Annotated in this window: 51 protein-coding genes (2 of these 51 cut by a window edge); 32 read left to right on the top strand and 19 right to left on the bottom strand. The window is 44.2% G+C overall.

The annotated features are described in order from the left end of the window. The 4 genes from ACOSVQ_RS10235 to ACOSVQ_RS10220 form a co-directional block, all read left to right on the top strand. A protein-coding gene (locus ACOSVQ_RS10235) for an AAA family ATPase (protein ID WP_491982473.1) crosses the window boundary here: on the top strand, positions 1-1,395 show its end. 1,647 nt of this gene lie to the left of the window's left edge; the window shows 1,395 of its 3,042 coding nt (coding positions 1,648-3,042); the start codon falls outside the window, past its left edge; the stop codon is at positions 1,393-1,395. A gap of 183 nt (positions 1,396-1,578) precedes the next feature. Then, positions 1,579-4,083, top strand: coding sequence for a bifunctional diguanylate cyclase/phosphodiesterase (locus ACOSVQ_RS10230; protein ID WP_491982472.1), 2,505 nt, complete (start codon positions 1,579-1,581; stop codon positions 4,081-4,083). Positions 4,084-4,182: 99 nt separating this feature from the next. Next, entirely contained in the window at positions 4,183-4,596 is a 414-nt protein-coding gene (gene arfB / locus ACOSVQ_RS10225; RefSeq protein ID WP_491982471.1) for an alternative ribosome rescue aminoacyl-tRNA hydrolase ArfB, read from the top strand. 110 nt (positions 4,597-4,706) lie between these two features. Beyond that, positions 4,707-5,147: a universal stress protein gene (locus ACOSVQ_RS10220; protein ID WP_491982470.1), complete on the top strand. Its 441-nt coding sequence runs from the start codon at positions 4,707-4,709 to the stop codon at positions 5,145-5,147. A gap of 123 nt (positions 5,148-5,270) precedes the next feature. Here ACOSVQ_RS10220 and ACOSVQ_RS10215 read toward each other — a convergent pair whose 3' ends face one another. Beyond that, complete coding sequence (locus ACOSVQ_RS10215; protein ID WP_491982469.1) at positions 5,271-6,899, bottom strand: DEAD/DEAH box helicase; 1,629 nt, start codon at positions 6,897-6,899, stop codon at positions 5,271-5,273. A 235-nt stretch (positions 6,900-7,134) separates the two neighbouring features. Between ACOSVQ_RS10215 and ACOSVQ_RS10210 the strand changes: the two genes are divergently transcribed. Continuing rightward, positions 7,135-8,097, top strand: coding sequence for a sensor domain-containing diguanylate cyclase (locus ACOSVQ_RS10210; protein ID WP_491982468.1), 963 nt, complete (start codon positions 7,135-7,137; stop codon positions 8,095-8,097). An 8-nt stretch (positions 8,098-8,105) separates the two neighbouring features. On the opposite strand, the gene ACOSVQ_RS10205 is transcribed toward ACOSVQ_RS10210, so the two are convergent. Beyond that, positions 8,106-9,068, bottom strand: a complete 963-nt coding sequence (locus ACOSVQ_RS10205; protein WP_491982467.1) for a TDT family transporter — start codon at positions 9,066-9,068, stop codon at positions 8,106-8,108. A gap of 203 nt (positions 9,069-9,271) precedes the next feature. Beyond that, positions 9,272-10,669 (bottom strand): H(+)/Cl(-) exchange transporter ClcA, encoded by a 1,398-nt coding sequence (clcA, locus tag ACOSVQ_RS10200; protein ID WP_491982466.1) that lies wholly within the window; start codon positions 10,667-10,669, stop codon positions 9,272-9,274. A 517-nt stretch (positions 10,670-11,186) separates the two neighbouring features. Between clcA and ACOSVQ_RS10195 the strand changes: the two genes are divergently transcribed. After that, the gene (locus ACOSVQ_RS10195) at positions 11,187-12,173 is read left to right on the top strand and encodes a CobW family GTP-binding protein (protein WP_491982465.1); all 987 of its coding nucleotides are present in this window, start codon (positions 11,187-11,189) and stop codon (positions 12,171-12,173) included. Positions 12,174-12,230: 57 nt separating this feature from the next. On the opposite strand, the gene ylqF is transcribed toward ACOSVQ_RS10195, so the two are convergent. Further along, positions 12,231-13,175: a ribosome biogenesis GTPase YlqF gene (ylqF, locus tag ACOSVQ_RS10190; protein WP_491982464.1), complete on the bottom strand. Its 945-nt coding sequence runs from the start codon at positions 13,173-13,175 to the stop codon at positions 12,231-12,233. 158 nt (positions 13,176-13,333) lie between these two features. Then, entirely contained in the window at positions 13,334-14,461 is a 1,128-nt protein-coding gene (pelA, locus tag ACOSVQ_RS10185) for a pectate lyase (protein WP_491982463.1), read from the bottom strand. A gap of 331 nt (positions 14,462-14,792) precedes the next feature. Here pelA and nirB point away from each other — a divergent pair, with 331 nt between their 5' ends. The 5 genes from nirB to ACOSVQ_RS10160 all read left to right on the top strand — a co-directional run bounded on the left by nirB (position 14,793) and on the right by ACOSVQ_RS10160 (position 21,474). Beyond that, complete coding sequence (gene nirB, locus ACOSVQ_RS10180) at positions 14,793-17,357, top strand: nitrite reductase large subunit NirB (protein WP_491982462.1); 2,565 nt, start codon at positions 14,793-14,795, stop codon at positions 17,355-17,357. Between the two features lie 13 nt (positions 17,358-17,370). Next, a complete protein-coding gene (nirD, locus tag ACOSVQ_RS10175) occupies positions 17,371-17,694 on the top strand; it encodes a nitrite reductase small subunit NirD (protein WP_102942203.1) in 324 nt (107 codons plus the stop codon). Between the two features lie 134 nt (positions 17,695-17,828). Next, positions 17,829-18,674, top strand: a complete 846-nt coding sequence (locus ACOSVQ_RS10170; RefSeq protein WP_491982461.1) for a formate/nitrite transporter family protein — start codon at positions 17,829-17,831, stop codon at positions 18,672-18,674. A 257-nt stretch (positions 18,675-18,931) separates the two neighbouring features. Continuing rightward, positions 18,932-19,702 (top strand): uroporphyrinogen-III C-methyltransferase, encoded by a 771-nt coding sequence (gene cobA / locus ACOSVQ_RS10165; protein WP_491982460.1) that lies wholly within the window; start codon positions 18,932-18,934, stop codon positions 19,700-19,702. A gap of 635 nt (positions 19,703-20,337) precedes the next feature. Continuing rightward, complete coding sequence (locus ACOSVQ_RS10160) at positions 20,338-21,474, top strand: enolase C-terminal domain-like protein (protein ID WP_491982459.1); 1,137 nt, start codon at positions 20,338-20,340, stop codon at positions 21,472-21,474. 179 nt (positions 21,475-21,653) lie between these two features. On the opposite strand, the gene ACOSVQ_RS10155 is transcribed toward ACOSVQ_RS10160, so the two are convergent. After that, entirely contained in the window at positions 21,654-22,346 is a 693-nt protein-coding gene (locus tag ACOSVQ_RS10155) for a FadR/GntR family transcriptional regulator (RefSeq protein ID WP_491982458.1), read from the bottom strand. 403 nt (positions 22,347-22,749) lie between these two features. On the opposite strand from ACOSVQ_RS10155, the gene ACOSVQ_RS10150 reads away from it, so the two are divergent. The 6 genes from ACOSVQ_RS10150 to ACOSVQ_RS10125 all read left to right on the top strand — a co-directional run bounded on the left by ACOSVQ_RS10150 (position 22,750) and on the right by ACOSVQ_RS10125 (position 28,643). Next, on the top strand, positions 22,750-24,363 hold the full coding sequence (locus ACOSVQ_RS10150) for an ABC transporter substrate-binding protein (RefSeq protein WP_491982457.1): 1,614 nt from the start codon (positions 22,750-22,752) through the stop codon (positions 24,361-24,363). A gap of 60 nt (positions 24,364-24,423) precedes the next feature. Then, a complete protein-coding gene (locus ACOSVQ_RS10145; protein ID WP_165314133.1) occupies positions 24,424-25,458 on the top strand; it encodes an ABC transporter permease in 1,035 nt (344 codons plus the stop codon). Beyond that, on the top strand, positions 25,458-26,399 hold the full coding sequence (locus tag ACOSVQ_RS10140) for an ABC transporter permease (protein WP_491982456.1): 942 nt from the start codon (positions 25,458-25,460) through the stop codon (positions 26,397-26,399). Before ACOSVQ_RS10145 ends, ACOSVQ_RS10140 begins: the two co-directional genes overlap by 1 nt. Further along, on the top strand, positions 26,399-27,238 hold the full coding sequence (locus ACOSVQ_RS10135) for an ABC transporter ATP-binding protein (protein ID WP_491982455.1): 840 nt from the start codon (positions 26,399-26,401) through the stop codon (positions 27,236-27,238). The genes ACOSVQ_RS10140 and ACOSVQ_RS10135 overlap by 1 nt, the downstream gene beginning before the upstream one ends. Positions 27,239-27,249: 11 nt before the next feature. Further along, positions 27,250-28,035: an ABC transporter ATP-binding protein gene (locus ACOSVQ_RS10130; protein WP_491982454.1), complete on the top strand. Its 786-nt coding sequence runs from the start codon at positions 27,250-27,252 to the stop codon at positions 28,033-28,035. A 161-nt stretch (positions 28,036-28,196) separates the two neighbouring features. Beyond that, positions 28,197-28,643, top strand: coding sequence for a GNAT family N-acetyltransferase (locus ACOSVQ_RS10125; protein WP_491982453.1), 447 nt, complete (start codon positions 28,197-28,199; stop codon positions 28,641-28,643). A 48-nt stretch (positions 28,644-28,691) separates the two neighbouring features. Here the strand turns inward: ACOSVQ_RS10125 and ACOSVQ_RS10120 are convergent, their stop codons facing one another. Beyond that, entirely contained in the window at positions 28,692-30,503 is a 1,812-nt protein-coding gene (locus ACOSVQ_RS10120) for an amidohydrolase (protein WP_491982452.1), read from the bottom strand. Between the two features lie 208 nt (positions 30,504-30,711). On the opposite strand from ACOSVQ_RS10120, the gene ACOSVQ_RS10115 reads away from it, so the two are divergent. The 6 genes from ACOSVQ_RS10115 to ACOSVQ_RS10090 all read left to right on the top strand — a co-directional run bounded on the left by ACOSVQ_RS10115 (position 30,712) and on the right by ACOSVQ_RS10090 (position 37,678). After that, positions 30,712-31,464 carry an SDR family oxidoreductase gene (locus ACOSVQ_RS10115; protein WP_491982451.1) on the top strand — a complete coding sequence of 251 codons (753 nt, stop codon included), beginning with the start codon at positions 30,712-30,714 and terminating at the stop codon, positions 31,462-31,464. A gap of 406 nt (positions 31,465-31,870) precedes the next feature. Then, a complete protein-coding gene (locus ACOSVQ_RS10110) occupies positions 31,871-33,430 on the top strand; it encodes an AbgT family transporter (protein ID WP_491982450.1) in 1,560 nt (519 codons plus the stop codon). Positions 33,431-33,677: 247 nt separating this feature from the next. After that, complete coding sequence (locus ACOSVQ_RS10105; RefSeq protein WP_491982449.1) at positions 33,678-34,250, top strand: NADPH-dependent FMN reductase; 573 nt, start codon at positions 33,678-33,680, stop codon at positions 34,248-34,250. 480 nt (positions 34,251-34,730) lie between these two features. Further along, the gene (locus tag ACOSVQ_RS10100) at positions 34,731-35,240 is read left to right on the top strand and encodes a TRAP transporter small permease subunit (protein ID WP_491982448.1); all 510 of its coding nucleotides are present in this window, start codon (positions 34,731-34,733) and stop codon (positions 35,238-35,240) included. Further along, the gene (locus ACOSVQ_RS10095) at positions 35,237-36,559 is read left to right on the top strand and encodes a TRAP transporter large permease (RefSeq protein ID WP_491982447.1); all 1,323 of its coding nucleotides are present in this window, start codon (positions 35,237-35,239) and stop codon (positions 36,557-36,559) included. The genes ACOSVQ_RS10100 and ACOSVQ_RS10095 overlap by 4 nt, the downstream gene beginning before the upstream one ends. Positions 36,560-36,637: 78 nt before the next feature. Beyond that, positions 36,638-37,678 carry a TRAP transporter substrate-binding protein gene (locus tag ACOSVQ_RS10090; RefSeq protein ID WP_491982446.1) on the top strand — a complete coding sequence of 347 codons (1,041 nt, stop codon included), beginning with the start codon at positions 36,638-36,640 and terminating at the stop codon, positions 37,676-37,678. A gap of 113 nt (positions 37,679-37,791) precedes the next feature. On the opposite strand, the gene ACOSVQ_RS10085 is transcribed toward ACOSVQ_RS10090, so the two are convergent. Next, the gene (locus ACOSVQ_RS10085) at positions 37,792-38,643 is read right to left on the bottom strand and encodes a LysR family transcriptional regulator (RefSeq protein WP_491982445.1); all 852 of its coding nucleotides are present in this window, start codon (positions 38,641-38,643) and stop codon (positions 37,792-37,794) included. Positions 38,644-38,827: 184 nt separating this feature from the next. Between ACOSVQ_RS10085 and ACOSVQ_RS10080 the strand changes: the two genes are divergently transcribed. The 4 genes from ACOSVQ_RS10080 (at position 38,828) to ACOSVQ_RS10065 (ending at position 40,880) form a co-directional block, all read left to right on the top strand. Continuing rightward, positions 38,828-39,247 carry a rhodanese-like domain-containing protein gene (locus ACOSVQ_RS10080; RefSeq protein WP_491982444.1) on the top strand — a complete coding sequence of 140 codons (420 nt, stop codon included), beginning with the start codon at positions 38,828-38,830 and terminating at the stop codon, positions 39,245-39,247. A 54-nt stretch (positions 39,248-39,301) separates the two neighbouring features. Next, positions 39,302-39,760 (top strand): GNAT family N-acetyltransferase, encoded by a 459-nt coding sequence (locus ACOSVQ_RS10075; RefSeq protein ID WP_491982443.1) that lies wholly within the window; start codon positions 39,302-39,304, stop codon positions 39,758-39,760. 80 nt (positions 39,761-39,840) lie between these two features. Continuing rightward, a complete protein-coding gene (locus ACOSVQ_RS10070; protein ID WP_491982442.1) occupies positions 39,841-40,335 on the top strand; it encodes a GNAT family N-acetyltransferase in 495 nt (164 codons plus the stop codon). Further along, a complete protein-coding gene (locus tag ACOSVQ_RS10065; protein WP_491982441.1) occupies positions 40,335-40,880 on the top strand; it encodes a GNAT family N-acetyltransferase in 546 nt (181 codons plus the stop codon). Before ACOSVQ_RS10070 ends, ACOSVQ_RS10065 begins: the two co-directional genes overlap by 1 nt. 96 nt (positions 40,881-40,976) lie before the next feature. On the opposite strand, the gene ACOSVQ_RS10060 is transcribed toward ACOSVQ_RS10065, so the two are convergent. Both ACOSVQ_RS10060 and hutG read right to left on the bottom strand, forming a co-directional pair. Beyond that, a complete protein-coding gene (locus ACOSVQ_RS10060; RefSeq protein WP_491982440.1) occupies positions 40,977-42,299 on the bottom strand; it encodes a YjiH family protein in 1,323 nt (440 codons plus the stop codon). Positions 42,300-42,451: 152 nt separating this feature from the next. Further along, positions 42,452-43,264 (bottom strand): N-formylglutamate deformylase, encoded by an 813-nt coding sequence (hutG, locus tag ACOSVQ_RS10055; protein WP_491982439.1) that lies wholly within the window; start codon positions 43,262-43,264, stop codon positions 42,452-42,454. Between the two features lie 242 nt (positions 43,265-43,506). Between hutG and ACOSVQ_RS10050 the strand changes: the two genes are divergently transcribed. Then, complete coding sequence (locus ACOSVQ_RS10050) at positions 43,507-44,892, top strand: formimidoylglutamate deiminase (protein ID WP_491982438.1); 1,386 nt, start codon at positions 43,507-43,509, stop codon at positions 44,890-44,892. Next, positions 44,885-45,490, top strand: a complete 606-nt coding sequence (locus ACOSVQ_RS10045; RefSeq protein WP_491982437.1) for a HutD/Ves family protein — start codon at positions 44,885-44,887, stop codon at positions 45,488-45,490. Before ACOSVQ_RS10050 ends, ACOSVQ_RS10045 begins: the two co-directional genes overlap by 8 nt. A gap of 53 nt (positions 45,491-45,543) precedes the next feature. On the opposite strand, the gene ACOSVQ_RS10040 is transcribed toward ACOSVQ_RS10045, so the two are convergent. After that, positions 45,544-45,801 (bottom strand): DUF4282 domain-containing protein, encoded by a 258-nt coding sequence (locus tag ACOSVQ_RS10040; RefSeq protein WP_165313702.1) that lies wholly within the window; start codon positions 45,799-45,801, stop codon positions 45,544-45,546. Positions 45,802-46,051: 250 nt separating this feature from the next. Here ACOSVQ_RS10040 and leuE point away from each other — a divergent pair, with 250 nt between their 5' ends. Next, positions 46,052-46,693, top strand: coding sequence for a leucine efflux protein LeuE (gene leuE, locus ACOSVQ_RS10035; protein ID WP_165313703.1), 642 nt, complete (start codon positions 46,052-46,054; stop codon positions 46,691-46,693). 68 nt (positions 46,694-46,761) lie between these two features. Here the strand turns inward: leuE and ACOSVQ_RS10030 are convergent, their stop codons facing one another. Continuing rightward, positions 46,762-47,688, bottom strand: a complete 927-nt coding sequence (locus tag ACOSVQ_RS10030) for a ketopantoate reductase family protein (RefSeq protein WP_491982436.1) — start codon at positions 47,686-47,688, stop codon at positions 46,762-46,764. Between the two features lie 285 nt (positions 47,689-47,973). Between ACOSVQ_RS10030 and ACOSVQ_RS10025 the strand changes: the two genes are divergently transcribed. Continuing rightward, positions 47,974-48,711, top strand: coding sequence for a helix-turn-helix domain-containing protein (locus ACOSVQ_RS10025; protein ID WP_491982435.1), 738 nt, complete (start codon positions 47,974-47,976; stop codon positions 48,709-48,711). Between the two features lie 94 nt (positions 48,712-48,805). On the opposite strand, the gene ACOSVQ_RS10020 is transcribed toward ACOSVQ_RS10025, so the two are convergent. Then, on the bottom strand, positions 48,806-49,120 hold the full coding sequence (locus tag ACOSVQ_RS10020) for a hypothetical protein (protein WP_491982434.1): 315 nt from the start codon (positions 49,118-49,120) through the stop codon (positions 48,806-48,808). 107 nt (positions 49,121-49,227) lie between these two features. After that, the gene (locus ACOSVQ_RS10015; protein WP_491982433.1) at positions 49,228-50,163 is read right to left on the bottom strand and encodes an EamA family transporter; all 936 of its coding nucleotides are present in this window, start codon (positions 50,161-50,163) and stop codon (positions 49,228-49,230) included. A gap of 100 nt (positions 50,164-50,263) precedes the next feature. Between ACOSVQ_RS10015 and ACOSVQ_RS10010 the strand changes: the two genes are divergently transcribed. Next, the gene (locus tag ACOSVQ_RS10010) at positions 50,264-51,700 is read left to right on the top strand and encodes an aminotransferase-like domain-containing protein (protein WP_491982432.1); all 1,437 of its coding nucleotides are present in this window, start codon (positions 50,264-50,266) and stop codon (positions 51,698-51,700) included. Here the strand turns inward: ACOSVQ_RS10010 and ACOSVQ_RS10005 are convergent. From ACOSVQ_RS10005 to ACOSVQ_RS09985, 5 genes are all read right to left on the bottom strand, one after another. Continuing rightward, the gene (locus tag ACOSVQ_RS10005) at positions 51,618-52,553 is read right to left on the bottom strand and encodes a DMT family transporter (protein WP_491982431.1); all 936 of its coding nucleotides are present in this window, start codon (positions 52,551-52,553) and stop codon (positions 51,618-51,620) included. The genes ACOSVQ_RS10010 and ACOSVQ_RS10005 overlap by 83 nt on opposite strands. 99 nt (positions 52,554-52,652) lie before the next feature. Further along, positions 52,653-53,366 carry a helix-turn-helix domain-containing protein gene (locus ACOSVQ_RS10000; RefSeq protein WP_491982430.1) on the bottom strand — a complete coding sequence of 238 codons (714 nt, stop codon included), beginning with the start codon at positions 53,364-53,366 and terminating at the stop codon, positions 52,653-52,655. 53 nt (positions 53,367-53,419) lie between these two features. Next, positions 53,420-54,556 carry a chromate efflux transporter gene (gene chrA, locus ACOSVQ_RS09995; protein WP_491982429.1) on the bottom strand — a complete coding sequence of 379 codons (1,137 nt, stop codon included), beginning with the start codon at positions 54,554-54,556 and terminating at the stop codon, positions 53,420-53,422. A gap of 176 nt (positions 54,557-54,732) precedes the next feature. Next, positions 54,733-56,379, bottom strand: a complete 1,647-nt coding sequence (locus tag ACOSVQ_RS09990; protein ID WP_491982428.1) for a methyl-accepting chemotaxis protein — start codon at positions 56,377-56,379, stop codon at positions 54,733-54,735. Positions 56,380-56,611: 232 nt separating this feature from the next. Then, on the bottom strand, positions 56,612-57,671 hold the 3' portion of the coding sequence (locus ACOSVQ_RS09985) for a methyl-accepting chemotaxis protein (RefSeq protein ID WP_491982427.1). 587 nt of this gene lie beyond the right edge of the window; only the last 1,060 of its 1,647 coding nucleotides appear in the window; its start codon lies off the right edge, out of view; the stop codon is at positions 56,612-56,614.

Raw genomic sequence — 57,671 nt, 5'->3', positions numbered from 1 at the left:
AAGAATCATCAATCTTCGCTATCCAATCTTGCTCAGCTTGAACGTGAACTGAGCCAGTTGCTTGCTAAGATTACAGAGCAAGCGATAGCTGAACTCGCAGAGCTTGAGCAAACCAAGGTCGCGTTGGAAAAAGAGATCCAAACCCTTTCGCTAATGCAGCCACAAGTATTGAAATCTCAGTTAGAAACGCTGGAAGGACGTCTGCTACAAACCAAGGCTAACCTTGAAAAATCAATTGTGAGCACTGCAGAAAGCAAACATGCGGTGACCGTGCTGGAAACCGAAGTGGCTTCTTTGCGCGAAGGTATCTCGTCTGGGTTCGAAAACGTTGAACAAGTTAGAAGCCAATACGTAGCGGTGAAAAAGCAAATCGAAGATGTGCAAAAAGCGGAACAGAGTGCGCAGCAACAGTTTGCTGAAGTACAAAAGCAGCTTTCAGCGATTGAGTCATCATTGAGTGATGCACTCACTCTACAAAAGCAATGGTCACAAGAGAAAGAAGCTACCGAAAAAGTATGGTTGGACGCTTTGTCGGCGAGCGAATTTGAAAATCAAGAAGCTTATTTAAATGCTAAGTTGGTTGAATCCGCCATCGCTGAGCTTGAGTCTTCCATTCGTCAGTTCGAAGACCAAGGAGCATCACTCAAAACTCAGCTTGAATCGATCGACAGTGAACTAAAAGATAAGCAGTTACCTGAATTGGAACCGTTAGAGCAGGCATTGGCGACCAAACAACAAGAAGTTGACCAAGCATTGCAAACCTATACTCAGCTCCGCTCTCGAATGGATAGTCTAAATCAGGTTCAGCAGAAACTCACTGCTCTCTATGCCAAAAATGAAGAGCTGGAAAAAGCCTATCAAGTGTTTGGCACATTAAGTGATATTGCTACGGGTAAAACGGGAGCGAGAGTAAGTTTGCATCGTTTTGTGCTGGGTGTGCTTCTGGATGACGTCTTGATTCAGGCGTCGCAGCGATTACAACTGATGAGCAAAGGGCGCTACTTACTCAAGCGCAAAGAAGAACGTGCAAAAGGCAACAGTGGTTCAGGTCTCGATCTTATGGTGGAAGATGGCTACACAGGAAAATGGCGTGATGTAGCAACTCTATCCGGTGGTGAGTCGTTTATGGCGGCGCTTTCTCTCGCTCTGGGATTGTCAGATGTAGTGCAGTCGTACAGTGGGGGCATTCGCCTCGATACGCTGTTTATTGATGAAGGCTTTGGTAGCTTAGATCCAGAGTCACTCGATTTAGCTATACAAACTCTTATCGATCTACAGCAGGGCGGGCGAACCATAGGCATCATTTCCCACGTTAGTGAACTTAAAGAACAGATTTCACTACGGTTAGATGTAGAAGCATCTAGAACGGGCAGTTCGATAAAGTTGGTTGCCTAATCATAAGTCCCTCGAAGAAAGCGAGCTAAATTCAATTAGCTCGCTTTTTTGCATCTATAACGCCTTCATAATCATCAAATTGCTAATCTTCTTGCTTGAACTACCACTTTAGGCTTTTCGTCATTTGAAACTAGTCAAAATTGACTATTCTTATTGAGTAACCACATGCTTAAGTAGGAAGCGATGACGCCACTAAACGATAGAAAATTGCTGAATATTATTCGATATGCGCCAGCAGTGTTCATCACGCTATTTGCGATCGTGGTTAATGGCATTCTTATTCAAAGCAATCAAATGGAAGCGGAAGAAAAGATAGAGTTCATTCGTGAGAGTTTGATTGAGCAACAGAAGCAAATCGTCAAAGAACAACTTAGACAGATTTCTGATCAGATCGATCGGCAAAAAAGTCAGACGGTAAAAACCCTTCAACAGCAAATCTATGACCGTGTTTATGAAGCACACAAGATTGCGACCAATATCTACGAGCATCACCGCGACAAGCCAAAAGAAGAAGTGACCAAAATGATTACGGAGGCACTACGACCCATCCGTTTCAATCATGATCGAGGATACTTCTTTATTTATGACAGCGACGGAATCAATGTGATGCACAGTTTGTTTCCTCAGCTAGAGGGTCACTCCGTTTGGAACACCAAAGACGTTCGCGGAACTCTGATAGTTCAGGAACATATCGCCAGAATGAAGGCGGCAGGTGGGGAAGCTTTTTACCGCTGGTGGTACAGTAAGCCAGACGCCAATGCCAAAGATCAGTTTGAGAAGATTGGCTTTGCGAAGCTGTTTGAACCTTATGGCTGGTATATCGGCACGGGCGATTACATTGTTGATGTTGAATCGGACATCAAAGAACAGATTGTTGAATGGCTAAAACATTTCCGCTACGGCGACAACGATTACATTTTTATCATAGATGAACATAGAACCGTCATTTCTCACCCAGAACCTTGGATGGTGAGTACTCCAGTATCCGAAGAACTAGGCACGCAATTAGATGAGATTCGAGATAATCAATCAGAGCGTGCAGGCTTTACTCACTACATGGCGAAATACATGCCGGGAGCACCCAATGGTGGAGAGAAAATCAGTTATCTCAAGATGATCGATGGTTGGGATTGGACAATCGGTACAGGTTTTTATGTGCAACGTTTTGAAGCTTATCTTGCAGAGAATGTGCGAGCTTTAGAAGCAAGTAATAGAGCCGAACTAAGACGTGTACTGTTAGCAAGTTTGATTTCAACTTTAGTCATCATTGCTCTTTCGCTAAAGATGGGGCGCGTTATAGGTGTTCGTTTTAGTCGCTTTCAGGAACGTATAGGCAAAGATTTTGATGAGCTCAAGCAGATTAAAGACAAGCTCAAATATCTTGCAGAGCATGATTCATTAACAGACCTGCCAAACCGATTATTGCTTAATGGCATAATTCACAATGGTGTTGACTATGCACATCATAATCAATGTTGTGGAGCCGTGATGCTGCTCGATGTGGATGATTTTAAAAAGATTAATGATTTGCATGGTCACTCAGCGGGTGACAAGTTGCTTAAAACCATAAGCCGAAAATTTGAGAGTATTTTAGGCGCTCACGATACCGTGTCTCGTTTTGGTGGTGATGAATTTATCTTTTGCTTTCCAGATTTAGCTGATGATATGGCTGCTAGAGAGAAAGTCATTGAAATACAGCAAGTGTTTGAAGATAAGTTCATTATTGATGGCAAAGTTCTCACGACGAATTGCAGTATTGGTGTAGCTATATTCCCTCGCGATGATACTGACCCTGAAGCATTAATTCGTAAAGCAGATGTTGTTTTGTATAAATCCAAAGCGTTGAACAAAGGCAGCGCGATGTTTTACAACAAGGATATCAATGAAGAGATCCAACTTGATTACATGATTGAGGAAGAACTGAGAAAAGCACTTAAAGATGAAGAGATTAAAGTGCTTTATCAGCCACAAATTCAAGTCAAAACCGGCAAGCATGTTGGTGTTGAAGCGCTTGCTCGTTGGAACAGCAAACGCTTAGGACCCATTTCGCCGATCAAGTTTATCGCCGTCGCAGAAGAGATAGGTGTTATTCATGAACTTGGTTGTTTTGTTTTTCGCAAAGCATGTGAAGATATACTCTCCATCAGCCCTAATGGTACAGATGCGATCGGCATTTCAATTAATATCTCTCCGAAGCAGCTAATGGAGCCAAATTTCCCCGAAAAACTGGTCAAAATCGCGCAGATAGTCGGGATTGATATTTCTCGTGTAACGTTAGAGATTACCGAGAACGTTTTATTGGAAGATCTCAGTACAGTAGCGGAACGCCTCAATAGTATGAAGAGTTATGGCTTTGGACTCTCATTAGATGACTTTGGGACGGGTTACTCGTCACTCAGCTATTTGAACACGCTACCCATTACTGAGATTAAGATTGATCGCTCTTTTACCGACAAAATTCTAGAAAGCGATCAGACGCAAACGTTAGTAAAAGCGATTATCGCGATTGGCGATTCTTGTAACATGACTGTTGTTGCCGAAGGAGTTGAGACCATGGAGCAGTTTGAGGCTCTGTCAGATTATGGCTGCGATGTCGTGCAGGGTTACTATTTCGCGCCTCCTTTAACCATTGAATCGATCGGTGAGATTTTTTGCTCATCACTGCAATCTGGTTCTGAATCTAATTAACTCGCTACTTAGTTGACTAGCTAAAGCAACTCAATCCGTAGAAATAGATGCAGAAGTTCTTTAGAATGCCCGCTTGCTTTTATCTTTAAATGTACTGTGATGCTGAAAATCTCCAACACCGTTGAACTTGCCGATTGGGAAATAGAGCTCTCTGCCATTCGAGCAATGGGTAGTGGTGGGCAGAATGTGAATAAGGTTTCCAGCGCAATCCACCTTCGTTTTGATATCCAGCGTTCAACGTTGCCAGCAATCTACAAAGAAAAGTTACTTGCGCTCTCAGACAGCAGAATCACCAAAGAAGGGGTGATCATCATTAAAGCGCAGACTTTCCGTACTCAAGAACAAAACCGTGAAGATGCTCTAAACCGACTGCGAGAACTGATTATCGCCGCCATGGTTGTGGAGAAGAAACGTCGACCGACTAAGCCAACTCGCGCTTCTCAAGTGCGACGTGTTGAAGCAAAGAAAAGAAACGGTGCAAATAAGTCTCTCAGAGGAAAAGTTACCTATTAAGTTTTTGAACTTTCAGGGTAAATTAACTTTTAATCGTGTGATCTCAGTGACACCTTTTTTCTCAATAAAGACTATGCTCTCATCAGTTATATAGGCATAAGGGCACAGTTATGAAATACCAACATATCTTAGTCGCACTAGAGCTGACCGAAGAGAACAAAGCATTAATCAATAAAGCGGTTTCAATGGCGAATACTTTCGACGCTGACGTCTCATTTATTCATGTCGCGGGTGCGGTTGGTGAGGTGTATACCCAGTTAATTGATATTCAACAAGACCCAACTCAAAAGCCTCTTAATCAGCATTCCAATGAGCTTCTTCAAAGCTTCCAGAAATACACCAAGGAGCAATTTCCTGATTTTCCGATCAAACATTTCTGGGTAGGGACTGGCAGCTTGGGTAGCAAGCTTAAAAAAGTCATTGAACAGCATGATTATGATTTACTGATCTGCGGACATCATCATGACTTTTGGAGCAATATGGTTTCTTACTCTCGAGATCTTATCAACAAGTCATCGATTGATATTTTAGTCGTACCGATGGAATCTTAATGGTTCAAGCTAGCGTTAACTCAACTCATAGGGTGAGAGTGAGAAGATAGGATTGAAGAGTAAGGACGCGGAATGAAAAAGAGTGTGACTTTGCGGTCACACTCTTTTTTTTAGGAATCGATATTATGCCGATGGCTTACTATTGTTTTGACTGCGGTTCTGATTGCGACCTTGATTGCGGTTTGGGTTTGAATCGCGATTCGGCTTTCTGTTACCGCTTGGTTTGCTGTTTGCATTTGGCTTACCGCTTGTAGCCTGTTTGCCATTTGAGCCAGGTTTACCATTTCTGTTTGGTTTACCGTTGCCACCCGACTTGTTAGCCGTTGGCGTCTGGTCAGATTTTGCTTTGTCTGCAAATCCTTTAGCGCGATGTTTGTTTTCACCATTCGCTTTTGGCTTGCCGTGTTCTTTCGATTTAGCGTGCTCTTTTGGTTTAGAGTGTTCTTTTGATTTCGAGTGTTGTGTTGGCTTAGAGTGTGGCTTAGCCGCAGGTTTGTCCGCTTTTGAAGAACTTTGAGCAGAGTCAGCACCTTCTGCATTTGGCGCTTTAGGCTTCTTCGGTTTCTTAGGCTTTTTCGGCTTAATTGGGCGCGTGTCTAAAACAGACTCTGGCACTTTATTTGACGGTGCAAAACTTGCCAGTTCCTTACGTGGCAGCACTTGTTGGATTAGACGTTCAATAGCAAACAGCTCTGATGCTTCAAGTGCTGACACTAACGTAATGGCTTTACCCACTTCGCCAGCACGTCCTGTACGACCAATACGGTGAACATAATCTTCAGCTACTTTTGGTAATTCAAAGTTAACCACTTGCGGTAGCTGAGGGATGTCGATACCGCGTGCTGCAATATCAGTCGCAACTAAAACACGTACTTCACCAGATTTGAAATCGGCTAGGGCTTTGGTACGAGCGCTTTGACTTTTGTTACCGTGAATCGGTGCTGCAGTAATGCCTTCATCATTTAAGAAAGCCGACAGTTTGTTTGCGCCGTGCTTAGTTTTAGTAAACACCAGTACTTGTTGCCAGTTGCCATCTTTGATCAGTTTGACCAGCATAGGCGCTTTCTTCTTCACGTCTGCCGGGTAGATGCATTGCTCTACCGTTCTTGCTGTTGAGTTCGCAGGGCTTACTGAGATCTCAACAGGGTTATTCACCATGGTCTTAGCAAGTGCGCGAATTTCGTCAGAGAAGGTTGCTGAAAACAACAAGTTTTGGCGACGTTTTGGCAATAACTCTAGGATCTTACGGATATCACGGATGAAGCCCATATCAAGCATACGGTCAGCTTCGTCTAGAACTAGAACTTCCAGTTGGTCGAATTTCACTGCATTTTGGTTGTATAAATCCAGAAGACGACCCGGTGTTGCAACCAATACGTCAGCGCCTTTGCGCAGGCGCAGCATTTGCGGGTTAATCTTTACTCCACCGAACACTACTGCGCTAGAAAGTGACAGGTGACGGCTATAGGTATTGACGTTCTCTTCTACTTGAGCTGCAAGCTCGCGAGTTGGTGTTAAAACCAGAGCGCGAACTTGATTACCACGCACTTTTGGACCACGTGACAGTAGCTCGAGAATTGGCAGAGTAAAGCCTGCAGTTTTACCTGTACCTGTCTGCGCTGCTGCCATTACATCTTTGCCTTCTAATACAGCCGGAATCGCCTGCAGCTGGATAGGAGAAGGAGTGGTGTATCCTTTTTCTTCAATAGCTTTAAGGATTGGTGCAGATAGACCTAACGAGGTAAAACCCATATTTAATTCTCAGTAATTTACTTAATAACACTCACCACGGATAAAAGATCACCGCTGGCGAAAAGTGCGACATTCTGAGGCTTTCACACTACGGTGGCAACCGATAATTTCCATTTGGCATGTTTCTCAAACCAATGGAAATGATTAATTGCTACCAAATTATAATTTAAGCGTATTGATATGGTGCTAAACTAACCGCCTATAAATGTTAGACGCAATACAAGTACTAGAATTCATGGACGATTATTTAAAGCGAATTAATCAACTAGAGCAGCAAGTCGAAAAACTGACTCGTGAAAATCAGCGCTTGGATGAAAAGCTTAACGCTGCACTTGACGGAAATGGTCTCTGCTTGTGGGAAAATCATTTACCTACTGGCAAACTCACCATCTTTAATATGGAGTGGGGTAAGATGCTTGGCTTTCAACCACAAGAGTTGGAAGCGACCGTTGAAATTTGGAAGAGTCGCTTACATCCTGATGACTATGATTTGGCTGTAGGTGCATTTGAAGACCATGTTAGTGGCAAGGTGGACACGTATCAGGTGATTCATCGAATGATTCACAATGATGGCAGTACGAGCTGGGTATCTGATCGCGGACGTATTGTGGAATACGATGAACACGGTAAGCCTCTGCGAATGATGGGGACTCACATCGATATCACAAAGGAAAAGCGTTACGAACTTGAACTTGCAAGGCTGGCAACGTTAGATCCTTTAACCAACTTATTAAACCGCAAAGTGCTTGTTGAAAAGTGCGATGAAATTTGTAGCGGTATTTTGGAACAACCAGCATCTCTTATTTTTATTGATTTAGATAACTTCAAGACAGTCAACGATCACCTAGGGCATAAAGCGGGTGATGCGGTCTTAATGAAAGTAACGGATTGGCTAAAACAGTATGCGCCGAGTGAGTCAATTATCGCCCGTCTTGGCGGCGATGAGTTTGTGGTGCTGTGTGTTGATCACTCCAGAGATGTTATTAGCCGTTACATCGACCAATTGCTGACCAATGTTAGTGAACCTCTCAAGTTAGACAGCGGTTTAGCGCATATCGGTTTTAGTATTGGTGTTTGCGAATTTACAACGTCCAATTACACATTCGAAGAGCTGTACGAACTTGCTGATAAAGCCATGTATCAGGTCAAGCACAGTGGCAAAAATGGTGTAGCGTATATCAGCGCAGAAAAGGATTAGTTGGCTTATTAAGAAGAAGACTTGTTAGGGAAAAACTCTGGCCAATACATTCTGATGTACCCTGTAGACACCCAAATCACTAAGACCGTCGCAATCGTCAATTCCAAGAAACCAAAATTATGCAGCCAGTGCCAATGTGGGTAATCTGACTCGAAGAAGGTGGTTAATCTGTGCATTGCGATAGCACTGATCACTGAGGGGAAAGTGACGGCAGCGATAGAAGGTTGAAACTTCAAACGCAACAAACGTATGTAGCATAAGTAGATTAGCAGCGTCATGGTGATCGCGATGCCCGCTAAAGCGCCTGTTAGAATTGGATCTGGGTGCGGGAAGTTCACCAGATAAGTCGCAAGCGTTAGGTTAATTGGGGCTGCCATGATCGCAAGTGTAGGTCTAGCTCTGCGAGGCAGGGAACCAAAGAACACCAAGCGATAAAGCACAACGGGCAACAAAATGAAGTAAATCGCTACGCACACTTGCACCAGTGTTTCAGAGAACACGTTGTGCCCAAATTGTGTACCTGCCAGCGAACTACTGATCATTCCCACCGGATATAAGAACCAGCTTGGAACTATGTTGGATATTTTGAAGTTCATGAGCTGGAAGCCAAAGAACAAAACCATCATCGTAAAATGCAGCATTAGCGCTAATGCCCAAATAGGGTAAGCGATGAGCGGCGAGATAACTGCTAAATAGTCACACAATATCAACAAAGCCATACTCATTGGTGCCATAAGGCTTCCCGACAGAGGATGGCTGATATCAGCGATAAAGGTTTTGTAGCTGGTCAGGTATTTTGCGAGAACTGGTAGCAATAAGATTGCACCCAGAGCCGCTAAATAAGGACGAATAGTAAGACCGACGACTGGAAAATAGAGCGCCCACGCTTGACCCAAGCCAATCATGCCTAAAGCAAGGGCTGCTTGAGATGGGGGAACACCTTGTACTTGAAGAAACCTTTTCCAGTTCAACGAAAACTCCGCATTACATCGTCATACAGTGGTGTAATGAAGTACGAGTGTTCGAATTAAAGCAACACCGCTACCACTGGTTTGTGGGTGGCGATATTAACAAGTTTCCTCAGTGTCTGTACGACAATAATGTGTGCGATTGTCACAAAACACGCAGCAAATTAGTAACCTCTAACCGGTATGACTAAATTTTAATCCGCTTTTTACTCTTGCTGCGGTAGATCTTGCTGGCGAAGTTTTTCGTTCTTCAACGTACGATTAAGTAGTTGGCTGTAGATTGGTTGTCCGCCAAACATCTGAGCGAATATCACCGCACCTAATCCTGTAATAATCAGAGGAAGAATCAGGTTGTAGTTACCAGTCATTTCGATAACCAGCAAAATGCCAGTTATCGGCGCACGGACGGTTGCACAGAACAGCGCACCCATGCCGGCAATGGCAAACATTCCGGGTTCGATGTCCAACTCAGGGAAAATACTTTTCGCAATCAAACCAAAGGCATACCCAAATAGAGTACCGAGTGCCAACATAGGTGCGAAGATACCGCCGGGTGCTCCAGAACCAAAACAGACTACGGTTGTGAAAATACGACCGATGAAAAGCAGCAGTAGAACCGTTGCACTGTAATTACCATTAGTTACATCAGGAATAAAGTTGATACCACCGCCTGTCAGTTCGGGTACGTAGAGGAGTGTTAATCCAAAAAATCCACCAAGCAGAGAACCCGTAATCAAATAGCGTTTGCGTTGGTTCTTGTGGATACGGACGAAGATATCTTGAGACAAGGTGATCAGACGGTTGAATATCACACCGAAAACGCCAAACAACATACCTAAAAACAGGAATAAGCCGAGAGCTTTCAGTTCTGGAGCATCATACTCAGGCATCGTGATAACCGCTTCCTGACCGTTAATCATACGAAATACGATATTGGCGGATACCGCAGAAATAATGACCGCACGAATAGAGATAAGCGAGTAGCGAAATTGTGGACGCATCTCTTCTACGACAAACATAATGCCAGCAAGAGGAGCGTTAAATGCCGCCGCTAAACCACCTGCTGCACCAGAAGCGAGAAGAGAGTGGCGAGTATCCTCACTCTTGACTCTGAAGACATCAGAAATCATTCGTCCGATAGCGCCGCCCATTTGCACCGTAGGACCTTCACGTCCTAGTACCATACCTGAACCCAATGCACCCATTCCACCAAAGAACTTCACTGGAATAACGCGCCACCAACGTACAGGACGGATACCGTCCATCGCACCTTCGATTTCAGGAATACCAGAGCCAGCCGCTTCCGGAGCAAAACGGTGTACTAGGTAGTAACCGACAAACGCCAATGCCGCACTAATGATGATTGCGGCTAACCAAAGCGGAAGTAGGTTTCCAATCTCACTTTTTAACCATTCTGTGCGTGTTTCAGAGACGAAATGAACGGCTTTTTCAAAGTAAGTACCCACAATTCCAGCCAGTATCCCAACGGCGAGTGACAAAAACAGAACTGAGATCGGTGTTTTATCTTTAGAGAGAAATTGGTTGATAGCATCCTTTGGAACTTTTGCTAGAAAACTTTGCGTAAACTTCTCTCGGTTGGTCATTTAAAACGGGTCTCATTGTCGGCGTTATGTGAGGAGTGTCAGATTATACTTACCATTACAATCAACTATAGCTGTAAAGTTGCAAATTAGATTTTCATATATGATTTCTATATGAAAGAAGATGAATTTTGCCACTTTTCAAAAAGGTGATTTAGGTAAAAAAATTTGCCAATAATATTAGCTCGAAAACTTGTATTTCTTCGGAAATGAGCCATATTTAAATCGTAAGGCGTTTATCGATATTTCTTACGGAGGATGTGAAAAAAAGCCTTACTTACAATTTGGATGGAATCAAAATTCTAATCGATTAACCTCGTCATTGATTCAAGTGCATCTAACTAGAGATGATAGAATCCGCAGACTCACGATTGAGTAACGAGGAAATAAGGCGCGCTCCCGCAGTGCGCCTTTATGCATTCTGGCCTACCGCAATTCACGTTGTCATCTGTAACTCCACAAAGCGCGTATAGCAAGCTCTAAGCCTCCTATGTATACTCCTTGCAAAAGGAGTATCCCAATGACGAATAAAGTTCCAACTAATATCATTACGGGTTTTCTCGGTGTAGGGAAAACAACGACGATATTGAATCTTCTAAAGAACAAGCCAGAAAACGAAAAGTGGGCGGTTCTTGTTAATGAGTTTGGCGAAATTGGCATTGATGGCGCGATGATGTCAGATCAAGGTGCTTTGATTAAAGAAGTACCGGGTGGCTGCATGTGCTGTACGGCTGGTGTGCCTATGTCTGTTGGTATTAACGCTCTGCTGCGTCAGAAACCAGACCGCTTGATCATCGAACCAACGGGGTTGGGGCATCCAAAGCAAGTCATTGCGACGTTAACCTCAGATCAATACACGCCATATGTTGAACTTAAAGCGACGATTGGCTTGGTTGATCCTCGTAATTTAAGCATTGAGAAATACACCAGTAATCAAAACTTCAATGATCAACTGCAAACCGCAGATGTGATTATTGGCAACAAGGTAGATGAGTGTACGGCTCATGATATTGACGTATTCAATGACTGGGTAACTGACCAAACTCCAGCGAAAGTGTTCCATAAACTGGTAACTCTCGGTCAACTACCGATTGAAGTTTTGGATATTGAACGTGTTCACGGTGGGGCTTCTTCTCATATCGAATCTCACCATCACCACCACGCAGAAATGGAACCTGAGTTTCTGCTAAATCCAAACCAGCCTTTCGCGCGTAAAGAGAACAAAGGGCAGGGTTATTTCAGCTGTGGTTGGTTGTTTGGTGCAGAGTATCGTTTTAACTTTGATGAGCTTTTCTCATTGATTAGCGATCTAACCGCTGAGCGCGTAAAAGCTGTCGTGAATACTGACCAAGGTTGTTATGCCTTTAACTCGGCAAACGGTGTTGTGTCGGTGAATCAGCTGAGCTTAGAAGGTTTTGAGTCTCGCCTTGAAGTGATTGATTCACAGCTTATGCCTTGGGATCAACTAGAGAGTATTTTGCTGAAGTTAGCTGGAATAACTCAATAGGAATAGAAAGGGCGACATAACAGTCGCCCTTTTATCGCTTAAAACGGTGTGAGTGTCTTAGCGCTTATTACGCAGATAACGTTTACGACGCTCTTCTTTGTTTTTCGCTTTCTCTTCCGCTTTGCGAGCTTCTTCAACTTCGACCTCAATGAGCTCTTGAGTGATCATCTCTGGGTGCTCAAGAGTGATTTGCCCGATGATACCTTGGCGTAACTCATGCAGCAGAATTTCAGAAGCTTTGTGTAAATCAACACGACCGCCAGCACGTAGTGCGCCACGTTTACGACCAATTTCTTCCATCCATTCAAGGTCGGACTCTGGTGATTCGTTAATGTTGTAACGCGCTTTCAATAGCTCTGGGTAACGCTCAGCTAGGTACTCTACGGTGTAGAACGCCACTTCTTCGTATTCCATCGCGGTATCTTTAATGGCACCTGTCGCTGCTAAACGAAAACCACTGTGTGGGTTTTCCACTTTCGGCCATAAGATCCCTGGGGTATCTGAAAGCACAATACCGTTTTGCAGATTAATACGTTGCTGACGACGAGTAACCGCTGGCTGGTTACCGGTTTGAGCAATCGCACGACCCGCTAAACAGTTGATGATAGTTGATTTACCTACGTTCGGAATACCCATAATCATGGTGCGAACGTTCTTGCCTAATGCTTCACGGTTCGGTGCTAACTTGCGGCACAGCTCCATGATCTGCATAACTTCTTGTTGGTTCGAAGTGGTAATGGCAATCGCTTTAACGCCTTGCTCTTTTTCCAAGTGTTCAATCCATAGCTGAGTCATTTCAGGATCAGCCAAATCACGCTTGTTCAGTACCTTTACACAAGGCTTTTCTTTGCGAAGTTTCGAAATAATCGGGTTTTCGCTACTGAAAGGAATACGTGCATCCAACACTTCGATGATCACATCGACTTGTGGAATAATTTCTTCGATCTCCTTACGCGCTTTATGCATATGCCCAGGAAACCACTGAATGTTGTTGTTAACCATTTGAATTTATTGCCTTTAGTTTCATCTGGTATCTAGTCTACTAAACCGAAAACGTATGGACACAGATGATCATTGGTTAATTTGAATGGCGGCTATTGTACGCGAGATTGCCTGATGTATCCAATGTGTAGGTTATTGGTTACAGCTAGACATATTCACTATTCATCCCACTTCTCTCGCCAAGCCGGAAACTCTTGTTCAATCAGCTTGGTTGCGTAGTAACCATACCAGCCGTAACCTGTGCGACGTTCTCGGCTTAAATCTTGGTAATTCGAGGTGATGACGCCTTCTCGCGTGCAGAAAATTGGCTTTTGTTTCTCAAGGTCGTAATAGCGAGCCCAAATTGGTTTGGCGGCTTTCTGCTCAACGACTTGATAATCATAGTCGCTCCAGTGCCATGCAAATTGTGTGGCTGGCGCGGATATCTTTTCTAGCTTGATACCTTGGATTTTGACTGCATAAAGCCAATGTACTGCGGAAGTGATGGCGAGTTGAATATCTGCCGAGGGGTTGTCTATCGACATTAGAAAACGCGCCACGCCAACGCTCTCACTGCTGCTTAATGCTGGCGGTTCAAAGCTTCTAGCCCAAATAGGCTTTAGGGTTTGGTGATCGTATTGCTGCGCCCATGCCGTCAGTGTTCCATCAATCCTTACTTGTGTTTTTAAAATGCATTCAATGCCTTTTTCATAGGCGTATTTCGTCTGAGACAGTAATTGGTCATCGACAAAACTGTAACGCTGGCGGTTGGTGATGACGGATTTCAGTGTTTTTAAAACGCCAACCATAACATCATCGTTATAGGTAACGGCATCAATATCGTAGCCGCGCCAGCCTCCGGATTCTCTCTGCTCAGCAATCATATATTGGATTCCGCGTATGGCGGAATCAGCATATTTTTGTTGTTGAGTCTGCTGATGAACTTTCGCTAAATATTCCACCTGAGACCAAGTAGTGCGATTGTCTAAAGTACTTCTACCTTGCTGCAATTGATTCAACTCATTGCCATCGTAGATACGCAGCCAGTCTTTATTCTTCGCCCAACCGCCATCACTTCTCTGTCCGGCAACTAAGTTATCAGCGATAGCAATGATTTGTTGTGGTTGAAAAACATCATACGGTGGTTGTTCATGCTCGAACTTCATCCGCGCATGATGAATGGAATCAGAAAAGTCGCTCAATGAAATAGCTTGCCACTCTTGGCTTGGTTTGTTGGCACAAGCATTGATAAACAGTAGTGACGGCAAGAAACAGAAAAGGAGTTTCGCCGTTTGAAGTTGAAGCATCGTTAAGCAATCAATAAGGATGAATTGGCTGGAATTGTAAGTTGAATGGCAAAGTACGACTGAGAATTAGATTGAAAAATCGAATCGTGATTTTTTGAAAAGTGGGATTGAGAAAAATCTGACTAGCATACTGGCTGTTTTCTTAATGTTACTTCGTTGGGTGCATCTGGTTAAAAACACACCATCGAAAAGTATCCTTTCCATGCAATCTATTGATAAAACACATACCACTTTAGGGTAGTTTAAAAACTGAATTGACCTACATCATGTAATATTTCGAGTAAAAAAATAAAACTTCTCTTAGTTAAGAACCTAACCCTTAGGAATTACAATGAGCAAGTTGAAGCTAGTCGTCATCGGTAACGGAATGGTTGGTCACCGTTACATCGAAGATTTAGTCGAGAAAACCGATGTCTCGCAAATGGATATCACTGTTTTCTGTGAAGAACCTCGAGCAGCATACGACCGTGTGCATTTGTCCTCGTACTTTTCACATCACACTGCGGATGAGCTTTCTTTAGTTAAAGAAGGTTTTTATGAAAAGCACGGCATCAACATCCTTCTTGGCGAACGTGCAATTAACGTTAACCGTGAAAATCGCGTTGTGTATTCAAGCACAGGTCGTGAGATTCAATACGACAAGCTGATCCTTGCTACTGGCTCATTCCCATTTGTTCCTCCTATTAAAGGTCATGAAAGCAAAGACTGCTTTGTTTACCGCACAATTGAAGATTTGAAAGCAATCGAAGCTTGCGCAAAGAAAAGTAAGTCAGGTGTTGTAATCGGTGGCGGTTTGCTAGGTCTTGAAGCTGCGGGCGCTCTAAAGGCGTTGGGCGTACAAACTCACGTAGTGGAGTTCGCACCTAAATTGATGGCAGAACAATTAGATTTGGCTGGTGGTAACCAGTTACGCCAGAAAATCGAACGCATGGGCGTGCATGTTCACACCAGCAAAAACACGCTTGAGATTGTTCCAGAAGGTACAAGCGCTCGTAACGTGATGCGTTTTGCTGACGGAACAGAGCTTGAAACCGACTTCATTGTGTTCTCGGCTGGTATTCGCCCACAGGACAAACTTGCGCGCCAAATGAATCTGGATATCGCCCCTCGTGGTGGTGTAGCGATTAACGACCACTGTCAAACTTCAGATGAGAACATTTACGCGATTGGTGAATGTGCTTCTTGGAATGAAATGTTCTTTGGTCTTGTGGCTCCGGGCTACAAGATGGCAACAGTCGCGGTTGACCATCTGCTTGGTAAAACGGAAAGCAAATTCGAAGGCGCAGACATGTCTGCAAAACTGAAATTGCTTGGCGTAAAAGTGGGTTCAATTGGTGATGCGAATGGTCGCACTGAAGGTTGTAAGAGCTACGTTTACCAAAACGAAGAGCAAGAAGTTTACAAACGTCTGATTGTATCGAATGACAACAAGAAACTGCTTGGCGCAGTGCTTGTAGGAGATACCTCAGATTACGGTGATCTGCTTCAGCTAATGCTCAATGAAATTGACCTACCTGAACACCCAGATGCGTTGATTTTGCCAGCCCATGCTGGCGCAGAAAAACCATCTCTTGGAGCGGATGCGCTGCCTGAAAGCGCAGTAATCTGTTCATGCTTTGATGTGACCAAAGGCAAGATCGCCAAAGCGGTTGCGGATGGTCATCACACACTTGCAGATATCAAAGCCGTAACGGGAGCTGGCACTGGTTGTGGTGGTTGTATTCCACTGGTGACTTCTGTTCTAAACGCAGAGCTTGCGAAATCAGGTATCGAAGTGAAAAGCGATGTGTGTGAGCACTTTGCTTATTCTCGCCAAGAGCTATTCCATCTAATTCGTATCGAAGAGATCAAAACCTTCGATGAGCTACTAGCAAAATACGGCAAAGGCTACGGTTGTGAAGTGTGTAAACCACTAGCTGGTTCTATTTTGGCTTCATGCTGGGGTGAACACATTCTAAAACCTCAGTTAGTGAAACTGCATGACACCAATGACAACTTCCTAGGTAACATTCAGAAAGATGGTACTTATTCAGTTATTCCGCGTATGGCGGGTGGTGAAGTAACACCGCAAGCGTTAGGCGCTCTGGCTGCGGTCGCTGAAGAATATAAGCTATACACCAAAGTGACAGGGGCTCAACGTATTGGTCTGTTTGGCGCGCAAAAAGATGACCTACCTGAAATCTGGCGCAAGCTGATTGATGCTGGTTTTGAAACTGGTCAAGCGTACGCCAAAGCACTTCGCATGGCGAAGACTTGTGTGGGCTCTACTTGGTGTCGTTACGGTGTTCAAGACTCAGTCGGTTTAGGTTCAATGATCGAAAACCGTTACAAAGGCATTCGTACTCCTCACAAGATGAAGTTCGGTGTGTCTGGCTGTACTCGTGAATGTGCTGAAGCTCAAGGTAAAGACTTAGGCATCATTGCAACAGATGCAGGCTGGAACATGTACGTGTGTGGTAACGGTGGTATGAAACCTCGCCATGCGGATCTTCTGGCAAGCGATCTGGATAAAGAAACACTCATCAAATACATCGACCGTTTCATGATGTTCTACATTCGTACGGCTGCGCCACTTCAACGCACTTCAGTATGGTTAGAAAACATGGAAGGCGGTGTTGATTATCTGCGCCAAGTGATTGTTGAAGACAAACTAGGCATTAACGCTCAACTAGAAACTGACGTCGCGAAGCTAGTGGATGAGTATGAGTGTGAGTGGACAGCGACTATCAACGACGAATCACAACTGACTCGTTTTGCTCATTTCATCAACTCAGACAAACGTGATGAAAACGTCGTGTTTGTACCTGAGAGAGCGCAACACCGCCCTGCAACGTTCACGGAAAAACATCCTGAAATGAAAGGCGACATCTTACACGTAGCGGCAACTGAAGCATAAGGGAAGGTTGGATATGTCATTTGAAAAAATTTGCCAAATCAGCGACATCATTCCGGGTACTGGTGTTTGTGCTCTGGTTAACGGTGAGCAAGTAGCGGTGTTTCGTCCTACTGATGCGGAAGAAGTGTTTGCTATCAGCAACACAGATCCGTTTTACCAATCGAACGTGCTGTCTCGCGGTTTGATTTGCGAACATAAAGGCGAGCTTTGGGTTGCAAGCCCACTGAAAAAGCAGCGCTTCAACTTGGCGACTGGTATGTGCATGGAAGATGAACGTTTTAGCGTGAAGTCTTACCAAGCACGAGTCACCAAAGGCGAAGTTGAAATCGCAGCCTAACTGATTGATGCCCCTCTCAATGGGAGGGGCAGATTCAATAGGCAAAGGCTTTAGTCGCGAATCCGTTTGAAAGCCTTTCTCTATTTAATCTTCCGTTTTACACATTTTTATATTTTAAATTTTAGGAGATCCACATGTCTGCATTAAAACCTGTAGAGTTTGTCCAAACCATGATCGACATTGGTGAGGCAAAAGTAAAAACCAGCACTCGTGACCTTATTTTACGTGGCATGATGGCAGGTGTGATTCTATCGTTAGCCGTAGTAGTGGCGATTACGACTATAGTTCAAACAGGCATGGGCGTTGTCGGCGCACTCGTGTTCCCAGTGGGCTTCTGTATTCTGAGCCTAATGGGCTATGACCTAGTTACAGGCGTGTTTGGCATTGCACCACTGGCTAAATTTGAAAACCGTCCGGGTATCACTTGGGGGCGCGTTCTTCGTTGTTGGGGTCTGGTTGGTTTCGGTAACCTTGTTGGCTCATTGATTGTGGCTGGTTTGATCGCTCTCTCTTTAACTATGAACTTTAGCGTAGAACCAAATGCCGTTGGTCAAAAATTCATTGCGGTTGCAACTGCACGTACAGTAGGTTTTGAAAACCTAGGTGCTGATGGTTGGATTACCTGTTTTGTGCGCGGTATCCTTTGTAACCTAATGGTGTGTCTAGGTGTTATCGGTAATATGAGCTCTCGCTCTGTTGCTGGCAAAATCGCAGCAATGTGGTTACCAATCTTCATATTCTTCGCATTGGTATTTGAACACGCAGTAGTAAACATGTTCCTGTTCCCACTAGGTATGATGTTAGGTGCGGATTTCGGCGTGGCAACTTGGTTGAACTTCAACCTAATCCCAACCATTCTTGGCAACATCGTGGGCGGTCTAGTATTTACTTGTATTCCTCTATACCTAACTCACGCGAAAACAGCGCCAGCGTTAAGTGCAGAAACTGAAGTAAACGCTGAAGTAGCACTAATCAAATAATCAATTAAGGCTCCGTCATGCAGGTGATGGAGCTTTATTAAATCTGAATAGTTTTGGCTATATACTCTTCCTACTTGAAGCTGCAGCGGTGTTGGTTACGTTCGCTCACCCCAATCACATAGTTTATCTATGCTCATGGGGATTCACTCACTTGCCGCCTACCTGCAACTCCAAGTAGTTTGAGTATAAAAAGCAGTGACTTGCATAACCGATGAGTGCTTCTCTTTATATCCAAATTTGAAATGACGGGCGTTGCTATGAATTCTGATATCGCTGTGAACAACCATGACATGAAAGCGGGATTTGTTTCTCTTGTTGGGGCAGGGCCGGGAGACCCAGATCTGCTTACCATGAAGGGGTATCGGGTCATTCAACAGGCAGAAGTTGTTGTGTATGACCGTTTGGTATCAGAGCAAATTCTCGCTCTAGCGGATGCGGATGCAGAGCTTATTTACGTCGGAAAAAAGCTCGATTTTCACTGCGTACCTCAAGAGCAAATCAATCAAATTTTGGTACAGAAAGCGCAGGAAGGTAAACGTGTTGTGCGTTTAAAAGGCGGTGACTCGTTTATCTTTGGCCGCGGTGGGGAAGAGTTAGAAGAGCTTGCCGAATATGGCGTTGCCTATGAAGTTGTTCCTGGAATAACCGCTGCGGCTGGAGCAACCGCTTATGCTGGCATACCACTTACTCATAGAGATCATGCGCAAAGCGTTCAATTTATTACGGGACATGTGCAAAAAAATGGTCGTGAAATTGAATGGCAATCTTTGGCGCAATCAAATAACACTCTCGTGTTCTACATGGGTTTGAAGCAAAGCGGCCACATCATGGATAACCTGATTGCTCATGGCTTAGATCCACGGATCTCGTGCGCAATTATTGAAAATGGTACACGACCAGAGCAGCGTGTATTCCAAGGTAAGTTGAACGAACTGGCACTGCTCGCAGCGCAAGCACAAAGCCCAGCTCTGATTGTGGTTGGTAGCGTTACTGAATTGCACAATAAACTGGATTGGTTCAACAAATAAAGCCTTTAAAGATGCTCACGCGATTGCCATGTGACAATCGCGTGAGCTTTATTCTCAACTCGCCTTTTCGCCCGACTTAGTAAAGACATTAATCTTCATAACCTACATCTCTTCATTCTGACTTTATCTCAAAGTGCATAAAGACCACCCAATTATTGACGTTCAAGGCTAGTAGTCAGTTCTTCTCCAATTATTTCTAACATAACTCTTCTATGCTCTGACGAGACTAGTACCATCGTTTTGTAAATTCACCGTTGTAATACAAGTAGTGTTTTTATGCGTAATTAAACATTAAAAATAATTGTGATATATGTCATGGCTTAATAGTTTGGAAACTGAAACTGGTACAAACCTAGCAAAATTGAGATTTAGTCGTCATTTATTGCTATTTTTATCTGGTAAATTTGTTTCATTATTTCAATGTAACATGTATGACAAGTTGTTTTATTGAGTGGTTTTTACTGAGCGAAAAGGGTTTTTCTTTACTTCAGTGAAATCTCATCAGACAAAGCGGGTTTTCATATCTATGGGACAGAGCAAGCGACGCTGAAATGGTAAGCGAATAAGACGCAGCCTTGTGAAAGCGACGAAGTATTCAATATTTAGTGTGATAACAATAACTGATGAGGTAGCTCATGTTTCGCTACAATTTCGACGAAAAGTTGTGTTTCAGCAAAGCGATATATTACGAATTTGATCCGATCTCCTTACCACGAATATTCCAAGATGGTACAGGTGGTCTAGGAAAATATGCTCCAGAGCGAGGTTGTATCGAGCTATATGATACAGAAGGCTTTGTGGCTCATTATTTGGCGATTGATAAAACCTTCATCAACACCATTCTTCCTCTTATCCTGACTGGCGAAACTCGTTCCTTTAACGAATGGCGCGAATTCCTATATTGGAAGGTAAGAAATCACGGCTGTCAGAGTGAAAAGGCGGTGTGTCTAGGGAAAATGGATACACTAATGTTGGATCTTCTCGCGCAACGTAAAAACATGCCACTGCATCGCTTCTTAGGAGCGACCAAAGATTGGGCGAACGCTTATAAAGGTGGCGGTTCAATACTATTGGAAGATTCTGAACTGGTAGACGACATGCAACGCTATGTTGATGAAGGCTATAAAACCGTGAAGTTCAAAGTCGGCAGCGATGATATGGAACGAGATTTACGCCGCATCGATAAAGTTCGCACGGCTGTTGGACCGGAGATTGAGCTTGCAGTGGATGCCAATCAGAAATGGGATGTGGCGACGGCTGCGAAATTTGCTGAACTTACCGAATCTTTCAATCTTGCATGGCTTGAAGAGCCGATTCACGCCAATGATATGAATGGCATTCGTGAGCTAAAAGAGATGGGCTTTAAAGTTCCTATCGCCTTTGGTGAATCAATGCGTATCAGCTATGAGTTTGAAATCTACGCTGAGAAGGGTGTTGATGTGTTGCAGCCTTCGGTTGGTCGCATGACTCGAATTGATGATCTCATTGCGATTCGCGATCTTGCTCGCGAGAAAGGTCTGCGCTTTATGTCTGGTGGCCGAGTTTATCTGTGTGCTCTGTTTGGTACATTGTTTAATGACGATGAATTGATTGAGTTCCACGAACCTATTAGTAAACCAGTCTGTGAATACGCTTTGAATATTCCACAAGAGCGCAATGGGCGTTTTTATCTACCGACCGATATGCCAGGAAACCCACAGCGCCTTAATTTAGAGAAGTTGGAAAGAGAAGGGTTACTGAAATCCAAGCAGTACTTCTACGCCAATAAGTAACACGTTAATAAGCAGCTTTTGCTTTGGAAAGTACGTCTGCTTTGGAAAGCGTTAGCAACGAAAAAGCTTATCTTGAGAAAGATAAGCTTTTGTTGTTTTGGTATCGAGAAGATGTTGGACGGCGTGTGTTAGGTCAGCATACACACGCAACATGAACGAACATGAACGCTAAGTGATACTCAGTGATTGATTCTTGCTGTTAAACGTTCACGAGTTCCTGACAAGTGTAGTCTCATTGCTGCACGCGCAGCATCAGGGTCGCCTTTTTCTATCGCATGGCAGATTTGTTCATGTTCTTTGAACGCTTGCATCTTACGAGTTACGGGAGCAATAGAGGTGTTTTTCTTATGGCTTGCCAAGGTGTTGTCTATGTACTTGAGCAGACCAAGGAAATGTGGGTTTTTAGACGCCATTGCTATCGCATAGTGGAAGTTGCGGTCGGCTTGAAGCTGATCTTTGTCTTCATTAATTAAGCTTTCCATTTCACCAATGGCTGATTTGATTCGTTCAAGATCTTTATCTGTTCGGTATTTGGCTGCCATCAATGCAGTTTCGGCTTCGATAGCAATGCGAAGGTCAAGAATATAGCCTAGTTCATCTGCGGTCGATGCACCTGAGTGTTTCAACTGAAAGAGATCTTGAGAAGGCTTACTTAGGACAAATGCACCTTTACCTTGTTTGGTTTCAATAAGGTTACTGGCGCGTAGATTCGCAATCGCTTCACGAATAACAGTACGGCTTACTCCAAACAATTCAATCAGTTCATGCTCTGTTGGAAGCTTGTCACCTGCCTGATATTTCCCATTATCAATGTCGTTGATAATTTCTTGTACGACTTGAGTTGATAAACGTCCGCTACGTTGTACTACCATCTCAATTTCTCCTTCATATTTGTCTTGTATAAGTTGTATTACAAGTTTGCGCATATAGTCAATTTATTATTCCATTAAAATTGTGATACATATCATGAGTATTTATTTTGACTAGTAAATAAACTGTGAAGCTAGCTATTTTTAGATTCAGTCGTCATTTATTTATATTCTTGTTTGCTAAATTTGATACATAAACAAGATGAAAGATGTATTACAAGTTGTCCTTTGACTGGTTTAAGAACTTGTTTTTAGTAAACACATTTTTATCTTTGGATTGATTTAATAAGCCCGATTTAGGTGAAGACATTAATTTTGCTTACATCGAAGAAAATACAACGAACGAATTCCAATAAAACCAAACGTTCAAAATTAAAAAACTAATCCATAACGTGGAGAAACAAGAATGCGAAACAAAAAAACTCTCGCAGTATTGATTGCTGGTGCTCTGTTTGCTGCTTCACCTTTGATGAGTACTGCTGAGGCTGCTACGCCGAAAGACCAGCTCATCATAGGTATGAGTATGAACAACATGCTGACCTTCGATCCTGCTGCGCTGACGGGTAACGATGCAATGGACGTTGTTTCTAACACCTACGAAGCATTGGTTGAGTTAGATCCTGTTGAAAAATCCAAACTGCTGCCAGCGTTAGCAGAGAGCTGGACTTACAGTGATGACGGTAAAAAAATCACCTTTAAGCTACGTAAAGGTGTGAAGTTCCAGTCTGGCAACAATTTCACAGCTAAAGATGTGGCTTGGTCATGGGCGCGTACGGTTAAGTTAAATTTGGCTCAGGCTTCTTACTGGAAAACCTACGGTTTTAAAGCGGACAACATTGATTCATTGGTTAACGTGGTTGATGATTACACCATTGAGCTGAATACCCCTGAACGCCTTGATCCAAAATTGGTGATGTATACGTTAGCGAGTTCAGCTGGCGCACTTATTATCGACAGTGAGCTTGCGAAGAAACACGTCGTAAATGATGACTATGCTCGTGACTGGCTGAACTCCCACAGTGCAGGTTCTGGTCCATATGATATCGCTCAGTGGCGTGTAAATGATGTGATCATCATGAACCGTAATAGCAGCTATTGGCGAGGTGAACCTAAGATGCGCCGAGTGATGATCCGTCATATGACCGAATCTCAAAGTTTGCGTTTAATGGTTAAACAAGGCGATATCGATATTGCGAAAGGCCTATCGGTCGCTGACGTTAACGCTCTTAAAAGCGAGAGCGAAGTGAAAGTTGAAGAAGTGCAAAAGGGTAACGTTTATTACCTAGCAATGAGCATGAAAGACCAGCACTTTAAGGACAAAAATATACGTGATGCTGTTCGTCATTTGATTGATTATAAAGGCATTAACGACACCATCATGCCTAGCTATGGTGTTTATCATCAGCGTCCAATTCAACTGGGTTTACCTGCAACGCTTGCAGAGCCTGGTTACAAACTTGACGTAGATATGGCGAAGAACTTGTTGAATGAAGCCGGTTATAAAGATGGTTTCAAAACCACCATTCGCGTTCTTGCTGAACCTCCATTCCTACAAATCGCAACGGCAGTACAAGCAACGCTTGCTGAAGCGGGTATCGAAGCTGAACTGTTAACCGGTACCGGTAACCAAGTTTATGGCGCAATGCGTGAACGTCAATTCGAGATGATTGTTGGACGTGGTGGTGGCGGTGCAGAGCCTCATCCACATGCGAACCTACGTTCACTGGCGTACAACCCTGATAACCGTGACGAAGCAAAACTCACTAACTTCCAAGGTTGGAGAACATCGTTCCATAGCGAAGAGATGAACAATCTTATCGAACAAGCCGCAGGCGAAATGGATGAACAGAAGCAAATTGAGCTTTACCAAAAAGCACAAAATCTCTATGCAGATTTGGTAGCGCCGATTCAGCCTATTTCACAAGTTGTAGAGTCAGTGGTGGTACGTTCTGATCTTCGTGATTATGTTCCTCATCCTTCTTATACGACTCATCTTCGAGATGTGTACAAAGCACGTTAATCATGATGAAACACTGGCTGCCAATCAGTGCAGCCAGTGTAAAGCGTAAAGGATTTAATTATGGTAAATGCTATACCCTTGCGGATGGATAATCTTGCAGCAATCGGCAGAAAGCTCGTAACTATTGCTATTACTTTGCTCGGATTACTCACACTTACCTTTTTAATTGGTCGTGTTATGCCGGTTGACCCTGTGTTGTCAATTGTTGGACCTGATGCAGACCATGAAACTTACATGCAGGTATACAAACAGTTAGGTTTGGACTTGCCACTTTGGAAACAATATTTAATTTACGTTAACGACCTACTGCATGGTGACCTTGGTCGTGCTGCAATGACAGGTCAGCCGGTAAGCGAAGAGATTGCTCGCGTATTACCTGCAACTGTCGAACTCGGCACATTCGCCATCATCATTGGTACTGGTTGTGGTATTCCGCTTGGTGTTTATGCAGCATCACAACGTGGTCGCTTAGGTGATTACATTGTGCGTGTAATGAGTTTGACCGGTTATTCCGTGCCTATTTTCTGGTTCGGTATGATGGGTTTATTGATTTTCTACGCATGGCTCGGTTGGGTTGGTGGCGCAGGTCGTGTTGACCTTTACTTTGATGGTTTAGTTGAACCAAAAACAGGTTTGCTACTGGTCGATTCAGCAATGGCTGGAGAGTGGGAAGTGTTTCGCAGTGCATTATCGCACCTAATTTTACCTGCTTGTATTCTGGGCATGCACTCCATGGCTTATATCAGCCGCATGACACGTAGCTTTATGCTGGCGCAACTTTCTCAGGAATACATCATTACTGCTCGTGTTAAAGGTCTTTCTGCTCGTGCTGTTCTTTGGGGACACGCGTTCATGAACATTCGTGTTCAGTTACTGACTATCGTCGCTTTGGCATACGGCACCATGTTGGAAGGTGCGGTACTGATTGAAACAGTATTTGCGTGGCCGGGATTTGGTCAATACCTCACACACAGCCTACTACGTGGTGACATGAATGCTGTAATGGGCTGTGTTCTGATTGTCGGCATGATTTTCATCACGCTGAACTTGATTGCAGATGCTCTTTATAAAGTGTTTGACCCGAGGACCCGATAATGAGTGAGACAACTGTGGTTTCTACAAATAAAATGGCTTCGACAACAGAAAAGACTTCAACAGCGAAAGCAGCCGCTGCACCGAATTCTCGTTATCACGCGTCGCTAGAAAATGCGAAGCGCACAGCGAGAAGAATACTGGCAAACCCGCTTACCATGGGTGGTATTGTCGTGGTGTGTTGTTTGATGCTGATTGCGATTTTTGCCCCTTGGCTCAGTCACTACGACCCAACGGTTCAGGACTTAACCAACGCGATGAAAGCACCTAGTGGTGCGCACTGGTTTGGTACTGATGAATATGGTCGAGACATCTACAGCCGAATCGTTTGGGGTTCACGTGTAACGTTATACGTAGTGTTCTTAGTAACTGTCATCATCGGCCCTGTTGGGCTGGCGGTCGGGGTAATTTCTGGTTACTTCGGCGGTATTGTTGACACCATTTTCATGCGCATAACTGACATCTTTATTTCATTCCCAAGCCTTGTATTGGCGCTCGCTTTCGTGGCGGCTTTAGGTCCGGGTCTAGACCACGCGATTATCGCTATTGCCTTAACAGCTTGGCCGCCGATTGCTCGTCTAGCTCGTGCAGAAACAATGACATTGCGTAATGCCGATTACATCATGGCAGTGAGACTGACGGGCGCATCAACGCCACGAATCATCATTCGCCACATCGTTCCTATGTGTTTGTCTTCAGTGATTATCCGTCTGACATTCAACATGGCGGGCATCATCTTAACGGCTGCGGGTCTAGGCTTCTTGGGTCTTGGTGCTCAACCGCCAATTCCAGAGTGGGGTGCAATGATCTCTTCTGGACGCCGCTACATGCTTGAATGCTGGTGGATGGTTGCCTTCCCAGGTATGGCAATCATGATGGTTTCGCTAGCGTTTAACTTATTAGGTGATGGTCTACGCGACGCACTGGATCCACGAGGTGAATAATGAATAATCCATTAATTGAAGTTGAAAACTTACGTATCCAGTTCAAAAACGACGGCAAACTGACTGATGCAGTACGCAACGTTAGCTTTACATTGGGGAAAGAAAAACTGGGTATTGTGGGCGAGTCGGGTTCTGGTAAATCGACGGTGGGTCGCTCACTGCTAAAGCTTCATCCACGCAGTGCATCTGTTACAGCCGATACCATGCGTTTTAAAGATCTAGACTTGTTGACGGCAACAGAAGACCAAATGCAAAAGGTTCGTGGCAATCGCATCTCGATGATTTTGCAAGACCCTAAATACTCGTTAAATCCAGTAGTGACAGTTGGTAAGCAGATTTCTGAAGCGTTTTTGGTGCACACCAAAGTATCCAAAGCTGAAGCGAAGGAGCGTACTTTAGCTATGCTAAATGCGGTAAAAATCCGCGACCCGAAACGCGTTTATGATCTTTACCCACACGAGATTTCAGGTGGTATGGGACAGCGCATCATGATCGCTATGATGATGATTCCAGAGCCGGAGATCATTATTGCTGACGAGCCCACTTCCGCGCTTGATGTATCAGTGCGATTACAAGTTCTTGCGGTATTAGATGATTTGGTTCAGGAACGTGGCTTGGGACTTATCTTTATTAGTCATGACTTAAACTTAGTGCGCAGCTTCTGCGACCGAGTATTAGTGATGTATGCGGGACGAGTGGTAGAAAGCATTGCTGCGAAAGATCTCGATAATGCTAAACATCCTTACACACAAGGGTTGCTGGCATCATTGCCGAGTTTAGATAACCGACGTGATGTGTTGCCTGTTCTGCAACGTTCACCAGCATGGCTAGAAGCATAAGGAGTTAAGTTATGTCGATGATAGAAGTGCATGATTTGAACCTCAGCTTCGGTGAAAGAGAAGCTGCAACTCAGGTTCTAAAAAACATCAATTTGGCAGTAGAAGAAAATGAATCATTTGGGCTCGTGGGCGAATCGGGCTCGGGCAAAACCACGATATTGAAATGCTTGGCAGGGATATTTAATCACTGGACTGGGCATCTGGAAATCGACGGTTTTACGCTAGAGAAAAAGTTGCAAAAAGCACGTTGCCGAAACATTCAAATGGTGTTCCAAGATCCGTATGGTTCTTTGCACCCCCTACACACAGTGGAATCGACCTTGAAAGAGCCACTTACCATTCATGGTATGGATCGTAAGGATGAGCGTATCAACGAGATTTTACTTAAAGTGGGTCTGAATGCAGACTTTCGTTATCGCTATCCGCATCAGTTGTCCGGTGGGCAGCGTCAACGTGTTGCGATTGCGAGGGCATTGATTCTAGAGCCTAAGATTCTGCTGCTGGATGAACCAACATCTGCGCTTGATGTGTCTGTGCAGGCAGAGATTTTGAACCTTCTTGCCCAGCTTCGAGTGTCTGAAAATCTGACCTATTTGTTAGTAAGCCATGATTTGGCTGTGGTCGCGCACCTTTGCAGTAAAATTGCCGTGATGCAAAACGGTGAAATACTTGAAACGCTGCAAAGTGGCGACTTGGTCATGACACCAGAAAACCACCCTTACACAAGGATGCTGGTGGAAGCGAGCCATCAATATTCTCGCGATATGGCAAGCGCTGCTGCGTTGGTTACTGACTAACCAAGGATTTAATAAAAGTAGTTGATAAGTGAAAGTGAACTTTGCCCGCAGCCAAAACTGTGGGCTTTTTTGCAAGCGGCAAAGCCGCTCGTTGCTAGGTGTTCTCTTAGATGTCATTCTGTATTTGCTCGCGGTATGGATTACAAAGGATACGAAAAGAGATGAGCTTTGAGCATAAAAGAGTAGATCCTACTCATGCAGATTTTGTGGCGTTAGTTACTGAGCTAAATGCTTCTCTTGTTAGTGTCACTAATGACTCAGGTGAAAGCTCTTTTTCAGCCGAAGAATTCGACATTGAATCAGACGGTTGCATCGTTGTTTATGCTGAACAGATACCTGTTGCCTGTGGAGTTTTTCGTAGACAGATTGAGGGCGTTTGCGAGATCAAACGGATGTATTCAAAACGCTCTGGCGCCGGGAGTTATCTGCTAAGCAAGTTGGAGACTTATGCTACCGTTAAAGGTTATCGCAAAGCTGTGCTTTCCACGCGGCGTGTCAACGTAAAGGCGGTGGGGTTTTATCAACGAAATTCGTATTTTGAGTCAGAACCGTATGGCAAATATGTTGGAGTAGACAGGTCAATTTGTATGAGCAAAAAACTGCCGTAACTAGCGCAGATAGGGGATGTTTCCTATCTGCACTAGAAGTACTAGGCGTTAATGCGAGTGGTGGAGCATGCCTGCCGAAATCATTGCAGTGGTTGCAATGGCTTGGCAGCGAGCGGAGTCAATACAACCCCCTGTTTCTTTATTGGCTGTTGATTGCTCATCACGTTTATAAACGGTTTGACCTTCTTTAATGGTTTCCAGTATATCAATATCGGCCAATGTTTCAGGTGCGACTTTAAGTGGGTTGGCAGACAGAATGGCGAAGTCAGCCAGCTTTCCTACTTCCAAAGAGCCTTTATTCTTCTCTTCTTTGTATTGAGTGGCCGCCCACAATGTTTGTGCTTTTAGCCCATCAATCGCTGATACCTTCTGTTTTGGTCCTAATACTCTTCCTGTTCTACTGATACGATTCACTGTCGCAGAGTAAACACGCATTGAGTTTGGTAAGGCTACTGGTGAATCGTGATGTGAGGTGTAAATCATCCCTAAGTCGCGAGCCCAACCCGTCGGCGATATGTTTTGTGCGCGCTCACCACCTAGAACTGAATCCATGTGCCAGTCCCCCCAGTAGAAGGTGTGCATTGGAAAGAATGATGGGAACACCCCCAAGCGTTTGAATGTTTCAACTTGGTTTTTGCGGGCGGTTTGAGCATGAATAGCAACAAAACCACGATCTGGTATGCCATGTTTTTTCTCACTGGCTTCAATACCTTTTAGCAACTGGTCAATAGCAGCATCACCATTGACATGCGTTAAGAGCTGCCAACCTTTGGTTTGTGCTAGCTCTATATAATCAGCGGCTTTTTCATCGGTCATGCTTGGATAACCTTTGTAGCCTTCTTTTTGCCCAACGGGTGGAACTAAATAAGGCTTGGTGAGCCACGCTGTTTTACCCTGAGGAGAGCCATCGAGATTGAGTTTAGCGCCTGCAACTCGGAAGCCGTTATTGTATTGGCTTGAATAGTAAGGTGGTTTAATAAAATCCTGAGCAACCTGAATGTCTGCATAAGCGGCGACATCAATAGGTAACTTACTTTGCTGTGCAAGGTTATACATGGTCTGCACTGATGAGCCTGTCGCTCGTCCTTCCTGTGCAGTGGTGTAACCAAAACTAGAGTAGAGCTTCATGCCTGCTCTAAAAATCGCTTCGTTTTCTTTCTCATTGAGTTTTGAAAATAGCGGTATGAGAACGCCAAAGAATGCCGTTTCTTCTAATACGCCATTGGGCGTTTTACCGTCTTTCTCACGGCGGATATTTCCGCCTTCTGGATTTTTGCTCTCAGAAGTGAAACCTGCGAGCTGTAACGCTTTGCTGTTGAGAGTCGCTAAGTGCCCTGACTGATGAATCACCAACACAGGAATGTCTTTAGAAACTACGTCCAACTCCTGACGAGTAGGGTGGCGCTGCTCGGCTAATTGAGAATCGTCATAGCCGAAACCAAGGATAATCCCGTGACGACTGTTTTCAGGCTTACTCACCCAAGATTTAAGTGCTGCCTGTAATGATGCAATATCTTTCACATTACCATCTGGTGCTGCTAACAAGTTTGCAGATAGAGCCTGAATTCCGGTATTAAACACATGCCCATGTCCATCGATGAAGCCGGGAATCAGTGTTTTACCATTCAGATTTATCACTTTGGTGTTGCTGTCACGCAGCTTCATGACGTCTGATTCTTTACCAACGGCGAGAATTCTTCCGTTCTTTTCCGCCAACGCTTCAGCGGTTGGTGCGGTGTCATTTACGGTAACAATATCACCACCAATATAGATGGTTTGAGCATAAGGTTTTGTCGGACTAGTGGCTTGAGCGACAGCGCTGACGCTCAGGCAAGCGACAGCAAAAGGCAGGAACTTCATTAGGTTACTCCTAGCAATAGTGACGTATTTCAATTAATCAGTTTTAAGACAGTATAGGTATGGAAATGGTACGTAGAGTGCGCATTATTCCATTTGTTGCATTTAAGTGGGGTTCGAAAGCAAAAAGTTTGAGCCGCTCCGTAATTAAGTTGCTGTACTGTAAGATAACTATTCATAACTAGAGAACGTCAGACAACAAGGAAGCAGAATGAATTCACGAAAAGTTGCGATTATCACCGGTGGTGGTCGAGGTATTGGTGCAGAAACAGCAAAGCTCTTTTCTCGCCAAGGTTATGCGGTGTGTATCAACTACAAATCCAATGCCGATGCGGCGGCAAGCGTTGTGGAAGAGATAGTGGCACTTGGTGGTCAATGTATAGCGGTACAGGCTGATGTATCTCAGGAGGCAGATGTAATGCGACTATTTGAAACCGTGGATAAGCAATTGGGTTCAATTACTGCGCTTGTTAACAATGCTGGGATTTTGAAAAAGCAGATGCGTCTGGATGATATGAGCGCTGAGAGAATCAATACTATCCTCAGTAACAATGTCACCAGCTATTTTCTCTGTTGCCGAGAAGCCGTAAAACGCATGTCTACCCATCATGGTGGGCAAGGTGGCGTTATTGTGAATGTCTCATCAACTGCTTCCCGTTCTGGTTCTCCAAATGAGTACATTGATTACGCTGCATCGAAAGGCGCAATTGATACGTTGACGAAAGGTTTGTCCCTTGAGGTAGCAGCAGAGGGCATTCGTGTTAACTGCGTCCGTCCCGGATTAATTCATACTGACATGCATGCTGATGGTGGTGAGCCCGAACGTATTGAAAGATTGAGATCCAGAATTCCGCTGCAACGTGGTGGTTTGCCCGAAGAAGTCGCTGAAGCCATCTACTGGTTAGCTTCAGATAAATCTTCATTTTCTACTGGCAATTTTTTGGATCTTGCCGGTGGTTTGTAAGTGTTTAAGCGTTTCCTACAGGCAATTTGGATTGAACTTGTCGATAGGTTAGAAATGTTTGGTTTTAATGTAGAGAGATAGCAAATGTTAACAGCGTTATAAAATCAGATAGATAACCGTTATCTATTTAGCTGAGAGATATTCGTTTAGTCATGGTTATTTTTTAAGTTATATGGCTAGCTGTTGCATATCGGTTTTGCAGTTGTTTTAACTTTCGATCCGCTTTTGTGTGTTATTTGTTGCACATTATTTATGTTCCATTGAAATATGTATCTAAGTATTTCTATATGTATAGTGTCTTGTGCTTTTGTATGGCTGATTTAATAGAATCAAACGTTGAAAAATGGGCTGAAATAATAATTTTTAGAAAGCCTTTGGAACCAACATCTTTGATTATGGAGTTACGATGAGTAACCAAGCATTAAATCAAGCGACATCACCGAAGCCGAGCGGTATGGATCGTTTTCTTAATTTCATTGAACGGGCAGGAAACAAAATCCCTGATCCGGCCATTCTTTTCTTCTGGGCTCTCGTTATTACTTGGGTAGCATCTGCACTGTTATCAAACGTTTCGTTTGACCTTGTAAACCCAAGAACTGGCGAAGCGCTGGTCATTAAAAATTTGCTAACTGGTGAGTCACTAGCGAACTTTCTTGCGAGTATGGTGACAACGTTCACTGGCTTTGCACCGCTAGGCATCGTGTTGGTTGCGATGTTAGGTGTGGGTGTGGCTGATTCTTCTGGCTTCATCACTACTGGTCTGAAGAAGATGTTGAACTTCACGCCAGCGAAGCTATTAACGCCAATGCTGATTTTGGTGGCGATTGTGTCGCACACCGCAGCTGATGCTGGTTACGTACTGGTTATTCCTCTTGGTGGTATTATTTTCCACGCAGCGGGTCGTCATCCTTTAGCTGGTATTGCAGCGGCATTTGCTGGTGTTTCTGGTGGCTTCTCTGCGAACTTTATCCCTTCTGGTATCGATCCATTGTTAGCAGGTTTCACTCAGACAGCGGCTCAGGTTCTTGACCCTGAATACGTAGTTAACCCTCTAGCGAACATCATCTTTACTGGTCTTTCTTCTGTTGTTGTTATTGCTATTGGTTGGTACGTAACAGAGAAAATCATCGAGCCACGTTTGGCAAACACGCCAATTGATGAAGATGCAGAAAAAGCGCCGGATCTTGCGTCTTTCACTGAGCTAGAATCAAAAGCTTTCCGTTACGCAGGTTGGGCAATGGTTGCTGGTATCGTGCTTCTTGTTGCTGCGCTAATGCCTGAAGACTCAGCACTACGCTCTCCAGATGGTCAGATTACTGCGTTTTCAGCGCCAATCATGAAGTCGATTGTGCCGTTGATCTTTATCCTGTTCATCATTCCAGGTTATGTCTACGGTCGCGTTTCTGGCACATTTAAAACCAGCAATGACATCATCAAAGCGATGGCAACGACTATGTCTACCATGGGTGCATACATCGTAATGTCGTTCTTCTGTGCTCAGTTTCTATCGGTTTTCGCTCAATCAAACATCGGTACTATGCTAGCGCTGTACGGTGCTGAAGGTTTGAAAGCAATGAACCTTCCGGGTGAAGCAACAATCGTGGGTATGATCCTGCTAACTGCCTCAGTTAACCTAATCATCGGTTCTGCGTCTGCGAAATGGGCATTGATTGGTCCAATCCTAGTGCCAATGCTGATGGCTGTGGGCATCTCACCTGAGCTTTCTCAAGCGGCTTACCGTGTTGGTGATTCGGTATCTAACATCATTTCGCCTCTGATGGTGTTCTTCCCACTGGTAGTGGTTTACTGCCAACGTTACGTGAAGTCTACCGGTATCGGTACTCTGGCTTCACTGATGATGCCATTCTCTATAGCGATGCTGATTGGTTGGACTGTGTTCTTACTTGCTTACTGGGCGGTAGGTATTCCACTAGGTATCCAAGCACCATACGAATACGTAATGTAATTGCATTACGTAACCAAAAGCCTGCCAATTTTCGAGCAGGCTTTTTTGTGTCTTTTCGACGATAGATATGTCAGAAAACCAACCTATTATCTTCCATTGCTTTGTTTAAAATCGCTAAGTCGAGAGTGTCCATAATCAAAGTATGCTTAAGAAGTGAACTACACTGTAGAAGACATAAAACAGTGGTCACATGCTTCTCACCACGCACTTCCATGCTAAGCAGAAAGCAAAGTAGGAGATTAATGGTATGGCAAAGTACAAAGTCGGCTACTTCGTCGGTAGCTTGTCCTCCAATTCTATCAATAGGTTGTTAGCAAAAGCGCTGGCACGCCTTTCACCGCCTGAACTCGAGCTAATTGAAATTCCGATTAAAGATCTACCTTTATATAGTCCAGACTATGATGCGGATTTTCCAGCCGTCGCTCTGGAATTCAAGAAAGCTATAGCTGCAATGGACGGTGTGTTGTTTGTTACCCCAGAATACAACCGTTCGATTCCCGGCGGTTTAAAGAATGCTATTGACTGGGCGAGTCGTCCTTGGGGGCAGAATTCCTTCACAGGTATACCGTCAGCGGTTATTGGTACTTCTCCAGGTTCTATTGGTACTGCTGTTGCTCAGCAAAGCTTACGGGGTGTGCTCTGTTTTTGTAATTCACCACTGATGAATACGGTCGAAGCGTATATTCAGTTTAAGCCGGGCCTCATCACTGAAGACGGCAAAGTGACAGATGAAGGGACGGAGAAGTTCCTGACCAATTACATGTCTGAACTGCACGCGTTTATTGTTCGTGTACTCACCGTATTGCCGCGCTCGAAATAAAGTCTGTTGGTCAGATATCGATTGTAATAGGTTGATATCTGACTATGTTTGAGAACAACAAGAGTCTTTTTCTCTCCTTTCAGTTTGCGTCAAAACGCATTCTTGCTACGTCTAAACTACCTGCGCCAAACTGGTTATTGTTTAACCTAAATTAGTGCAAATACTCTGAAAGGAGTGAGGGGGTTTGTCAGTCAAATAGTGTTCCAAATAATTCTAGTCGTATTTCCATGCTTGATATTATCCAGTTAAATCATGTGGTTATATTTTGTTGTTTCTACTTTTCTTAATCTAAGTCACTAAATTGTATAAATAAAATACAAATTGGCGTGGCTTTTGCCTTGTTCACCAATTAAGTGCTCAGACTGACTGTTTATAGAACATTAAAAATACAACAGCAGATACATCAGTCTTCAAATGGAAATGGATAAAGTGAATTATCCGCACTTTTTTATTTTAAGGGATTGGTAATAAGGAAATTTCATGCCCGGATTTGTTGTTGCCTACGTGAAATACGTCGACGCGTTTAATCGCTGCGTTGGTCGTATTATGACGTATGGCATATTTGTCATGGTGGGGATCCTGCTTTGGTCTTCTATCTCAAAAACCTTCTTTATGCCGTCATTGTGGACGCTTGAGTCTGCTCAATTCATGATGGTTGCCTATTACATCTTAGGTGGCGCATACGCTATCCAACTGAATGCGAACGTTCGTATGGACCTGTTCTATGGCGAATGGTCAGTCAAAACGCGAGCATGGGTAGATGCTTTCACCGTCTTCTTTTTGCTTTTTTACCTTGCAGTTCTGCTTTACGGCGGGTTGGAAAGTACACTCTATTCGCTTGATTATGGACAACGCACACGTACAGCTTGGCGACCATTGTTGTGGCCGATCAAAGCGTTAATGTGTGCAGGCATTTTTATGATGATCCTTCAGTCTATTTCACAATTTATTAAAGATATCGCGATGATACGAGGAGTAGAGCTCAAATGAGTTACGGCATGATCGCAACAATGATGTTCTCGTTGATGATGTTGCTTATGGCAACGGGTCAACGTGTATTTGCTGCAATAGGTGCTGTTGCTTCCATTGCCGCTATTCTTTTATGGGGAAACGGAGGGGTTGAAATCCCTTTTACCGCAGCTGTAAAGCTGATGAACTGGTACCCAATGCTTACCCTGCCCATGTTTATCTTCATGGGCTATATCCTGTCTGAATCGAAAATTGCTGACGACTTATACAAGATGTTCCATGTCTGGATGGGACCGATGCCCGGTGGTCTTGCGATAGGTACTATTGGACTTATGGTACTGGTCTCAGCCATGAACGGTTTGTCCGTTGCGGGTATGGCTATCGGTGCAACCATTGCGTTACCTGAGCTTTTAAAGCGTAAGTACGACAAAAAAATGGTGACAGGTGTGGTTCAGGCGGGTTCTTCGTTGGGGATACTTGTCCCGCCATCAGTGGTGTTGGTTCTGTATGCGATGATTGCGCGTCAGCCTGTTGGTCAGCTTTGGCTTGCGGGCGTAATACCTGGTTTAGTCATGGCGGTGTTGTTCATTCTCTATGTCGCTATTCGTTGTCGAATCAATCCAAGCCTTGGCCCAGTACTTAGCGAAGAAGAGCGCAACGTTCCTATGGCTGAAAAGCTGCGTTTACTTGGAGCGGGTATCCTACCTTTAGGTATTTTCGCAGTAATGATGGTGCCTTTTGTGAATGGTTGGACAAGCCTAGTGGAAAGTTCAGCTATTGGCGCAATGGCTGCGTTACTTGCGGCACTTTTGAAACGTCGTATGACACGCGTTGTGTTTGAGAACTCTGTGCGCAGCACATTAGCCATCTCCTGTATGTTCATGTGGATTATCCTTGCGGCGTTAGGCTTTGGCGCGGTGTTTGATGGTTTAGGCGCGGTGAAATCTATCGAAACCTTGTTTACTGAGCAGCTCGGCTTAAGCCCTTGGACAATCCTTATCCTGATGCAGCTTTCGTTTTTGGTGATGGGAACTTTCCTTGATGATACCGCGATGCTGGTTATCGTTGCTCCGTTGTATGTCCCGTTAGTGCACGCGTTGGGCTTTGACCTCATTTGGTACGGCGTGCTCTACACCGTTACGTCTCAGATTGCGTATATTACGCCACCGTTTGGTTACAACCTGTTCCTGATGCGAGCCATGGCTCCACCGGGCATTACGCTACGGGATATTTACAGCTCCATTGGGCCTTTTGTTGCCATTATGGTGCTCTCGCTGATCCTAATTATGATTTTTCCGCAAATGGCATTGTGGTTGCCTGATTACGTATACGGAAAATAAGGGACAACTCGATTTTTTAGAAATAAAAATACCAGTCGGACGAGAAGTCCACAGGGAAAATTAACCGGAGGGATATCCATGAATTCAAGACGTAAGTTTTTAACCAGTGCAGCGGCGCTCACCGCGGGAACTTTGCTTGCTCCTGCTAAAACGTTTGCAGCGAACCCGAAAATTAAATGGCGTATGCAGACGTACGCTGGTCCTGCGTTGGCTGAGCATGTAGTGAAACCTGCCATCGAAATGTTTAACCGCCTCGCGGGCGATGAAATGCAAATTGAACTGTACTTTGCAGACCAACTAGTACCAACTGGTGAGCTTTTCCGTGCGATGCAAAAAGGCATTATCGACGCTGTACAGTCTGATGATGACTCTATGGCATCGCCAACAGAAGTGACTACTTTTGGTGGCTACTTCCCATTTGGTAGCCGCTACTCACTCGACATTCCAGTGCTATTCAACCAATACGGTTTGGACGAAATTTGGAAAGAAGAGTACGCGAAAGTAGGTGTGAAACATATTTCCGCAGGGGCTTGGGACCCTTGTCACTTCGCAACGAAAAAGCCAATCACTAGCTTAAATGATCTTAAAGGTCTTCGTATCTTTACTTTCCCAACAGCGGGTCGTTTCCTTGCTAAGTTCGGCGTAGTTCCAGTATCTATTCCTTGGGAAGATGTGGAAGTGGGCCTTCAAACTGGTGAGTTGGACGGTATTGCATGGTCGGGCATCACTGAAGACTACACTGTGGGGTGGTCAAAGGTGACGGATTACTTCCTAACCAATAACATCTCTGGTGCTTGGATTGGCCACTTCTTTGCCAATATGGAACGCTACAACGCGTTGCCAGATCATCTAAAAGAACTACTACAACTTTGTATGGACAGCTCTCATTACTATCGTCAATGGTGGTACTGGGGTGGCGAAGCAAAACTTCGCGTAGAAGGTACAGACATGAAACTGACCTCTATTCCAGATGCTGAATGGGCAACAGTTGAAGCAGAATCGCACAAGTTCTGGGATGAGATTGCGAAAGAGTCACCAACCAAAGCGAAGGTGGTTGAGATATTTAAGAAATACAACTCAGATATGGAAAAAGCGGGCAGACCTTATCGTTACAGCTAATCTGTTTCCTTTTTAGACTCACAACATCAGCGGCTTTGGTCGCTGATGTTGTTTTTGGTGAACATGTTTTAACAGATGATTGTTAGCTAACGTTTGTTATAGGGGGAGAAAGGTTAATCAATGTTCCAAAGCAGCCCCAATTCTTGCAGCACCGCTTTGGTAATGGGCGAGCCCGCTTTGTTTTGCGCGACAACAAAGTAGAGTTCGGCGTCGAAATCGAGTTCTGGAAGGAGGCTTATTTCGCCATTTTGCGCGTGAGTTTGTGCGTCTTCCAGCTCATAGAAACTGATGCCCAAGCCACTTTTAACCAGCTCCAATCTTGTTGCATCATCGTCGCTGCTGGTAATCGAATTGATCTCTTTGCCCAACTTTGATTTTAGAAAGTCATCAAATGGGCAGTAATACCCCATGGTGATCCAACGTTGGGTCTGTAAGGGTGTATCAGACACAAAATCAAACGGCGCAATGGTAGTAATTCTTTGTGATTTTATTTTCACGGCAACGAGATCATTAGGTATCTCACCATAAATGAAACCGCCATCCAGTTCATCATTTCGAATCGCTTCAATCGTTTTACCTGAAGACATAGGTTGGATTTGCAGCATAATACCGGGAGTACTTATCAGTAAGTTTTCAATGAGAGACGAGATCTGAAGTTGCGCTGGCTTTTGATTCATTCCCAGTCGGAAATTACCGATGATTTCATCCTGACTGGATGCCGCGGCATTAACCAAATCAAACGCAGAATCTAAGGTTTTCTGCGCTTTCTTCAATAACAGCTCGCCTTTCTCGGTGAGAGTCATGCCTTTGCTGGTTCTAACAAACAAAGGAACTTGTAGCTCTTCTTCTAAAGCTTTGATGTGTGCACTGACGGCTGGTGGCGTTGTGTATAGCTGCTTAGCCGCGAGGGTTAAATTGCCAGTTTGGGCAACAACGACGAATGAGCGTAGGTGATAAAATTCCATGTAATCCAGCGTGTTCCAAAAGTCACAATCGATAGCTCATTATCGGCTTTCAGAACCAAAAGTATATTTGTTTTCTCTTAACGCTCCCTTCAGAAACTACGAATTCTCTCCACCACTTATGCCTAATACACTAACTAGGAAACAACATGGTTTTGGTTCAACAGCGTTAAGGAGATAAATCGCTATGAAAATATCAAATGTACTTTCCCATCCAGCAGCGGACAGTGAAACTGCGAACGCGTTTTTTACTAGCAAACTGGGCTTTGAAACCGACTGTTCAGATGTTTATGCAGATATTAAAGAAAACAACAAACAGTTCATTTTACTCGATGTTCGAAGTGTCGAGGCCTACAACAAAAGCCACGCTATCACTGCAGAGAGTATGCCTCACGCCAACATCAATGCGGAGTCATTCGCACATTTCCCCAAGGACACAACCTTTGTTGTCTACTGCTGGGGACCGGGGTGCAACGGTGCGACTAAAGCTGCAAAAAAAATCTCTGCATTGGGTTTTGCAGTAAAAGAGATGATTGGCGGTATTCAATATTGGGAAGATTTCGAGCGATACCCTGTGAATCGCCGATTGGGTGAAGCACAAAGCTAGATGATGATTCAATGAGCAAAGCAGAAGCTGATAACAGGTTAACGAGGGAGTGAAATGGTGAATCAACAAATCGAAATCCGCAGGAGTTCCACGACTGACTCTCATGTTGTTTGGCAACTGATGCGTGAGCACGCGATTTACGAAGGTCACGATCTGGTTGAATCAGACCAGCTTCATTGTTTAGAAAATCAAACATACCCCGCAGCAATTTGGGTTGTCGAAATCGATAGTCGAGTTGTGGGGTATATGAGCTTGATAAAGCAGTTTTCAACATGGGAGATGAAACACTATCTCTACTTGGACTGCCTTTATCTTAGACCTGAAGTTAGAGGCAAAGGCTTAGGCAAAGCGATGATGATGAAAGCTTCAGAGTTGGCTGAAGAATTTTCTTTATCAGAAATTCAATGGCAAACACCCACATCAAATACCACCGCCATTGGCTTTTATCGCAAGTTGGGCGCGATGGATAAAGAGAAGCAAAGGTTCTTTTGGAACCACAATGAATTTATATAGTTAGCCCTGATTGCGACTTCCATCCGAAGCTGTCATTCTGGGAATAATGAAGGTAACCACTCATTTTCTTAAGAGCCAGAATGTCAATAAAGCCAGTCGATGAAAATACATGGGCAGGAATACTCTCAGTGCAGTCTGAAGTCTATTTGCAAGTAGAGCCTGAAACGATAGATGTGTTGCAAAGTAAATGGCGTCGCACACCGCAGTGCTGCTTCGTGTATCAAGACAAAGAGTCAGTGTTGGGTTATCTCTTGGCACATTCTTGGGACAAGCAAGCACCACCGAAACTGTTTAAACCGCTACCGGAACAATGCGGCGCTTTAAACTCATATCTGTTTCTGCACGATCTCGCAATATCAGAAAAGGCTGCTGGGCAGGGAATAGGAAGCCAGTTAGTCAGCCACTTAATTTCAATAGCAAAAACAATGGACTTTAATGAAATCCGCTTGGTAGCAGTGCAAGGTTCAGCAAGCTTTTGGAACACTATGGGCTTTAGTGAAGTAGACAAGCAGAGCATTTCACCAACCTATGGTGAAGGTGCCAAAATGATGAGATACGTTTTAGAGGAGGAATAATGTTTAGCCTGAAAATAGAAAAGGATTTAAAGCTGGTTTTGGTGCAGCATTCATTCGCAGCTCGGTATTTTGAGATTGTTCAAAGTGAACGTGAGTATTTGAGTCAATGGCTCGCTTGGCCTCCTCATGCAGACAGCGAAGCCTTCTTTCACAGCTTTATTCAGCGTTCACTGCACGATTATGCCGATGGAAAGTCTTTGGTTTGCGCGATGTTCTATGAGGACCAGCTAGTAGGCAACATCAGTTTCAATACCATCAATCATGATCTTAAAAAAGTAGAAATCGGTTACTGGCTGCGGGAAAAATTTAAGGGTAAAGGCATTGTCACGCGGTCAGTCTCTAAGCTCATCGAGATGGCGTTTCGTGAATTGAATATGCAGAAGGTTCAGATTTCAGCCGCTGTTGATAACGCGCCTAGTCGCAATGTTTGTAAACGTTTGGGGTTCAACTTGGAAGGCATTATTACTTGTGCGGAGAATCTCAATGGACGCGTTGTTGAGCATGCTGTTTATGGCTTGAGCCGCAGTCATTGGCTTGGTAAGTAAACACGTTATGTTGCTTTCACTTACACAAATATCACGGTCTGAAATAAAAATCCCCACTGTAATCACTGTGGGGATTTTTCATTCATCTAATCGCTATTAGCTCATCGTAAAGTGCTGAATTGCGTACGCTACCGGTGAACTTAACAGCAGTGTTAATACTGTACGTTGGAACCAAACTACAACGATCTGTTTCACTGAGATAGGAATCTCAGTCGACAAAATACAAGGGATCGACGCAGAGAAGAACAAGATGGAAGAGATAGAAATCTGACCAATCACGAAGCGAGTAATGAAGTCACTTTTCGCAGCAATCAGTGCAGGTAAGAACATCTCTGCAAGGCCCGTCGCTGAAGCTTTTGCTACCAACATAGGATCTGGCATTTGCGCTATCCAAGCAAATGGATAGAACAGGATGCCCAACCATTCGAAAACAGGTGTGTATTTAGCAAGTAACAAGCCGATCAAACCCACAGACATGATTGATGGCAAAATGCTCATCGCCATTAACAGACCTTCTTTCAGGTTGTTAATAATGCTGCTCAACACTGGCTCAGATTTGTCTGCGATTTGTAGACCTTCATTCACGGCTTGTTTGATGCGTGGTAGATCACTTGGAATTTCATCAGCAACCGTCTTTGAATCATCTAAACGAGCAAGTGGACGTAGACGTACCGTAATAGCGGTAACGACAAAAGTCAGAACCAATGTACTCCAGAAGAACAGGTTCCAAATCTCCATCAAGCCTAACGTTTTAGCCACGATAACCATGAAGGTTGCTGAAACGGTTGAAAAGCCTGTAGCGATAATGGCTGCTTCTTTTGCTGAGTACTGACCGGATTTGTATACGCGGTTGGTAATAAGAAGACCAATTGAGTAGCTACCAACGAAAGAGGCTACCGCATCAATTGCTGACTTCCCTGGAGTTTTGAAAATTGGGCGCATTACAGGTTGCAACAGCACGCCAACCAGTTCAAGCAATCCAAAGCCGATGAGAAACGCTAAGAAAATTGCGCCGACAGGAACAATCAAACCTACTGGCACAACAAGCTTGCCAAATAGAAACGGCAGCATGTCTTTTTCAAACAAGACTGCAGGGCCGATAGAGAAAAATGCCATCAGAGCAGTAATCACACCGACAACTTTAAGTACAGAGAGCACTTTTTGCGTTGTGTTTGCGTTCCAACTACCTGTAATAAAAGGGTAGACGCTACCAGCGATGATCATCAGCAGTGCATAAATCTCAACACCTTTAGGTGATGCTGCACGTAGCCAAGAAACCATGTGGTCGAGTGGAATAGTGGATTTTGCGTTAATTTCGATGGGTACAAAGAAAAAAATGATGCCGATAAGGCTAAACAGCACCAGTTTTAGTGCTGAAGACCAAACTGGCTTCGTTAGCATGGATTCGGTTGCTTCCATAGTTACCTTCCTTAGTGGGTTGATCTTTGCAAATAGGCAGACAATCTGGCCTACATGCAGTGATTTTTTCCTGACTGAACTTTTAAGCTCGGCGTTTAAACGCTATTGCTTGCCGCTCTTCTAAACGGCAAGTTACTAATTATGTTGTGTAATTAAATCTCTGCTTTTAGAACGGCAGATAATATCGCGTTGAGTTGCGATTTGATTGCGATGGCTTTATCCGCATCTAACTCGTATCTCCCTTGAGCGAGAGCGTCATTGCTTAGGTAAGTGTCTTGTGACATTTCAAGCTGAATAGCGTGAATGTTTTCACTTGGTTTACCAAATCCGCGAGTAATGAAACCGCCTTTGAAGCGTCCGTTGAGTACTTGGCTATAGCGATCAGAAACCGCGCCCATCACAGCATCGACAATCGCGCTGCTGCATGATTCACCTTGGTTGGTTCCCCAGTTGAATTCAGGCAACGTTCCTTCGAACAACATAGGTACTTGCGCAGCGATACTGTGGGCATCAAATAAGATAGCGTAGCCGTGAATAGATTTAAGGCGTGCAAGTTCCTGTTCGATGGTGGAGTGGTATGGGTGCCAAATCTGCTCTTTATAGCGTTCGTGGTCACTTTCGCTTGGTGCTTTACCATCAACGAAAACGGGGGTGGAGTCGAAAAGGATCTCTGGGAATAAGCCAGTAGTCTTTGTTGTGTAGAGTGGTTTGTCGTCACTTGGTCGGTTTAGGTCAACCACGTAGCGAGAATAGTTGGCTGAAATGACACTCGCACCCAGTTCTTTGACACACTCATAAAGCTCTGGAATAAACCAGTCGGTATCTGGAAGTTTCTTGGCGGCTTGCGTTAAACCTTGTTCAACTTCTGGAGTCAGACCTAGACCAGAGTGAGGCATACTCACTAATAGTGGGACGCTTCCTTGATGAAATTCGAATGGTGAACGCACACAATTTGGCTGACTCATTTGACAGATACTCCGTTATCTTTATTAAATGTATATACATTTGTTAATCTAGCTGTCATAAAACGTTGTTGCAAGTGAGAAGTTAATTATTTATTGCGTTTATCCCATTTTTTCTCGTATTTGTTTCCCTTGTTTTTGTAGGTGAATTGGGTGGGAAAATATAACTTGTATATACATATAAAGCTAAATTACACTTATTTTAAACAGTGCAAGTGATTACTTTTTTGAACTAGGAATTCACCATGACAGGGACTCAAACACGTCATTATTTCTTTGCTGAGCGAGCTTGGCTTGCTGATGGTTGGCATAACAATGTCTCTTTCGAAGTTACCGACGGAGTGTTTACTCATGTCGAATCGGATACTTCAGCGGTTGAGGGAGCAACAAAGCTTATTGGCCCAGTTTTGCCGACTTTAGCAAACGTGCATTCGCATGCTTTCCAACGTGTAATGGCGGGAATGGCAGAAGTGTGTTTGAACCCAAATGATAGCTTTTGGAGTTGGCGCGATCTGATGTACAAAATTGTACAAAAACTTTCGCCAGAACAAGCCAACGTTATCGCGACTCAGCTTTATATCGACATGCTTAAAGCGGGCTATACCCAAGTGGGTGAATTCCACTACTTACATCACGCTGTTGCGGGTAAACACTATGCCAACCGCGCTGAGATGTCACACCAGTTAATCAATGCCGCGGATCGCTCTGGTATTGGTTTGACGCTGCTACCTGTGCTGTATTCTCATTCTGGTTTTGGTGCGCTTGCTCCGAACGAAGGCCAAGCTCGCTTTATCAATTCTTCACACTCTTATTTGGAACTGCAAAGTCAGTGTGAACAAGCCTTAGCAGGTTCAAAACTGCACAACCTTGGTATCTGTTTCCATTCACTACGTGCGGTAACAGAGCAGCAAATCAAAGAAGTATTGAGCTCATTAGACAGCAACAAAGTTGTACACATTCATATTTCTGAACAGCAGAAAGAAGTGAATGACTGTTTGGCATGGAGCGGTCAACGTCCTGTTGAGTGGTTGCATGAACATGTGGGTTTGAATGAGCGTTGGAACTTAATTCACGCGACACATTTGAATGAATACGAGCTCAATGCAATTGCCAGCAGCAAAGCAGTAGTGGGTTTGTGTCCGACGACAGAAGCAAACTTAGGTGACGGTATTTTCCCTGGTGTTGAATTTGAACGTTTGAATGGTCGTTGGGGTATCGGTTCAGATAGCCATGTGAGTCTGTCGATTGTTGAAGAACTACGTATTCTCGAATATGGACAACGCCTTCGCGATCAACAACGCAATCGTCTATATCGAGGCGAACAAACTAGCATTGGTGACAACCTGTTTAAGCAAGCGTTATTGGGCGGCAATCAGTCATGTGGCGTAGAGCTAGGTTTAGCGGTGGGTCAACGCGCAGACTTTATGGCGCTTGATGATAGCCAGCCGTTTATTGGCGCAAGCGAAACCAAAGATGTACTGAATCGTTGGTTGTTCGCATGCAGCGAAAATGTGGTGAAAGATGTGTTTGTTGCAGGCAAGCAAGTGATTAGCGAAGGACGACATGAGCTAGATGTTATAAGCCGTTCAGAGTTCTCTAAAGTGATTAAGAAGGTTATTTACGATGTCTAATCACTCAAACTTGTTTAGCGTAGTTCCTCAATCTGACTATCTGCGTATGCCATGGAAAAATGGCTTAGGTGAAACGTTAGAAATTGCGGTGAGTCGAGAAAACGATGAGGTGTTGTATCGCGTTAGCCAAGCGGCTGTGGTTGAAGATGGCGCGTTCTCAGATTTTTCTGGTTTGCATCGTACGCTTGTTTTGCTAAAAGGCAATGGGATGCTTCTGTCCCATAAAAACGCACAAAAAGAATATCAACATAAACTTGAGCAAGTGTTATCTGTTGCGCATTTCGCTGGTGGTGATAGTACCTATGCGACCCTATCAAACGGGGCCATTGAAGATCTCAACATTATGGTGCGAGAAGGCAAAGCAGGTTCGGATGTGCAAGCCATTTTCTCTCCTGCCTCTTTTGATGTTAGCCGTGATTCGCACACGCTATTCACAGGCTTCTACGCTAACAGTGATTGTGTACTGGCGTTGGACTTTGCGTCAGAGCGTCACACGGTAAAGCTGCAAAGCCAATCAATGTTGCTGCTTAGCCACAGCGCAAAAGTGACACTGGAAAGCGGCTCAGGAGTGGCTATTTCCATTTACTCAATTGACTAAGTTTACGCGATGGTCGCAATCGTAGGGTTGAGCATGGCTCAACCCTAAGTTTTCTATTGCTTATCTTTTAGGATTTGAAGATTTTCATTGATCTTAAAGATAACGATCATCAGTTCACACCAGATACGAGCGCCAATTGAGCCTAGAATCATAGTGATTAAGCCTAAGAAGAAAGTGCCTGCAGTTAATCCCTCATAACCGCTGAACATGGTGCCTAATCCAGAAATCACCGCAATAATGATAAGCAGCCAGTAAAGACCTGTTACGAGTTTTGGCGTTAGCATCGAATCGAAGGTGAACATTGATTTCATAGTTACATTTCCTTGTTTAATTTATTTTTTTCTTGGGTGAATAGACATAGATTGCCGAGTAAAGATATTAAACGGATTGATTATAAATACCACTGTTAAGCTGTAGGTAAATCTCATTTATTCAGATGGTTAGATTCTTACTCGAATTGTTTGAGCGAATAATTTAATAAGTCATCATGTTGTAACTGGATATTTAAATTCTTCGGGCGTATATTTCTGTTTCAATTCTGCGCAGTATATCGAGGGCAATATGTTAGAGGCGTTTGGCGTTATTAATATTTGGACGTATTTAGTTGGTCTGACAATGATCATTCTTGCTCCGGGTCCAAACTCTCTTTATGTATTGAAATCAAGCTCATCACTGGGTGTGAAAGCTGGCTATCAAGCAGCGTCTGGTGTGTTAATCGGCGATGCTGTTTTAATCCTGCTCTCTTATCTGGGAGTCGCGTCACTCATTCAAACTTCTCCAGTTTTGTTCACTATCATTCGTTATCTTGGTGCGGCTTACCTGCTGTATTTAGGTATTAAAATCATCCATCAACTGATGAGCAAAAAAGGTGAAGAGGGGGCAGAAATGGCGCGCCCTAAGAAGAAAGAGAACGTGTTTGCTAAGTCACTCACTTTGAGTTTGACCAACCCAAAAGCGATTCTTTTTTATGTGTCGTTCTTCATCCAGTTTATTGATTACACCTATGAGCACACTTGGGCGTCTTACCTGATTTTGGCAACCATTTTAGAAGTGTTCAGTATTGTCTATTTGAGTGTGCTGATTTTCCTTGGTACGTCTTTGACGCAGATGTTCAAAAACAACAAGGTATTGGCGAATTTGGGCAATGGCTTGCTGGGTATGTTCTTTATGGGCTTTGCTGCTCGTCTGGCGAGCTTGAGTTAATCGTCGAATGATTTGAAAAAGGGTAAAGACCATGTCTTTACCCTTTTATGTATCTAGAAGAGCAGCAATTAATCGTATAGGTCGTATGAACCTTCGATAGCATGAATCAAATCTACAATCAGCGTGTTGTATGGTGTTGGAACCCCATAGCGTTTTGCTTGCTCGACTATCGCGCCATTGATGGCATCGATTTCCATCTTCACATGGTTTTTTCTGTCTTGATACATTGAAGAGTAACCATCCCCTGCAACTTCGCAGACACTCTTCACCATATTCAGCGCTTCGCGGCGGTCGAAATACGTACCGTCCGCTTCGGCCACTTCAATCGCTTCATATATCAGGCGCTTTGCAAAGTCCCATGCGTGTTGGTTTTTCACCATATAGCCAATAGGTGTTTGCGTAATGGCAGTAAAGGTATTCACAGAAAGGTTTACCAGCAGCTTGCTCCAGATGATTCTTTGAATGTCGTCTGTCACTACGGTTTCAAAACTTGCTTCTTCAAGCAGTGATGCAGCAAGAGTTATCTGCTGCTTTGCTTCATGGTTACTGCCAATGGTTGTTGCACCTGACGCGGGATGTTTGATGTTACCTTTACCAAGATTGACCGCATTATGTTTACTGTTACCAATGATGACGTTTTCTTTCTTGGCGTATTTTTCAATGATACGGTCATTTCCAGCGCCGTTTTGCAACGTCATCACTAAGGTGTTTTCGTCAAAAAGGCTTTGGTTTTGTTCAAGAGCTTGCTCAGTGTATGTCGATTTCACAAACACAATGACGAGATCCATTTTCTCTTGGCACTGACCTGAAAGTGAAGCTTGAACATTAGGATAAGAGACCACAGTTCCGTTAGCCTCATGAACGGTAATACCTTCCGTATTTATTGCGTCAACTTGAGATTGGAGCGTATCAATCATGCGTACCTGATGTAGCTTACTTAGGTATGCGCCATATAGACAACCCATCGCTCCGGCACCGACAACCGCAATTTTCATATTTTGTACCCTTGTCCTTATAAGATGTGACTGCCAGCATGGATGCGGAAGAGTCCTTTCTCTCACGCGCTAGCATTTGCAGTATACAAAGCCGTTGTGAAACTCAGAAATCGATGAAGTTTCGTTAAATGAAACTTATTTGCTGATTATTCTCTTATTAATAGAATAAATGGGGTGTATTTGATAAATTCGCTCAACTAGATGACGTTTATCGTAGAAAATCACGAAAACGCACCGTAATACGAGCATTGGACACATTTGTCTCAGGAAGAGGCTACAAACATCATGATTCGAGAACCCTCAGATAACCAAGCGATCAACCGACATATCGGTACTCGTATCAGGACTCATCGCAAAAATATGGGAATGACGATTCAGACCCTAGCCGACAAGATTTTCAAAAGTAGAGCGACTGTCTCAAAGTATGAAACGGGTGAGATTTCATTAGATATGGTGACTCTGTTTAACGTTGCTTCTGCTCTTCAAGTAACACCAAACCAGCTGATTGATTATCGTGTGAATACTCAACCGGAGACAGGTTTGAGAGCCTCCGCGATGAAGACCTTTCATAACGCTTCACAGCTCTATTTCTACTTTTATGACGGACGATACAACCGCCTTAAAGACGGCGTGATAAATATTCTTCCAGAGAAAGAGGGCAATCAACATACGGCGACGTTGACGATCAGCGTCGTAACTCGTGACGGTAAGAGTAGTGAAATTTATTACTTGGGATCGGTAACTTACAGCGATCGTTTAATTCGCTTTTCGTTTATCAACCAATACAACACGTTAGAAGAGTGTCTGTTGTATATCTTCAACCCGCTTGAGCTTAGAGACAGTACCTATGGAATGCTGTGTGGCATATCTTCAGCAGATATGCGTCCTTGTGCTTTCAAGTGCTTGGTAACATTAACTAGCCAACAATATTCCGACGAATTGAAAGAGCACCTTCGTTTGACTCGTGATGAGCTCAAAGAGTCGAAAAAACTCAATATGCTGGTGATAGATAACGTGCTTTAGCCCGCGTTAACCGCATGTGGAATAAGTGATGATTTGAAAGAAAAAGGCTGCGTAATTGCAGCCTTTCGAATACCTATCTATGGACAACTATGGCCTATGGCCAAGCGCGTTTTTTCCCGCCAGCGTTAGCTTTAATAAGTTCAATCGCCTTCTTGGACTTGTCTTCGATTGAATCCAAACTTTTCGACACATTAGCCTGAAACTGTTTGGTCAATGCGACTTGTTCAGCATCGGTTTTTGGCACGGCTGGTGTCTGAATTTTGTGGATCATCTGTGCCAATTGCTTGTTTTGGCTTTCCAGCGTTTTCACTTTTAGATTGAGCTCTCTTAACGCACTGTTCTGCTCTTCAATTTTGGCTTCAATACTGTTGAAGGCTTTGAGAATTTGCCCAACACTCTGCTCAGTCATCAAGTTCTCCGCAATTGGCTATTGTTGATTTTCAACCACCAAGCACGTTTTCAAACGATACTGCGCCAGTGATAAATTTGCGCCAAGTATACAGATAAACCCTGCCGTTATTGCGTAGGAATACGCCGATATTTGGCCTTTCTATTGCTGAATAAACGTTTGAACAAACCGCTTTTTCGCTCCGAATTTGCGTTGCTTGGATAAAGAACAGCAACGATTCCAGCGAGGAAAAGAGAGCAGGATATCCATTGCACTGTTGAAAGTGTCTCGCCAAAAAACAGGTATCCGCTTAACAAAGCAAACACACTGGTTAATAGCGTCAGCGGTGCGAGTTTAGACATCGGATAGTTAAGGATCATCTTATTCCAGATCCAGTAGCCGAACAGAGTTGTTGGGTAGGCTTGAAACAGTACCGAGAACCAAGCACTTCCGTTCCACTGCTCATAGGTTGTGACTAAGCCGTCAACCCCGTTTACTGCAAGGCTTAGCAGTATCAGTGGCACGGGAGCATACAACATCCCCCAAATGTTAAAGGCAAACGGTGATTTGGTCCCTGAATGACGAATAATTACCCCCATTAATGGCCAGCAGATAGCGGAAATCAGAATGAACACGAAGCCAAGCAGAGTGATATTACCGTTGGTATAAACGATAGAAAGAATTAAGCCAACCAGTGCGACCGCAATTCCAAGCCACATCTGCTTGCTTATGACCTCTTTATAAAGCAAAGCTCCCACTGCGATAGTGGTTAACACATCTAGCTGTAGTAAAACTGACGCCATACCGGACGAAAGACCAAATGCAATCGAGCAATACGCCATCCCCCATATCCCAGTGCCAAATACTAAACCGTAGGCGATGAAGTATTTAACGTGGACGTTTGGTTTCTTCACAAAAAAGATAATAGGAAAAGTCGCTAACAAGAAGCGAGCTGCGGCAATTAAAAAGGGATCGAGTTGGCTGACACCAAGTTTGATAGCGGAGAAATTCACGCCCCAAATGACCATGACTCCAATAACGAGTAATAAATGTTTTCCCTGCACAATAATCTCCTCATGTTCGAATTATAGACAGAGTATTGCTTGAGCTATAAAACCAGTACAGATACAATTTGTGAAAATTTAACCAGTACAATTTATCGCTATGCAGAAATATAAACAGTTAGCAGAGAAGATCATTGAAGATATTCAGACCACCAAATTGAAACATGGTGATCGTATGCTTTCATTGCGTCTGTTTGCGAAGCAACATGACGTGAGTGTTTCGACAGCGGTAAGTTGTTATCAAGAGTTAGAACAAAGGGGCTGGTTAGACGCTCGTCCCCAGTCAGGGTTCTTTATCTGTTCAAAAACGCCAGTTGTCTCAACACCATCATGGAAGCGATTCACGCCACAACTGGCAACGGATGTTCGCCCCCGTGTCAAACCTCAAGTGAAATCAGGGCCACTGGGTATCGCGTGTATCGAGCCGGATGTGATTGCACTGCGTGCGATGGAAAAAAGCTTTCGTCGTGTAATGACACAATCTGCTTCGAAACTGACTCAATATCCGGATAAGAAGGGTGAACCTGTACTGAGAGAAGCGCTGAGCACTCACTTCAGCCAGCTGGGGTTTTCGCTTCACAAGGATGAATTGGTGGTAACTCATGGCTGTATGGATGCAGTGAAAAGTGCATTGCAAATCGTTGTGAATACAGGTGACACAGTGGCAGTGAGTTCACCATGTTTTAACGGATTACTAGAGCTGCTCTCCAATCTGGGCTTAAAAGTTATCGAGATTCCGTCACTAGCAGAAGGGATTGATCTTGATGCGCTGGAGAAATTGTTTCAAAACCAGCAGGTACAGGCAGGATTGTTTTGCACCACACACATGAATCCGCAGGGCATTACTATGTCGGCAAAACAGAAACAACGATTGAGTGCGTTGGCGGGGAAATACCGGATACCTGTGATTGAAGATGATGTGTATTTCGAACTCAATCATTCAGACCAGTTGCATTTGCCTACTGCCTACTACGACGACAGTGGTTATGTGATTTGGTGTGGTTCTTTCTCCAAAACTTTATCGCCAAGCTACCGTCTGGGTTGGTGCCGTCCGGGGAGGTTTATTGAAAAATACACTCAGCAATACGAAGGTGTGCCGACGCTGATTCAAATGGCGATTGCGGATTTCATTCAAACCGGCGCCTATAGCCGACACCTCAAACGTGTGAGGCATCAACTGGCAGTAAATAAGCAAGATTACACCCGTTTTCTGGCGCAACATTTGCCCCAAAATAGTCGAATTACTCAGCCTGACGGTGGTCTGGTGCTGTGGATTCAAGTGACGGGTTTAAATGCACAAGCACTTAGCGATAAAGCCATCGAGCTAAATTTAGATATTCGAATTGGCAGCGTTTTTACTGAGTCTCAACGCTATGATGACTGCGTTCGAATTAACATAGGTTTTGCACTAAACCACGACATCGAAACCTTGTTAAACACCTTGGTTGGACTTATCAATAGCTGTCTGCCGCTTGAGACTTGCGAAAGCGAAACGTCTGAACAGGAAGCACTTGCAATACTAAGCAGACAAGAATAAATGCAAACCCATACCAGCCTATAACGGCGAATCGCTCTCCAACCAAAGCGACAGCAAACAGTGTGGCAATGGCAGGTTCAAGCAGAGTGATCAGCGTAGCCGTGCTTGCTTCCAAGTGCTTTAACGCATAGCCAAACAGCAGGTAGCCCAAGAACATAGGTATGGTTGCCATATAGATGACCACAGCAGTGTGTTTGGCATCTGCAAACAGGTTATCTCCTGTAATGAGCAGTGAGGGTAGCAACAAGGTCGCTGCCAAACCAAACATGCTCGCCATTGCTGACTGAGAACTCACTCCCCGTTCAATCATGCCGCGTGCTGCCCATGAGTAGGAGGCATAAGTAAGTGCAGCGATAATTCCCAGTACAATTCCTAAAAGTTGAAGCATCGAACTTGCGTCTGAGTGAGCACTTTGTTCTTTTCCAAGCGTGAGTAACACGATACCAATAGCCCCTACGATGAAAGAGACTACCCATTGTAAAGATATCTGCTTTTTGCTGATGAGACGCTCAAGTAAAACGGTGAAAAACGGCGCGCTGGCGATGGAAATCAAAGTGCCTATCGCGACGCCTGAAAGTCGCATTGAGGTGTAAAAAGCGAGCGGATAGATAGCGACCGCTGCGCCACCACAAAGCAAAAGTTTGTATTGCTGAAGTAGTGTAGCCATATCGACAATGAGCTTTCTTCGTGCATTAAACATGAGTAACAATCCACCGCCACCCATAGCCGATGCACCTATGGCTAGAGGGCTAATATCTGGTGCGAAACTGGCTGCGGTTCCTGTTGTTCCCCAGAACACACTGGCGAGAACAACGGCAAAGACTCCGCTGATATTTGCATTTCCTCTAAACATAACCACTCCATCTATTCATTTAATTTAGGCAGTATTGTATGCGTGAACGGCTGTACATTTTGTGCAGATTGGACGTTTGTGTGGGCTATGAAGACGGACTTAACGAGTTATCTTTGAGGGGGATAGACCAAAATGCTGAGAAAATCGGCGGCTAAAAGCACTGTGGTCAGCATAACCGACAGACTCAGCGACAATTTGAATTGGGTAGTCAGTATGGATAAGTAACGCCTGCGCTTTCTCCATCCGTTTTTGAGTAATGTACTGAGTCACGGTTAGGGATGTTTGTTGTTTGAAAAGCTTTTTGAATTGAGTTGGACTCAAAAAAGCAACAGACGACAGCTGCGTGATAGACAGTGAATCTGCAAGATGAGCTTCGATATATTCTTGAACTTTTCTGATGCGATTATCGAACTGCTTTAGGATCTGTTGTTCCGAGAGTAAAAGCGAGAAAGTTTGCAGCATCATCTTTTCGATATCAGGGTTCACTTGATATTTAAGTTGCTCTTCAATGAAACTCAAATAGTGCATTAATGGGGGGCTGATAGAAAATACGATGGTGTTAGATTCCACAATGTGTGACGGCAGAGTATCGAGATCGGCTACCACAAACCGTGCTTCTGATTCAGCCGCGAAATAGTGCATTTCATTTGCACGTACCACCACGCATTCACCGGGTCTCACCGCACCTTTAAATGCTTCTACTTCAATGTTGATTACACCACGAACAGGCAAAACCAACTGATAGAAATCATGGCTGTGCCCGTTCTTTTGACGGCTATAGGAGCGGATTGAAAGTGAGTTGGAATTAAGCATTCATCAGTTATTCGTATTTTAAGGCTAGAAAATCTAAGCGAAGCGTGAAGACACTATATCCCTAAAGCTGCCCCCGCAACAATGAAGAATGCTACGCATGCAACTATCGGCAGCTTGAGTTGCTTGAGCAGATAAAACCCAATCAATACCAAAGCGATGTCTGATGCGGCAAAGACGGCACTGGTAAATACTGGTTGGTACAAAGCAGCAGCAAGCAAACCAACAACAGAAGCGTTAACGCCATTCAGTGCGCCAGCAATGCTTGGATTGTCTGCTAATGAATGCCAATTTTTCAGCACAGCTAACAACAGCAGAAAGCCCGGAAGAAATACTGCAATAGTCGCCAGCAGTGCGCCTGTAATAGGTGCTTGCGGCATTAGCGCGTAACCAAGAAATGTGGCGAAGGTAAACATGGGACCAGGAACAGCCTGAGCCGCTGCGTATCCGGTCAAAAAGGTATCTTGGCTTAGCTGGTCACCAACAAGATTTTGCAATAGTGGCAGAACCACATGCCCACCACCGAAAACTAAGCTTCCTGCTTGGAAGAAATCACCAAACAGTTGAATGCTTGAGTGGCTTGATAACATGGATGTGCCGACAAGTATCAATACAAATAGCAGTAAAGGGGTATAACTTGGTTTAAATGTTCTTTGTGTTTTCGCTGCATTTCCTTTGAGGTATCGCATACCAATAATAGCAGCCAGAATTAGCACTAATAATTGGGTAGTAATGCTTGGTACAACGAGCAGTGCGCATGCCGTTAAGAGAGCTAAGCCTGCTGAAAGTTTGCTTGAGCAGAAGTTTTTGTACATTCCCCAAGTTGCGTCTGCCACTACCACCACGGCAAGCAGCTTAAGTCCGTGTACGATGTTGTGAAATAAGGTGGCATCCGTTATCTGGCTGCTTAAGAGAGCAAGCAAGATCATGAGTATGATAGATGGTGAGGTAAAACCGATAAAAGCGGCGATCGCTCCAAATAAACCACCACGTTTGTAACCGATAGAAAAGCCCACTTGGCTTGATCCTGGGCCGGGCAAAAATTGGCTAAGTGCAACTATCTGAGCGTATTCGCTGTCGTCCAACCATTTCAGTTTTTCAACGAAGGTTTGTCGAAAATAACCAATGTGAGCGGCCGGGCCACCGAAACTAATCCAACCTAGCCAGAAAAAGGTTTTGAAGATAGTGAGCATGCAGTAAAGCTTCCTTTGTCGAGATTGCGCCATGAATATCTAAAGCAGACGCTATTTTCAACCTATCTTGTTCATTGTTCACAATTATTTAATGTAAAAAGCCATTACCGAATGCGTCAGAAACGGGGTTTCTGCTTTATCCGATAATGGCTAGAGGTGCAGGGTCTAAACTTGTATCAAAGTTTAAAGTTGCCGACTAACTTATCCAAATCAGCAGACAGCCTTTGCAGGTGAGTGCTGGATTGATTGAGCTGCTCTGAAATCTCAGTGGTTTCTGAAGTCAGTTGGTTGATCTCTTCTAGGTTACGGTTGATATCCAGTACAACCGTTGATTGTTCTTCGGTTGCTGTTGCCACTTGGATATTCTGAGTGCTGATGTGTTCAATATGGTTACTGATTTGCCCTAGGGATGTGGTGGCATTGTTGGCAAAACCAACGACAAGGTTACTTTGAGTTCGTCCTTTCTCCATTGCTTCAACGGCACGGCGAGATTCAGTTTGTAGCCTATCTATGATGTTTTGGATCTCTTCTGTTGAATGTGCTGATCGGCTTGCCAGAGTACGGACTTCATCGGCAACAACAGCAAATCCGCGCCCCTGTTCTCCAGCACGCGCTGCTTCAATCGCCGCGTTAAGTGCAAGTAAGTTTGTTTGATCTGAGATATTGCGAATGGTATCGAGCGTTGAGCTGATATCGTCAACTTGTTTTGCTAATGACTGGACGATATCAGTCGCTTCATCAAGTTCTCTGGATAACTCGCCGATTTGATCTCTTGCTTGACCCACCACACTTCGTCCGTCACTGGATTGATGTGTTGCTTCGTTTGCCGCTTCCGCTGCTTGTGATGCGTTCGCAGCGATCTCATCAACGGTTTCACCTAATTGATGAATCGCAGTAGCGACTTGCACCGTACGATCACGTTGAGAGGTACAGTTGTTACGTGTGTGATCCGCACGTTCAGAAACGTTCTCCGCCATTTCAGCCAAGTCGCGAGAGTTTTTCGCAACCTGAACCATCGAGGTATGCACTTTTTCAATGAACAGGTTAAAGCTGTTAGCAATGTGAGTTAGCTCATCTCTACCTTCCGCCTCAATACGAGTGTTGAGCGCCATATTCTGCGCAGCATGGTTCATGGTTTCGCGCAGATAGGCCACTCGTCTACGCAGATTAAACACAATTGATGAGGAAATAATGAAAGAGATAAGTAGCCCGACAACACTAATGGCAATCAGCGTATTGCGATCCTTTATGTAAGCTACATGGCTAACGGAGTTCTGTTCTTCAGCTTGGTGCAGCAGGGTGTCCAAAATAACGTTAGCCTCCTTTCTCATTACACCGTAACTTTTGGCGTATTTGTCGCGATAGATTTGCTGCGCTGTAGATAGGTCGCCTTTATCTAAAGCGTTTAACATCGGCTCCAGTTCATCTTTGACCACAGTTTCAAAAGCGTCTGCAAGTTTTTGTACTCGCTGCTGTAGAACGGGGTCTGACTGGGCTTTGACTGCATCATCTAAAGCAGCTCTCATTTCAGGTATATCTTCTGTTTTCGCTTCTTTAACACGAGTTGCAATGCCTTTAGCGTCGCGTAGTGCCGTTTCCTGAAGTAGCATCATGTCGATACCCACTCGCATTCGAGGAATTCTAGATGCTGTCTCTGCCATTGCACGCATTGGCGCTGCGGTGTTGAGGTACATGGACTCGGTTTTATTATCGAGAGAGTCCATGGAACTCAGGCTGTGCACGCCAACAGCTATCAGTGCTAAACAGGGGATGGTGACGGTTATTAGCAACCGGGTTTTTAGGGTGAAGTTATTGATGAGCATAGCTGTAAGTATCCGTATTTGTTGCTGTTATCGCACAGGACTTTATCAACTTGCCAATAATTAAAATGGTTGAATTTCAATCAGATGTGAATGTGCACACAATTTTCTCAAACAACATTTTGAGATTGCGAGTAAGCGGTAAATTTGCACAAAATTAAATGAGTTTAATTAAAATATTGTTGACCCCTATGAACCTAAGTCATGGTTCATAGGGGAACTAATCAACATCAGCTCAGAGTTTGAAGTTACCAACCAGCTTGTCGAGCTGAGAGGAAAGTTGCTGCAAGCTGTTGCTGGATTGATTGAGTTGTATAGCGATGTCCGTTGTTTCGGTCGTTAGGTGGTTAATTTCTTCCACGTTACGGTTGATGTCTTCAACCACTGTTGATTGCTCTTCGGTAGCAGTAGCGACCTGAATGTTCTGTCCGCTGATTTGGTCAATATGACTGTTTATTTGTTCCAGTGCATTAGTGGCGTTGTCCGCGTATTCGACGACCAAATCGCTTTGTTGACGGCCTTGCTGCATTGCTTCAACTGCACGTTTAGACTCGGTTTGTAGTCTGTTAATGACCTTTTGAATTTCTTCTGTTGAGTCAGCAGAACGGCTGGCAAGTGTTCTTACTTCATCAGCCACCACGGCAAACCCTCGTCCTTGATCTCCGGCGCGAGCAGCCTCAATAGCAGCATTGAGAGCCAGTAAGTTGGTTTGGTCTGAAATGTTGCGAATAGTATCGAGGGTTGAGCTGATATCGTTGACCTGTTTGGCAAGGGATTCAACTACCTCGGTGGCTTTCTCAAGTTCATGGGAAAGTGAATCGATTTGTTCTCTTGCCTGAAGGACAACTTTCTGTCCGTCACTGGATTGATGTGTGGCTTCGTTTGCAGCATCGGCAGCTTGTGCCGCGTTAGTCGCAATTTCACTGACTGTAGCGCCAAGTTGATGAATCGCTGTTGCTACTTGAACGGTTCTGTCTCTCTGCGAAGTACAGTTGCTTTGCGTGTGACGAGCACGCTCAGAGACATCACGAGCCATAGCGGCCAGTTGCTGCGAGTTTGCCGCAACCTGATTGATAGCGTTGTGTACTTTTTCCATAAACAGATTAAAGCTGTCACCAATTTCTGTTAGCTCATCTTTCCCGTCCAGTTTTATTCGAGTGTTAAGGGACAGATGTTGCGCAGCGGTTGTGATGGTATCTCTAAGTGTAGAAACTCGATTACGCAGACTAATCACGATGGCGGACGAAATGATAAACGAGATGATAAGACCTGCACTGATGATGATGATCTGAGTT

Source organism: Vibrio sp. HM8-C, assembly GCF_058630515.1.
This window is presented reverse-complemented; position numbering and strand designations above follow the sequence as displayed.

Coding starts and splice junctions, on each gene's coding strand:
- ACOSVQ_RS10230 (WP_491982472.1), top strand. CDS start 1,579: ATGACGCCACTAAACGATAGAAAATTGCTGAATATTATTCGATATGCG.
- arfB (WP_491982471.1), top strand. CDS start 4,183: ATGCTGAAAATCTCCAACACCGTTGAACTTGCCGATTGGGAAATAGAG.
- ACOSVQ_RS10220 (WP_491982470.1), top strand. CDS start 4,707: ATGAAATACCAACATATCTTAGTCGCACTAGAGCTGACCGAAGAGAAC.
- ACOSVQ_RS10215 (WP_491982469.1), bottom strand. CDS start 6,899: ATGGGTTTTACCTCGTTAGGTCTATCTGCACCAATCCTTAAAGCTATT.
- ACOSVQ_RS10210 (WP_491982468.1), top strand. CDS start 7,135: ATGGACGATTATTTAAAGCGAATTAATCAACTAGAGCAGCAAGTCGAA.
- clcA (WP_491982466.1), bottom strand. CDS start 10,669: ATGACCAACCGAGAGAAGTTTACGCAAAGTTTTCTAGCAAAAGTTCCA.
- ACOSVQ_RS10195 (WP_491982465.1), top strand. CDS start 11,187: ATGACGAATAAAGTTCCAACTAATATCATTACGGGTTTTCTCGGTGTA.
- ylqF (WP_491982464.1), bottom strand. CDS start 13,175: ATGGTTAACAACAACATTCAGTGGTTTCCTGGGCATATGCATAAAGCG.
- pelA (WP_491982463.1), bottom strand. CDS start 14,461: ATGCTTCAACTTCAAACGGCGAAACTCCTTTTCTGTTTCTTGCCGTCA.
- nirB (WP_491982462.1), top strand. CDS start 14,793: ATGAGCAAGTTGAAGCTAGTCGTCATCGGTAACGGAATGGTTGGTCAC.
- nirD (WP_102942203.1), top strand. CDS start 17,371: ATGTCATTTGAAAAAATTTGCCAAATCAGCGACATCATTCCGGGTACT.
- ACOSVQ_RS10170 (WP_491982461.1), top strand. CDS start 17,829: ATGTCTGCATTAAAACCTGTAGAGTTTGTCCAAACCATGATCGACATT.
- cobA (WP_491982460.1), top strand. CDS start 18,932: ATGAATTCTGATATCGCTGTGAACAACCATGACATGAAAGCGGGATTT.
- ACOSVQ_RS10160 (WP_491982459.1), top strand. CDS start 20,338: ATGTTTCGCTACAATTTCGACGAAAAGTTGTGTTTCAGCAAAGCGATA.
- ACOSVQ_RS10155 (WP_491982458.1), bottom strand. CDS start 22,346: ATGGTAGTACAACGTAGCGGACGTTTATCAACTCAAGTCGTACAAGAA.
- ACOSVQ_RS10150 (WP_491982457.1), top strand. CDS start 22,750: ATGCGAAACAAAAAAACTCTCGCAGTATTGATTGCTGGTGCTCTGTTT.
- ACOSVQ_RS10145 (WP_165314133.1), top strand. CDS start 24,424: ATGGTAAATGCTATACCCTTGCGGATGGATAATCTTGCAGCAATCGGC.
- ACOSVQ_RS10140 (WP_491982456.1), top strand. CDS start 25,458: ATGAGTGAGACAACTGTGGTTTCTACAAATAAAATGGCTTCGACAACA.
- ACOSVQ_RS10135 (WP_491982455.1), top strand. CDS start 26,399: ATGAATAATCCATTAATTGAAGTTGAAAACTTACGTATCCAGTTCAAA.
- ACOSVQ_RS10130 (WP_491982454.1), top strand. CDS start 27,250: ATGTCGATGATAGAAGTGCATGATTTGAACCTCAGCTTCGGTGAAAGA.
- ACOSVQ_RS10125 (WP_491982453.1), top strand. CDS start 28,197: ATGAGCTTTGAGCATAAAAGAGTAGATCCTACTCATGCAGATTTTGTG.
- ACOSVQ_RS10120 (WP_491982452.1), bottom strand. CDS start 30,503: ATGAAGTTCCTGCCTTTTGCTGTCGCTTGCCTGAGCGTCAGCGCTGTC.
- ACOSVQ_RS10115 (WP_491982451.1), top strand. CDS start 30,712: ATGAATTCACGAAAAGTTGCGATTATCACCGGTGGTGGTCGAGGTATT.
- ACOSVQ_RS10110 (WP_491982450.1), top strand. CDS start 31,871: ATGAGTAACCAAGCATTAAATCAAGCGACATCACCGAAGCCGAGCGGT.
- ACOSVQ_RS10105 (WP_491982449.1), top strand. CDS start 33,678: ATGGCAAAGTACAAAGTCGGCTACTTCGTCGGTAGCTTGTCCTCCAAT.
- ACOSVQ_RS10100 (WP_491982448.1), top strand. CDS start 34,731: ATGCCCGGATTTGTTGTTGCCTACGTGAAATACGTCGACGCGTTTAAT.
- ACOSVQ_RS10095 (WP_491982447.1), top strand. CDS start 35,237: ATGAGTTACGGCATGATCGCAACAATGATGTTCTCGTTGATGATGTTG.
- ACOSVQ_RS10090 (WP_491982446.1), top strand. CDS start 36,638: ATGAATTCAAGACGTAAGTTTTTAACCAGTGCAGCGGCGCTCACCGCG.
- ACOSVQ_RS10085 (WP_491982445.1), bottom strand. CDS start 38,643: ATGGAATTTTATCACCTACGCTCATTCGTCGTTGTTGCCCAAACTGGC.
- ACOSVQ_RS10080 (WP_491982444.1), top strand. CDS start 38,828: ATGAAAATATCAAATGTACTTTCCCATCCAGCAGCGGACAGTGAAACT.
- ACOSVQ_RS10075 (WP_491982443.1), top strand. CDS start 39,302: ATGGTGAATCAACAAATCGAAATCCGCAGGAGTTCCACGACTGACTCT.
- ACOSVQ_RS10070 (WP_491982442.1), top strand. CDS start 39,841: ATGTCAATAAAGCCAGTCGATGAAAATACATGGGCAGGAATACTCTCA.
- ACOSVQ_RS10065 (WP_491982441.1), top strand. CDS start 40,335: ATGTTTAGCCTGAAAATAGAAAAGGATTTAAAGCTGGTTTTGGTGCAG.
- ACOSVQ_RS10060 (WP_491982440.1), bottom strand. CDS start 42,299: ATGGAAGCAACCGAATCCATGCTAACGAAGCCAGTTTGGTCTTCAGCA.
- hutG (WP_491982439.1), bottom strand. CDS start 43,264: ATGAGTCAGCCAAATTGTGTGCGTTCACCATTCGAATTTCATCAAGGA.
- ACOSVQ_RS10050 (WP_491982438.1), top strand. CDS start 43,507: ATGACAGGGACTCAAACACGTCATTATTTCTTTGCTGAGCGAGCTTGG.
- ACOSVQ_RS10045 (WP_491982437.1), top strand. CDS start 44,885: ATGTCTAATCACTCAAACTTGTTTAGCGTAGTTCCTCAATCTGACTAT.
- ACOSVQ_RS10040 (WP_165313702.1), bottom strand. CDS start 45,801: ATGAAATCAATGTTCACCTTCGATTCGATGCTAACGCCAAAACTCGTA.
- leuE (WP_165313703.1), top strand. CDS start 46,052: ATGTTAGAGGCGTTTGGCGTTATTAATATTTGGACGTATTTAGTTGGT.
- ACOSVQ_RS10030 (WP_491982436.1), bottom strand. CDS start 47,688: ATGAAAATTGCGGTTGTCGGTGCCGGAGCGATGGGTTGTCTATATGGC.
- ACOSVQ_RS10025 (WP_491982435.1), top strand. CDS start 47,974: ATGATTCGAGAACCCTCAGATAACCAAGCGATCAACCGACATATCGGT.
- ACOSVQ_RS10020 (WP_491982434.1), bottom strand. CDS start 49,120: ATGACTGAGCAGAGTGTTGGGCAAATTCTCAAAGCCTTCAACAGTATT.
- ACOSVQ_RS10010 (WP_491982432.1), top strand. CDS start 50,264: ATGCAGAAATATAAACAGTTAGCAGAGAAGATCATTGAAGATATTCAG.
- ACOSVQ_RS10005 (WP_491982431.1), bottom strand. CDS start 52,553: ATGTTTAGAGGAAATGCAAATATCAGCGGAGTCTTTGCCGTTGTTCTC.
- ACOSVQ_RS10000 (WP_491982430.1), bottom strand. CDS start 53,366: ATGCTTAATTCCAACTCACTTTCAATCCGCTCCTATAGCCGTCAAAAG.
- chrA (WP_491982429.1), bottom strand. CDS start 54,556: ATGCTCACTATCTTCAAAACCTTTTTCTGGCTAGGTTGGATTAGTTTC.
- ACOSVQ_RS09990 (WP_491982428.1), bottom strand. CDS start 56,379: ATGCTCATCAATAACTTCACCCTAAAAACCCGGTTGCTAATAACCGTC.